Raw genomic sequence first — 57,671 nt, forward strand, 5'->3', positions numbered from 1 at the left:
CCGGGACACCGCATCGGGTCCCGTGTAGGCCTCGGACACCGTGTACCCGGCCCGGATCAGGTACGAGCCGACCATCTGCGCAAGCGCGCGCTCGTCGTCGACGACGAGGACCGTGGGAGTCGACGACGCGGCTTCGGGCCGGGGGGAGTCCATGGCGCCAGTCTGCTCGCTCCGAGCGCATTCCTGGCCCACCTACCAGTCCGCCACACGGTCCAGCGGCACCGGGAGAGCGCAACTTCGTCAAACCTTCATGGAATCCTCGCGGAGTGCAGACCCGGCCGACGCAGCATGAGCCTTGAGGACAGCTGGCCGACGAGAGAGCTGAGGAGTTGGTCATCATGATGGGATACGGCTGGGGCTACTTCGCCTGGTGGATGTGGGCCTTCATGCTCGTTGGCACTGTCGCGTTCTGGGTGTTCGTTGGCTACGTCGTGAGGACGGTCCTCCTGGACCGGCGACCGCGGGAGACAGGGTCGGCCGAGGGGTCCGGGCAGCCGTCTTCATCAGACCTTCATGGACCCTTTGCCGAACGCTGAGGGTGCTCGGGGACAGTGATGCCGTGACCAACCGACAGTTCCCAGCCCACCGCCAGCACCGAAGCCGCCGCACGCCGCTCGTGCTGGCGGCTGCAGCAGCGGCCTCGCTCGCGCTCGTCGCGGGCTGTGCCAGCAGCACCGAGAGCCCGACAAGCGCACCGCAGGGCGCGGCGTCCTCGGCCCAGGCGCCGGCCGACTCGACGGCGCAGGGCATCCTGACGAAGCTCGGCCTCTCGGGTCGCAGTGCCACCGAGGTCATCGAGGCCCTCGACCAGAAGAGCGGTGAGCGCCAGCGCGACGTGCTCGCGTCGGTCCGCTACGACTCGCTCATGCTCAAGGACGACTCGGGCGAGTCGCAGGTCAAGCTGCCGGACGGGCAGTTCTACCTGTCGGTCGCGCCGTACGTGAGCCGTACCCACGAGTGCTACTACCACAGCCTCACCACCTGCACGGGCGAGCTGGCCGACCAGACAGTCGATGTCACGATCGTCGACTCGGCCGGCAAGACCCTGGTCGACGGCCCGGCCCGGACCTATGCCAACGGGTTCGTCGGCTTCTGGCTGCCTCGTGACATCGAGGGCACCATCACCGTGACGCACGAAGGGCGCACGGCGACCTCGGCCGTCTCCACCGGGCGGAACGCCCCGACCTGCCTGACGACGCTGCAGCTGACCTGAGTCGAGGCGACGGCCCCGCGGCCACGGACGAAGGACACGCCGTAGCGGAGGAACTCGAGGTCCACCACGCGAGTCCCGTTGACGGCCATACTGCTCGCACAGGTCCACCTAGAGAGGAACGCGCATGCCCGGCCGCACCGCAAGAACCCTGGGAACGATCGTCGCCATCGTTGGCATCGTGATGGTCATCGCTGGGGGCGTCACCTACTACATGGTCCACAACGAGCTGAAGGCCGCCAACATCACCGTTGCGGACGACGCCGCCTTCCTCGCGGGCGACGAGGTGGACGGTCCGTTCTCGGCCTACGCCCAGGCGCAGATCATCGACAAGCACGCGCTCGAGGCGACCGGCGGCAAGACCTACGCCCAGCTGGACCGCGATGACCCGCTGCGCCAGACGGCAATGTCCGCATCCTTCCTGCGTGCCTCGCTCTTCACGTCGGTCGTCGCCTTCGGGGTCGCGGCCATGGCCATCGTGCTCGGCCTGATGCAGGTGTTGATCGGCTGGGCGCTCGTCTCCCTGAGTCGGCGCGAGGAGGTGGCCTACGAGAAGGCTCCGGCCTGATCGGGGCGTAACCTCCCTCGGGAGAAACACAACCAAGCCGTATGCCGCTGAGCCAGCTCAGCGGCATACGGCTGAGTTGTTCTGCGGCACAGACCAACTCAACAAGTGGGCCGTTGTGGCGACTCAGCCGGTGGCCAGGACTTGGGGTGCGCTGACCTTGATGTGGGTGCGCAGCCACTTCGCCGTACCCTCGGCCTCCTCGTGGCATGAGGTGACGACCTTCTCCAGCTCGACGTGACGGGCCGCGCGGGCGGCTTGGAGGAGCATCACCCAGCTGATCTCGACGCGTTGCGCGATGAGGTACGCGTCCCGCAGATCGAGCAGCATCATCATCCCGGTCGCCTCCGACCGGCCGAGAGCCGTCGCCGTGGCGCGTCGCAACCGGTCGCCGGGCCCGCCCACGGCGGCGCCGGTCTCGAGATTCGGTGCGTCCGCGCCGAGCTCGTCGGCGAACGGTGCCAGCCGGGCGAGGCGCTCGCGGCTCTGCTCGGCGAGCTGGTGGCCGAGGTGGTAGATGTCGTGCTCGGTGGCGTGCCTGCCGGCCAGTCTCCCGAGCTTCTTGGCCAGGTCCTCCTCCGCCTCCGTCACCAGCTCGATGGCCTTGTCCAGCTTCATGAGGACACCTTCTTCACACTGACCGCAGCGAGCTTGACCTGCGGCTGCTTCGACACGGGATCCCATGCCGTGAGCGTCAGCTCGTTGGCGGCGGTGGGGCGCCGTTCCTCAGCAGACGTGCTGGACGCCGGGTCCTCCATGCGGTCCCAGTAGCCGTAGTGGAAGGGCGCGAACACGACGCCCTCCCGCGATCCGGTCAACCGGGCGGGTGCCTCCAGGTGGCCGCGCGCCGACTCCACGTGGACAAGGTCTCCCTCCGCGATGCCCAGTGCCTGCGCGTCCGCGGCGGCGAGCTCGACCCACGGCGTCGGTGCCGCGTCCTGGAGCTGCCGTGCCCGCCCGGTCTTGGTCCGCGTGTGGAAGTGATACACCCGGCGGCCGCTGGTGAACAGGAACGGCCGCTGCTCGCTGACCGGTTCGTGGGGCGGGTGGTGGTGTGCCGCCTTGAGGATCGCCCGCCCGGCGGCGCCGAGATCGGCGTGATCCTTTCGCTCGAAGGCTGCCCCGGTCGTCAGGTCGTGGCCGTAGTCCTCGCAGTAGTCGGTGTCGGTGTTGAACCGATGATCGGTGTAGAGCCGCTCCGTGCCGTCGGGCGCCTCGTCGTTGCAGGGCCACTGGATGCCTGACCCGCCCCGCAGCCTGTCGTAGGTCAGACCGCTGTAGTCGCAGGGCCGGCCACGGGTCACGGCCTTGAAGGCGTCGAAGCACTCCTCGGGGGTGCGCCACGTGACGAGCGGCTCACCGTCCTTGTCCTTGAGACCCAGCCCAGCGGCATACGCCATGAAGATCTCCAGGTCGGGCTTGGCCTCACCGGGGGGAGCGACCGCTCGCTCCGAGATGTGCACCGTCCGGTCGTGGTTGGTGAAGGTGCCGACCTTCTCGCCCCAGATGGCCGCGGGCAGGACGACGTCGGCAAGGGCCGCCGTCTCGGTGAGGAACGCGTCGCTGACAACGAGGAAGAGCCGGTCCTGCTGGAGGATCGACCGGATCCGGTGCAGCTCGGGCAAGGAGACCGCCGGGTTGGTGCCGCTCACCCAGAGGAACCGGATCGAGCCCTCCTCGGCATACCGCATCATCTGCATGACATGGGTCGGCGGCGCCCACGAGGGGAGCTGGGCCGACTCGACGTTCCAGAGACGCGCCAGCTCCGCCACGTGATCCGGGTTCTGCCAGTTGCGCATGGCGACGAAGTCGCCGTTGGCACCTGTCTCGCGGGTGTTCTGGGCGGTGGGCTGGCCGTTGAGCTGGAAGACGGAGCAGCCGGGCTTGCCGATCATGCCGCGCAGCAGCGTGATGTTGTTGACCTGACAGGCGGACGCGGTGGCCTCATGGGACTGGTAGACGCCCTGAAGGCACGTCGACACGAGCCGCTTCGCGTCGCCGATGACCTCGGCGGCGCGCTCGATGTCGGCCGCCGTGACGCCACAGGTCGCGGCGACGGTCTCCGCGTCATAGTGGCTGACGACCTCGGCGAGCCGGTCGAATCCGACCGTGTGCTGGGCCACGAAGTCGGGGTCGATGGCCCCGTTGCGGATGAGTGCTGCCTGGAGGCCGTTGAGCAGCGGGAGGTTCGTGCCCGGGCGGATCGCCAGGTGCACCTCCGCTCGCTCGGCGACGGGAGTGCGCCGCGGGTCGACGACGACCAGCCGCGGGGGTTCGGGACCGTCCAGCCGGTCGAGCACCCGCGCCCAGAGCACGGTGTGGGTCTCGGCCATGTTGTGCCCGACGAGGAAGAGGGTGTCGCACACGTCGAAGTCGGTGAGGCTGCCCGGGGCGCCGTCCGTGCCGAAGGACTCCTTGAGGGCGAAGTCCGAGGTGGCGGTGCACAGTCGCGTGTTGGCGTCGAGGTGCGGTGTGCCGATGCCGGCCCGAGCGATGAGGCCGAGGGTGTAGTAGTCCTCGAGGAAGAGCTGACCGCTCGTGAAGAAGCCCATCCCCAAGGGGCCCTGATTCCTGAGGACCTCTCGGGTGCGCTCGACGACCAGCGTCATGGCCTCGTCCCACGATGCCGGCCGCAGCTCGCCGGCAACTCTGACCAGAGGCGACGTGAGCCGGTCGGGCGAGCGGTTGGCCTGCCAGCCGTACAGTCCCTTGGGGCCGAGCCGTCCGTGGTTGACGCGGTCCTGCTCACGACCTCGCACGCCCACCATCCGGCCGCCCTGGACCGCGATGTCCATCCCGCAACCGTTCGAGCACAGCACGCATGCGGACTGGTGCCACTCGACCTCCGACTCGCGCACGCCATCGTCGAGGTACACGTCGACGCGGGTCGGCCACGTCTCGCCCGGCCCGTGGGGACTGCGCGGCCCCCAGACGTCGTCGATGCGATCGGTGCTCATCGGTCCTCCTCCGGGACCGCAGCCGGCGCACTGCGATCCTGACCAGTTCCATACCCTCGCAGGGACTGCCGCGAACCCCGCTCGGATCGGCACCGTCGGCGTGGGTACGGTCCAGGCATGGCAGGCCTGACGGCGGAGCAGCGGATCACCACGCCGGTCCTGCGGACGTCGTGGCTCGAGGCTGGATTCGTGCACTGGCGAGTGCCGACCCCCTCCATCGAAGCGCTGCTGCCGGCTGGTCTCACCGCGGATGTCCACGACGGCTCGGCGTGGGTCACGCTGGTCCCGCACGTCATGGCAGACGTCCGGCCGTTGGGACTGCCGCTGCTCCCGGACCTCAGCGGCGTCCTCGGTGGGTGTCTGCCTGATCTGTCGAGCGCTCCGGAGATCAACCTGCGCACCTATGTCCGTGGACCCGACGGAGGGGATGGGCTGTGGTTCTTCTCGCTGGACGTCGCCAATACCACCGTGGCCGCTGCGGCTCGAGCCTTGGTCGGTGCTCCGTACTTCGCGTCGCGGCTGCGCATCGAGCGAGAGGAGGGCTCCGTGCGGTATGCCGGGTCACGGACGGGACGGCCCGAGTTCTTCGACCTGACGATCCAGCCGGGCGCAGCCATCGAGCCCTCCGAGCTGGACGTCTGGCTGACCGGGCGCTGGCGCGCCTACACCAAGCACCTGGGAAGCCTCCTGGTCACGCCGGTCGAGCACGAGCCCTGGCCACTGCGTTCAGCAACGCTGCGGTCCTGCCGCGAGAGCCTGACGGCGGCAGCGGGCCTGCCCGGCGTCGGCGACGCGCTGGTGCGCTTCTCCGAGGGCGTGACCATGGTGCGCGTCGGTCCGCCGCGGGTTCTGCGGTGAGCGACTGAAGTGCGCCGAGCTCCTGGAGCTGCTTGCGTGGGCCTCAGCGGCGTCCGCCGGTTTCGTGGACCGAAGCGTTAGGGCATGGTGAGGACATGGCTGCGGACCAGGACGAGATCGAGCGAAAGTACGACGTCGGCTCGGAGGTGGTGTTCCCCGATCTGTCGGCCGTTTCGGGAGTTGGCTCGGTCGGTCAGCCCGAGGAGTTCCAGCTCGAGGCCACCTACTTCGACACGCCGGCCCTCGACCTGGCACGGAGGGGACTGACCCTACGTCGCCGCACCGGGGGCACGGACGAGGGCTGGCACCTCAAGCTGCCCAGGTCCGGCGACAGCCGCACCGAGGTGCATGAGCCGCTCAGCGATGCCGACGACGGCGTGCCCGCCCCCCTGCGTGCCCGCGTGCGCGCCCTCGTGCGCGACCGCCCCCTCGTCCCGGTTGCCGAGGTGCGCACCGCCCGGCGCGAGTACGCCCTCCGGGACGGTGCGGGCCACGTCCTGGCGCGGGTCTGCGACGACCAGGTGCAGGCCACACGGCTGGCTGATGTGCAGGACTCCGCGGGATCGAGCCGCTCCGAGGCAGCGCAGTCGTGGCGCGAATGGGAGCTGGAGCTCGACGGCGGGGCCGAGGACCTGCTCGACCTCGTCGAGGAGCACCTGCTGGCGGCAGGCGCCTCCCCGGCTGCCTCCGCGTCCAAGCTGAGCCGCACACTCGGTGACGTTGGGCGCGACGCGGGCGCGAAGCCGTCGGCCAAGGAGCTGAGGAAGGGCACGGCCGGCGAGCTGCTCCTGGCCCACCTGGCCGAGCACATCGCTCGGCTGCACGCGCAGGACGCCGCCGTGCGGACCGGTGAGGCCGAGGGCGTCCACCAGCTGCGGATCGCGGCACGCCGGCTGCGATCGGCGCTCGCCACCGGCCGCCCCCTGCTCGACCGCCAGACCACCGACCCCGTGCGCGACGAGCTGCGCTGGCTCGGAGAGGTGTTCGCCCCCGCCCGAGACGCCCAGGTGCTGAGGGAGCACCTGAGCGAGGAGCTCGCCGAGCAGCCCGCTGACCTGGTGGTCGGCCCAGTGGCCTCGCGGATCGACGACCAGCTGAGTGCCGCCTTCCAGAGCGGTCGCGAGCGCGCCCTGGAGTCGCTCGACAGTGCGCGGTACCTGCGCCTGCTCGACGCCCTCGACGAGCTGGTCGAGTCACCACCGTTCACCGAAGAGGCGGACGCTCCCGCCAAGAAGGCCGTCCGACGACTGCTGGCGCGGGACGTCAAGAGGCTGCGCCGCGAGGTCCGCGCGATCGAAGCCGCGGAAGACTCGACGGAGCGCGACCACGCCTTCCACGAGGCGCGCAAGAAGGCCAAGCGCCTGCGCTACGCCGCCGAGATGGCCACACCCGCGTTGGGCCAGCGCGCTCGTTCCCTGGCCAAGGCGGCCAAGAAGATCCAGACGGCGCTCGGGGAGCACCAGGACTCGGTCGTCGCGCGCCAACGACTGCGCGAGTTGGCGATGCAGGCCCATCTGGACCGGGTCAACGCCTTCACCTACGGACGTCTGCACGCCTTGGAGCAGGCCCGGGCAGAACGCGTCGAGGCAGATTTCGACGACCGCTGGCGCACGTTCCGTCACAAGCAGCTGCACCGCTGGACCGGGAAACGGGCTTGAATCACGGGGCCCGCGGGGGATTGGCTGGGCCCATGACTGAGAACCGGATCCGCGTCGGCAAGGCCACGGACGCCGACCGCTACGTCTCCACGGACCACATCGTCTGGTTCGACGAGATACCGGACCGCCCTGCGGAGGAGCAGCTCGTCGGCCTGTCCGAGAGCCAGCGGTTCGCGGCGGAGGTGGATGGCGCCGACCCGACCAGCTATGCCGGGATCTACGGTGTGTTCCCGCTGACACTGGCGATACCCGGCCCCCGGACCCGTACCCGATCGGTTGCCTGTGCCGGCCTGACGTGGGTCGGTGTCCATCCCGACCAGCGGCGCAAGGGCGTGCTCACCGCAATGATCAAGGACCACCTCGAGCGCGTTCACGAGGAGCCGGGCACCCACCTCTCCGCCCTCCATGCCAGCGAACCGGCGATCTACGGACGATACGGCTACGGGCTGGCGTCGACGGAGCTGTCCGTCAGCCTGGGGCGGGGCACGACCCTGGCGGCGCCGCACCTCGACGAGGCAGCTGCAGGCGTCACCACGCAGCTGGCGACAGCGGCGGATCCGGAGGTCTCCAAGCGGATGCGCGAGTGCCACCTCGCCCAGGTCGACCTCGGCTCGGTGGTGGGGGACGCCGGGTACTACGCGCGAATCTGCCACCAGCAGCCAGAGCAGCTCCGAGAGCGCGAGCCGTGGCGGATCCTGTTCGCTCGACGCGATGGGAGCGACGTCGGGTTCGCCATGTTCCGTCGGAGCCACAAGTGGGAGAAGGCGCGGCCTGCCGGCGACCTCGAGGTGTGGGCCGTGGTCGGTGAGGCGGCCGCTCAGCTGGCCCTGCTCCGACGGCTGGTCGACTTCGACCTGATGGGCACGGTCAAGGTGCGCACCGTCGGCGTCGATGACCCGTTGCTGCACTGGGTCGGGGGGCCGCGGGCGACCTCCGACGTCGAGACCTACGACAGCCTGTGGCTCCGGCTCGTCGACCTGCCCGAGGCTCTGCAGGACCGGACGTGGCGTGAGCCGTGCGACGTCGTGGTCGAGGTCGAGGACCTGACCGCACCGTGGAACCAGGGCACGTGGCGCATTCGGGCCAGCGATGGAGGCGAGGCGGCCGTCGAGCGGACCACCGGCGAGGCCGACCTGCACCTTCCGGTCGGGGCGCTGGGAGCTGCTTACCTTGGTGGCGGCAACCTCGTCGCGATGCAGCGCGCCGGGCTCGTCGAGGAACGTCGGCGCGGCGCCGCCGCCGAGCTGTGGCGCGCCCTGCGCACCGAGGCTGCGCCCACCGCGGCGGTGGGGTTCTGAGGACCCCTCACTCCTGTCTGAGTGCGGCAGGAGACCAGAGTCGGACAATCGAGTGAACAGCTTTTGTGCCCAGAAGCTGTTCACTCGATCGCTCGGGCCGGTGGTGCCAGTTGGGCCACGCGGGTGGCCAGGGCGGCGATGTCTGCCGGACCGGTGCCACAGCACCCGCCGACACATTGTGCGCCTGCGGCAATCCACGTCTCGACGAGGTCGAGGTCGATCGGGTCGCCGTAGACCCACCGTTGGGCCCGGTTGTCCCAGCTCCCACCTCGGTTCGGGTAGGCGACGGCGGGTCTTCCCGTCGCCGCAACGGCCGCCTGGATGGCGCCGAGGACGTCGTGCTGCGCCGAGCAGTTGACTCCCACGAACACGATCGCGCGGGAGCCCGCGAGGGCGGCATACGCTGCATCGAGCGGCTGACCCGCACTGGTCGTGCTGCCGCGCACCGAGTAGCTGAACCATGCCGGGACGTCGAGCTCGTCGAGCAGTTCGACCAACACCTCCGCCTCGACGACGTCGGGGATCGTCTCGACGGCGATGAGGTCGGGTTGCGCGCTGGCGAGCAGGTCGAGCCGCCGTCGGTGGAAGTCGCGCAGGCGCGTCCGCGGGACGCCGTAGTTGCCTCGATACTCCGAGCCGTCCGCGAGGAAGGCGCCGTAGGGGCCGACGGACGCAGCGACACGTGGACTGGATCCGGTGTTGGCGAACTCGTCCCGAACCTCCTGCGCGAGAGTGACGCTACGGGTGATGAGCCGACGTGCCTCGGCCTCGGTGCAGCCCGCAGCGACGAAGCCCTCGACGCTGGCCTGGTAACTGGCCGTCGTCGCCACCTGCGCCCCCGCCGCGAAGTACGCGCGATGAGCCGCGGCGATGCGCTCCGGAGCGTCGACCAGGAGGCGCGCCGTCCAGAGGTCGCCGCGGATGTCAGCGCCCTGCTGCTCGAGTGCCGTGGAGAGCCCGCCGTCGAGCACGACGACCGGTGTGGGCGTTGGCTCCACCCTTGCCATGCCCTCATGATCCATCGCCGAGCCTGACGCTTGAAGAGGGCGGGAGGAGACACGCGTGGCCGTATGCCGCTGGGCCAGCTCAGCGGCATACGCCTCGGTTGGCTTGTGGCTGAGTCCTTCTCGACGTTGGGCCGTCCGGCTCAGGAGTAGGCGGCGATGAAGTCCAGGCGGGAGCGGACTCGCCGCTCGAGGAAGTCGCCCAGCACGGACTCGAAGGCGACGTTGTCGTCGCCCGCGACCATGTGGTGGGCTCCGGACACCTCGGCGAACTCGGAGTGGGGGACGAGCTTGAGGAACCTGGCCGCGTCCTGCGGGCTGAGCACGTCCGAGGCTCCGCCTCGCACGAGCAGCGTCGGCACCCGCAGCGACTCGGCCGCGGCGCCGAGCCGAGCCGGGTCGACGAGCCGGTCGCGTTGGACGGCCTCGTCGCGGTCGGAGCGGAACATGGCCGGATCCCAGTGCCAGTAGAGGCGCCCGTCCCGCTCGCGGACGTTTCGGCGCAGGCCGTCGAGGCTCTGCGGCCGCGGGCGATGGGGCAGGTACTGCGAGATCGCGTCGGCGACCTCCTCCAACGACGCGAACCCCTCGTCGGCCCGCGCCATCATGAACTCCCTGATCCGGTGCGCGCCCTCCGGCTGGAGGAACGGTGACACGTCGACGAGCACGAGGCCGAGGGCCAGCTCCGGCCAGCGACCGATCGCCTCGAGCGCCGCGTTGCCGCCGAGGGAGGCCCCGATGAGCACCGCTGGCCGGCCGAGGTGGTCGATGACCGCCCGCACGTCGCTCGAGTAGCTGTCGAGGGTGTAGTCGCCGGTCGGCGACCACGTGCTGTCGCCATGGCCGCGCACATCGACCGTGACCGCGTGCCAACCGGCGGCGCCCAGGTCAGCCGCAGTGGATCCCCACGAGTGCCGGGTCTGCCCACCACCGTGGAAGAGCACAACGGCCGGGTCCGCCGGGTCACCGAAGGCGTCCGCGGCGAGCACGACGTCGCCCGACTCGATGCGCAAGCGCCTTGGCGTGGACGCGGCAGTGCTGGGATGGTCGCTCATCGGCACCTCTCTCGGGGGACAGCGGCCCCACGCTATCCGGCGCCCTCCCTCGCAACACACCCGCCTATCGAGTGCTTGCCCCTGCTGCAGGTGGGTGGAGCTCGCGGTAAGCGGGTGTGTTGCTTTCGGTGAGTGAGGCTCAGCGATGGGGAGCCGCCTCCCGCAGCAGCCCGCCCAGCCACGTGCGCAGCTCGTCGTCGGCCAGCCACGGGTTCCAGATCACGTCCATCCCCAACCCGCCGATCGGGAACGGGAACTCGTGGGTGCGAAGGTCGAGGTGCCGCAGCGCGGTCACGACCGAGTTCCGTTGGAACCCGACGCCACCGGCGGCCGCGATGACGTGGGGGATGAGGAACGTGTCCGAGACCCGGTTGCGGACGGTGTAGGGCACCCCGCGCTCCTCGAGGACGTCGTAGGGCCGGGTTCGGAACGTCGAGTACTCGAGGACGACGTGAGGGAGGACCTCGACCAGCTCGGAAACCGGGAGGTCGGGCGCGTCCGGTCCGGTCACGACGACCCACCGGTCTTCGTAGAGGCGTTCGCGTGGAAAGGGGGAGGCGAACACCTCCGACAGGAGGATCGCGTCGATGCCCTCCTGGGTGAACACCGAGTCAGTCACGGACGTCACCGGCATGGTGCGCAGCCGCAGTGCCACCTGCGGGGCGCGTTCGGCCAGCAGCCGCGCGACCTCACCGCCGAGCACGTAGGCGGTGCTCGTCGTCATCGCCAGGGTGATCACGCGCCGATCAGTGGCGGGGTCGAACGGCGTCGGGCGGACCAGCTGGGCGGTGTGGCGCAGGGCTGCACGCAGCGGCGCGATGAGTCGGATCCCTCGGGGAGTCAGCGCCATGCGAGCCCCCTGGCGGATGAGCAGCTCGTCGCCCAGCATTCGGCGCATCCGCCTCAGTGCGTGACTCATCGCGGGCTGCGTCATCCCGACGCGGTCAGCTGCCCGGGTCACCGATCGCTCCTCCAACAGGGCCAGCAGCGGTACGAGCAGGTTCAGATCGATCGCGGCGAGCCGGGCCAGCTCGGCATCCTCGGCTCCGATATGAATCTCAGACATGTAGGGAATGTAAAACATGTATTGGACGAGGATCGCTTCCCCACAGACACTTGATACACCGTCAAGTGACCCGACACGATGTAGTGGAGAGCACCATGCAGTTGATCCTCGACCAGCCACGCTGTGAGGGCCACGGCCTCTGCGAGGAGGCCGCGCCGAAGCTGATGCACCTGGACGACGAGGGCGACCTCGTCCTCGACGTCGAGCAGATCGACGACCAGGACCTTGACGCCGCCAGAGCCGCCGTCCGCGTCTGCCCCGTCGCAGCGCTGCGCCTGGAGTGACCATGGCGCGCCCCCAGCGGATCGTCGTGCTCGGACACGGTATCGCCGCCCTCACCGCCGCTGAGTCCGTGCGGGACCACGGGTTCGACGGTGAGCTCACCATCGTCGGCGATGAGTCCCATGCGCCGTACAGCCGACCAGCGCTGTCGAAGGCTGCTCTCCTCGACGACGACCTGGCGGCACTCTCGCTCCCGGCGTCCACCCACGGGGCCACCGAGCTGCTCGGCAGGCTAGCGGCCCACGTTGACCTCGACCGCTCCAGCGTGCGACTCGACGACGGCCAGGAGCTGCCGTGGGACGGCCTCGTCGTCGCCACCGGCTCGCGGGCCCGCACGCTCGTGCCGCCCGGTCCGGGCGCGGGCCCGGATCGGGATCGGCCGAAGGAGCTGACGCTCCGCGGCCTCGACGACGTCAGGTTGCTGCGCCGGCGGCTCGAGGGGCGCCCGTCGGTCGTCGTGGTCGGCGGTGGTCCCCTGGGGATGGAGATCGCCTCCGGGGCGGTGGAGGCCGGCTGCACCGTCACCCTCGTCTCGGAGGAGCCGCCCATGCTGCGGCACCTGGGCCCCGACCTCTCGGAGGTCCTCGTGACGGCCGCTCTCGAGCGCGGACTGCGCCTCGTGACGGCGCCGTGCGCGCAGATCCGCGGCAGCGGCTTGCAGTCCCAGGTCGTGCTGGAGGATGGCTCGACCCTCGACGCCGACGTGGTCATCACGGCGGCCGGGGACCTCCCCAACCTCGAGTTCCTCGCCACGAGCGGGTTGCTGACCGACGGTCGACTCGAGGTCGACTCGCGCGGCAGGGTCCTCGTCGGCGGCCGGGCGCGCCCCGACGTGGTCGCCGCCGGCGACGTGGCGACGTTCCCGACCGGTCGCGGCACCATGCGCGTGCCGTTGTGGACGGCGGCCATCGACCAGGCCAAGGTTGCTGCACCCGCTCTGCTGCTCGGCGACTCAGCGCCCGAGCTCGACTTCCGACCCTACTTCTGGACCGAGCAGTGGGGCGTCAACCTCAAGGCCAGCGGCCAGCTGCCGCCCGTCGGGTCGCCCGAGGTCGTCGACGGCGACCTCAGCGCCGGCTCGGCCCTCCTCCGCTGGGCTCCGGACGCCCCCGAAGGACCGGGCGCCGCCGTGGCTGTCAACTACCGCATCCCCGTCCCACGCCTGCGCCGTCTGGCCCACCCGCAGCCGGCGCCCGATCAGGTCGCCGTCTGACCGTCCAGACCCTTCCTTCCCCGACCACGCCCGCCCTGACCCGACCCCACGACCGAGGTACCGACATGACCGCCACCCCCGCCACCGCCAAGACAGCCCCGGCGAAATCAGCCATCGACCTGTTCTCCGACGAGGTGCTGATCGACCCCTACCCGGCGTTCGCCGAGCTCCGGGAGACCGCCTCCGTGGTCTACCTGGAGACCAACCAGGCGTGGGCGCTGACCCGCTACGACGCGATCCGTGACGCCCTCGGCGACCCGGCGACCTTCTCGTCCAACAAGGTCGCGTTCAACGACGACATGAACCACGCGCTCGAGGGCACCAGCCTCACCACCGACCCGCCGGACCACGCCCGGCTGCGCGCGGCGCTGACCGAGAACCTGTCGCCCCGTGCGCTGCGCTCCCTCAAGGCCGAGATCGACGAGAAGGCGGACCGGATGGTGGCCGGCCTCGTCGAGCGGGGCAGCTTCGACGGGATCGACAACCTCGCCCGGGCGTTCCCCATCCTCATCGTCGCCGACATGATCGGGGTGCAGGGCGAGGTCCGCGCCAACATCCTGCGGTGGGGCGAGGCGGCCTTCAACGTGCTGGGCCCGATGAACCAGCGCACCATCGACAACTTCCCGATCGCCGGCGAGCTGTTCCAGTGGGCCACCACCGTGCAGGCGAGCGACCTGACCGAGGGCAGCATGGGCCGGGCGATCTTCGCCGCGGCCGAGCGCGGCGACATCCCGATGGAGAGCTGCGGCCACATCATCCACCAGTACGTCGCCGCCGGTGTGGACTCGACGATCGCCACGCTCGGCAACGCCTTGGCGCACCTCGGTGCTCACCCCGACCAGTACGAGCTGCTCCGCGAGGACCCCTCCCTCATCCCGTCGGCGCTCAACGAGGTCCTGCGCTACGAGAGCCCGGTGCACGCCTTCGGGCGCCTCGTCAAGGAGGGCGTGGACATCGACGGCACGGTCATCCCGGCCGGCGAGCAGGTCGCGGTCCTCTTCGGCTCCGGCAACCGCGATCCCCGTCACTACGAGGACCCGGACAGCTTCCTCGTGCGCCGCAATCCGCTCGACCACCTGTCCTTCGGCTACGGGGTGCACGGTTGTGCGGGCCAGGGGCTGGCCAGGCTCGAGATCCACGCGGTGCTGAACGCGCTGGTCAAGCGCGTCAAGCGGTACGAGGTCGGCCCGTCGACGCGCAACATCAGCAACATGATGCGGAGCCTGGACACGCTGCCGGTGACGATCGTCGAGCCCGCCTGACCATATTCCGTATGCCGCTGGGCTGGGACCGCGCCGCGACGCGCACACCCAGCCCAGCGGCATACGACATCGGGTGAAGGTGGCCACTACACGACTGGACGCCGGAAGCGTTGCGGGGACAGCCGAGCACTGTCGAGCCCGAGTCGCAGGAGGTCCTCCGGAGGTGTCTCACTGCGGATGAGGCTCGCCGCCAGCCGGGCTGCGGCGGGCGCAGTCTGGATCCCGTAGCCGCCCTGACCGGCGAGCCAGAAGAAGCCATGCGCCGCAGGGTCGAAGCCGACGACGAACTCCTCGTCCGGTGCGAACGTCCGCAGCCCCGCCCACGAGGTCCGCACGGACCGCGCCGCCAAGGTCGTGACCGCGCGGATCTCGTCGAGGGCCCTGGCGATCTCCAGGGGGTCCGGCTTGGCGTCGCCCGGCTCGCAGCTGGTCTGATCGGCCGGTGAGCACAGGAACTGCTCGCCCTCGGGCTTGACGTAGAAGCTCTCCTCCGCGTCGTAGAGCAGGGGCATGAGTGGATCCCGCAGCGCACCCTGTCCCGCGACCGTGAAGATGGTGCGGCGTCGCGGCCTGAGGCCCACCGGAGGGCAGCCGGCGGCCGAGGCCACCTGGTCAGCCCACGCGCCGGCTGCGTTGACCACGATGCGGCCGCGGCCGAGGACCCTGTCGGCCGCGTGGACCTGCCAACCGTCAGTCGACTGGTGCAGGTGCTCCACCCGCCGGCCTCGCAGGACGGTGCCGCCACGAGCGCGCAGCCCCTTGATGTATCCCTGGTGGAGGGCATGCACGTCCAGCTCCATCGCGTGGGGCTCGATGAGGCCCTTGGCCACCGCTCCCGGTCGGAGGATGGGGCACAGCTCGGCGGCCTCAGCCGCGTCGACCGTCCTCGCGGCAGACACGAAGGGCCGGACCTGCTCGTGGAGGGCGTCGATGATCTCGCCGCGCCCCGCACGGGCGATCTGCAGCAGCGGGCGAGGCGTCATGAGCCTCGCGTCGAAGCCGGCGGGCGGGTCCTCCAGGAAGGGCCGACTCGCGAGGGTCAGGGCGCGGACCTGGGAGCCTCCATAGGTCTCGAGGTACATCGCGGCGGATCGGCCGGTGGCGTGGTAGCCGAGCGTGGACTCCATCTCGAGGAGCAGCACGGTGTGATCGAGCGCCAGCTCGTAGGCCACCGACACGCCGGCCATCCCACCCCCGACCACCACCACGTCGTAGGCATCTGCGGCTGCACCGGACCTCACCGCGTCACTCAACCACGCCCCTGGGGGCTGTTCCACCCACGGTGCGCCCGCGCTGGACCAGCGAGTTGCGACGTCAGCTGGTGAGGCCGAGGCGGCGGGCGGCCAGTTGATAGAGGATCTCGACGGTCCCGCCGCCGATGCCGAGGATTCGCATGTCGCGGTACTGCCGTTCGACCTCGCTCTCGGCCATGTAGCCCATGCCGCCGAACAGCTGGACGGCCTGGTGGGCCACCCACTCGCCGCTCTCGGTGGCGGTGTTCTTCGCGAAGCACACCTGCGGGAGCAGCGCGTCCACCGACTCGCCGGCCTCGAAGCGGTCGACGACGGCACGGGTGTACGTGCGGGCAACGTCGATGCGCCCTGCCATGCGGGCCAGGGTGTCCTGCACGCTCTGCCGGGCGATGAGCGGCTCGCCGAAGGTCTCCCGCTCGCGGCACCACTCGACGGTCAGGTCGAGGCATCGCTGGGCCTGCGAATAAGCTTGGGCCGCAAGCGCGATTCGCTCGGAGAGGAACGCCGCGCCGATGAGCTGGAAGCCGGTGTTCTCGGCGCCGACGAGGTGGCTCGCGGGGACGCGCACGTCCGTGAAGGACAGCTCCGCCGTGTCGGACGAGCGCCAGCCCATCTTGTCGAGCTTGCGCGAGACCTCGAAGCCGGGCATGCCGCGTTCAATCACCATGAGGGAGATCCCCCTCGCGCCGCGGAGCTCGGGACCACCGGTTCGGACCGCCGTGGTGACGAAGTCGGCGCGGCAGCCGGACGTGATGAAGGTCTTGGACCCGTTGACCACGTAGTCATCGCCGTCGTGGCGGGCTGTCGTGCGCAGGTTGCCCACGTCGGAGCCGCCGCCGGGCTCGGTGATGGCGAGTGAGCCGATGGCCTCGCCGGCGAGGGCCGGCCGCACCCAGCGGTCGATCTGCGCCCGGTCCCCGGCAGCCACGATGTGGGGGCAGGCGATCCCGGTGGTGAACAGCGACGCGTTGACTCCTCCGGCCGCACCCGCTTCGTGCAACGCCTCGATGATGGTGACCACCTCCCGCTGCCCCCCGCCACCACCCCCAGCGTGCTCGGGGAAGCCGACGCCGAGCAGGCCAAGGTCGCCGGCCTTGCGCGACAGCTCACGAGGCAGCTCTCCGGCTCGTTCCCACTCGTTCTGGTGGGGGAGGACTTCGCGCCGGACGAACTCGGTCGTCGTCGCGCGCAGCGCCTGCAGCTCCCGCGTCTGCCAGTCGCGGTGGCTCACGACCGGTCCCTTCCCTGCATGACGGACTTGGGCGCCCCTGCGAAGACCTGCGCGAAGGTCAGCCAGTGTGCCGCTTCGCCCTCGGCGACGAGGCCGGTGTCCTCGAGCTGGCGGCGCTGCGCGATGACGAGGCAGAAGTCCTCCGCGGTCCCGCTGACCCGGTCGGTCTCATCGCCGGGTCCCCAGACCCACGTGTCGCTACCGGGCCCCTTCAACTCGACGCGGAACTCCCCAGCAGGTGGCTCGAGGCCGTTGATCCGGTAGGCGAAGTCGCGAGTCCGCACACCGAGGTGGCAGATGTCGCGCAGCCGGTCTGTCGGCTCCCGTCGCACGCCGAGGGTGTCGGCGACGTCCTGTCCGTGCGCCCAGGTCTCCATGAGCCGAGCCGTCGCCATCGAGCGTGGGCTCATGGGCGGGCCGAACCACGGCAGCCGCGTGAGGGGGTCAGCTCGTCGCAGCGCCTCGGCAAGAGCGTCACGACCGACTCGCCACCGGGCCAGCAGAGTGGCATACGGGGGGACGGCGCCCTCGGCAGCCATGCGATCGACGTAGTGGATTGGCTCGGCAGCAGCTGCGGCCAGCACGGTGCCGAACGACGTGGCATCCGTCGCTGCGAGGAGGGCCACCTGATCCGTCCACGCCAGGTGGGCGATCTGGTGCGCAATGGTCCACCCGGCGGCGGGTGTGTCCCGGCGCCAGCCGTCGTCCGAGAGGCCGGCGACGAGCCGGTCGAGGTCCGCGCCCTCGTCGAGGAAGGCCTTTACCGTCTGCGCCACGGGGTCCGTCATGACATCGCAGCGTGTCACAGGATGCCAAAACAAGCAAGACTGCTTGTTTTCTTCCGATCCCTCGCGGGAACCATGAGCCACGTCACCCGCTCACCGAAAGTCTTTGTGGCCGTATGCCGCTGAGCTGGCCCCGCGCCCAAGGAGCCTTGGGCGCGGCGCCGGCTCAGCAGCATACGGCCTAGTTCCCAGCCAGCCCCAGGCCGGCGGCGAGCTGACCCGCCCACGTGTCGACGACCCGGCGCCGACGCCGGGAGTCGTCGGTGAGGACGTCGGCCAGCGCGAGGCCACGGGCCATGTCGAGCGTGCCCTGGATGAGGGCACGCACCCGTGGATCGGCATCGTCCACGTCGAGCAGCCGGACCGTCATCTCGTGGACGCCGCTGCCGAACTTGCGCTCCAGCGGAAGGATCCGGTCGCGCAGGACTGGATCGGCCGCTGCTGCGTTCCACACCTGCAGTGCCGCCTTGAACAGCGTGCCGACGTAGAGGTCGACCACGGCACGCAGGACGTGCGCGACCCGGTCGGTGCCTCTGAGGTCGGGCACGGTCATGGTGGTGGCGAGCTCGGTGCGCTGCTCGAACATGTAGTCCAGCGCCGCGATGATGAGGTCCTCGCGGGTCGGGAAGTGGTGCTGCAGCGCGCCGCGGCTCGCCCCGGCCTCGGCAGCGATCACTGAGACCGATGACGCCTCCCAGCCGCGGGTCGCGAGGGACTCGACGGCTGCCTCGAGGATCCGCTGGCGGGTGAGGCGGCTGCGGTCCTGCTTGGGCTCGGTGGTGGTGCTCATCGGGTCCGATCGTGCCAGACCCGGGCACGGCGTCCGGTCACGTCGCCCACCGCGGCGGTCGGCGCTCGAGGAAGGCTGCCATGCCCTCCCGGGCCTCCTCGCTCGCGAAGAGCCGCGACGACTGGTCGGCAAGCCGGTCGCGGTCGGCGGCGAAACCGGCGAGGACGTGGTGGTTGAGCAGCGACTTCGACTCGCGCAGGCCCTGCGGCGAACATGCTGCGAACGACGCGATGAACTCGGCGACGGCCTCGTCGACGTGGTCCGAGCTGTCGACGGCACGGGAGATGAGCCCGACCTCCGCGGCGCGCCCGGCGGCGAAGGTGTCACCGGTGAGGAAGAGCTCCGCGGCGGCGCGGTTCGCGAGGCGGGGCAGCACCGTGAGCGAGATGACGGATGCGGCCAGACCGAGCCGGGCCTCGGTCAACGCAAAGGTCGTCCGCGGCCCGGCGACGACGACGTCGCACGCCGCGACCAGACCCATGCCTCCGGCCCGGACGTGGCCGTCGATGCGTCCGACGACGGGCTTGCCGAGCGCCATGATGGCGTGGAGCAGGTCGATGAGCTGGTCGGCGCGCTCGCGAGCGGGGTCGCCGACCGGCCGGCTCGACGCCTCGGTGAGGTCGGCTCCGGCGCAGAAGGTGCCACCCGTGTGGGTGAGCACGACGGCGCGCACGGAGGGGTCCGACTCGGCGGCTGCCAGCGCGTCGCGCAGCTCACGGACGAGCTGGTCCGACAGGGCATTGCGGTTGTGTGGCGAGTCGAGGGCGATGCGGGTCATGCCGTCTGCGGTCTCCACCGCGACTCGTCGGGCTGGCCGTGTCTCGGTCATGGCGTGGTCTCCTCCATCGTCTCGTCCTCGTCCGTGGCCCCCAGGCCGTCCAGGCCGTCCATCGCATCATCGACGACGGCAAGCGTCGTGCCTTGGTCGACCTGCTGACCCATGACGACGTGGACATGGGTCACGACCCCGGCCGCTGACGCGGTCACGGCGTGCTCCATCTTCATGGCCTCGAGCCACAGGAGTGGCTGGCCGGCCTCGACCCGGCTGCCCGCCTCGACGGCCACCCGGACGACGGTCCCGGGCATCGGGGCCACGAGCGCGCCCGCATGCGCCTGGGTCGACGGGTCGATGAAGCGGGCCATCCGCGCGAGCGTGACGCTGCCGCCCGAGCCGTCGACGACGACAGAGGTCACTTCGCCGGAGGTGAAGCGACTGATGGCGTATTGGCGCCTGACCCCGTCGAGCTCCATGACGACGTGGTCCGGCTCCGCCGACAGAACGATGACGCTGCTGTGGTCATCCGGTAGCTGCTCGAGCTCGAGACCCTCGCGACCGAAGCGGTAGCCCACCACCAGCTCCCTGTCACCGGTTGCGTAGGCGCGTCGCTGGAACTCACCGGGCACGTTGCGGAATCCGCTCGGGATACCGCGGAGCACCGTGGCGTCAGCACGCTCCAACGCGGCGTCGGCGAGCGCGGCGACGATCGAGCCGAGGGCCGGGTCGAGCCCGGCGCTCCTCGTCAGCAGGGCCGGGTCGTGCTCGGCATAGAACCGGGTGTCGGCGCTCCCGGAGAGGAAGTCGGGGTGGAGCAGGCTCGAGACGAGCAGATCCCGGTTGGTGGTGAGGCCGTGGATGCGGGCGCGGCGCAGGGCCGCAGCGAGCTCGCGGGCCGCCTCGTCGCGGGTCGGCGCCCGGGAGATGACCTTGGCGAGCATGGGGTCGTAGTTGACCCCGATGACGCTCCCGTCGCGCACGCCGGAGTCGAGGCGGATCCCGTGCAGTTCGGGGATGGCGAACTCGGCGGTGACACCCGGTACGTGCAGGACGTGCAGGGTGCCGCTCTGCGGCTGCCAGTCGCGGGCCGGGTCCTCCGCGTAGAGCCGGGCCTCGATCGAGTGGCCCGTCATCGTCGGCTCGGCACCCTTCAACGGCAGTCCGGCGGCGACGTCGAGTTGCAGCCCGACGAGGTCGAGTCCCGTGACGCACTCGGTGACCGGGTGCTCGACCTGCAGCCGGGTGTTCATCTCGAGGAACCAGAAGTTGCCGCGTGCGTCAGCGAGGAACTCGACCGTCCCTGCGCCGCGGTAGTCGACGGCCGCTGCGGCGTTCCGGGCCGCAGTGAGCAGGCGCTCGCGCAGGTCGCCACCGATCCGGTCGACGAGGGGGGAGGGTGCCTCCTCGATGACCTTCTGGTGACGACGCTGGAGCGAGCACTCGCGTTCGCCGAGGGCCCACACCGTGCCGTGTCCATCCGCCATGACCTGGACCTCGACGTGGTGCCCCGAGTCGAGGTAGCGCTCGCAGAAGACGGTCGGATCGCCGAAGGCGCTCGCCGCCTCGCGCGAGGCGCTCTCGACGGCATCGGGAACGTCGGCGACGGTGCGGACGATGCGCATGCCTCGGCCGCCACCGCCGGCCGAGGCCTTGACGAGGATCGGCAGGTCCTCCTCGGTGATCGCTGCCGGGTCAAGGCGCTCGAGCACCGGGACGCCTGCCTCGGACATGAGCAGCTTCGACTCGACCTTGGATCCCATCACCTCGATCGCCTTGGGGTCCGGGCCGATCCACGTGAGGCCGGCCTGCCGGACGGCCGCCGCGAAGTCGGCGTTCTCCGAGAGGAAGCCGTAGCCGGGGTGGATGGCGTCGGCGCCGGCGCGCCTGGCCGCCTCGATGAGGAGATCACCGCGCAGGTAGGTGTCGGCCGCCGTCATACCTGGGAGGCGGACCGCTGCGTCCGCGTCGCCGACGTGCGGGCTCTCGGCGTCGGGGTCGGAGTAGACCGCGACGGTGGTGATCCCGCGACGGCGGCACGTGGCGAAGATGCGGCTGGCGATCTCGCCACGGTTGGCGACGAGGACGCTGGTGATGGGTCGGCCGATGCCCGTGGCTGGGTTCGGGGTCGGGTGGGTGGTCATCTCCACGTCCTCACATCCGGAAGACGCCGAACGAGGCTGTGCCCTCGACAGGCGCGTTGTGGATCGCGGACAGGGCGATGCCGAGGACGGACCTCGTGTCGCGGGGGTCGATGATTCCGTCGTCGTAGACCAGGCCGGACAGCACGAGCGGCATCGCCTCGGCCGTGATCTGCTTCTCGATCGCGGCGCGGACGGCGAGCGCCCCCTCCTCGTCGAAGGCCTTGCCCCGGGCGAGGGCAGAGGCTCGAGACACCGAGTACGTGACGTCGGCGAGCTGTTGCGCACCCATCACCGAGCTGCGCGCGCTGGGCCAGGTGAAGACGAACCGCGGGTCGTAGGCCCGGCCGCACATGCCGTAGTGGCCGGCGCCGTAGGAGTTGCCGATGAGGACCGAGATGTGGGGCACGGTCGAGTTGGAGACGGCGTTGATCATCATCGCCCCGTGCTTGATGATGCCGCCCTGCTCGTACTCCTTGCCGACCATGTAGCCGGTCGTGTTGTGCAGGAACAGCAGGGGAGTGTTGGTCTGGTTGGCGAGCTGGATGAACTGGGCCGCCTTCTGCGACTCCTGGCTGAACAGCACGCCCCGGGCGTTGGCGAGGATTCCCACCGCGAAGCCGTGCAGCTGCGCCCAACCCGTGACGAGCGACGTGCCGTAGAGCGCCTTGAACTCGTCGAAGTCCGAGTCGTCGACGATCCGGGCGATGACCTCGCGCGGGTCGAACGGGTTCTTGAGGTCGGCGGGAACGATCCCGAGCAGGTCCTCGGCGGCATACCTCGGCGGCCTGGGCGTGGTGGTCAGGGGCCCAGCGGCCTTGCGCCAGTTCAGGCGCCTGACGATGCGACGGCCGATGCGGATGGCGTCCTGCTCGTCGAGGGCGTAGTAGTCGGCGAGCCCCGAGACCCGGGCATGCATCGCCGCACCGCCGAGAGACTCGTCGTCGGACTCCTCGCCGGTCGCCGCCTTGACGAGCGGTGGGCCGGCGAGGAAGACCTTGGACCGCTCCTCGATCATGACGACGTGGTCGCTCATGCCCGGCAGGTAGGCCCCACCCGCCGTGGAGTTGCCGAAGACGAGGGCGATCGTCGGGACGCCGGCCGCGGAGAGCTGCGTGAGGTTGCGGAAGATCGCCCCTCCCGGGATGAAGATGTCCTTCTGGGTCGGCAGGTCGGCGCCGCCGGACTCGACGAGGCTGATGACCGGCAGCCGGTTCTCCTTGGCGATGTCGTGCATCCGCAGCGTCTTCTTCACCGATGACGGGTTGCTCGACCCGCCCTTCACCGTCGGGTCGTTCGCGATGACCATGCACTCGACGCCCTCGACGACCCCGATCCCGGCCACAACGCTGCCGCCGACGGTGAACCGGCTGCCGTACCCCGCGAACGGGGCGAGCTCGAGGAACGGGGCATCCCGGTCGAGGAGCAGCTCGATCCGCTCTCGAGCCGTCAGCTTCCCGCGCTTGCGGTGGCGCTCGACCGCCTGTTCGCCGCCACCGGCGACCGCGAGGGCGAGCTGCTCGTCGATCTCGGCGAGCTGGGCCGCCATCGCCTTGGCGTTCGCGCGTATGTCGTCGCTCGTGGGGTCGATGGTGCTGCGCAGAGTCGTCATGGGCGGGGCCCCTCCATGGGGGCGGACAGCAGGCGAGTGGGCACGTCGACGTGACGCGCTCTCAGCCACTCGCCGAGGGCCTTTGCCTGCGGGTCGAAGCGAGCGGCATACGCCACTCCCTCGCCCAGGAGTCCCTCGACGACGAAGTTGAGGGCGCGGATCTGGGGGAGGCGAGTGCGAATGACCGTCAGGTCGCGTGCCTCGGGAAGCAGGTCGCGCAGGCGGGCGACGGTGAGGAAGCCGTCGAGCCAAGCGAACTCGTCTTGCGAGCGTACCCACACCCCGACGTTCGCGTTGCCGCCCTTGTCCCCGGACCGCGCCCCCACGATCGTTCCCAGCGGGGCGCGGACCGTCATGCCGTATGCCGCTGAGCCGGCTTCGCGTGCTTCGCCGGCTACCGCTGCGGCTGGGTCGCCGGACAGCGGCTCGAGCGGCTGCGTCCTGGGGGGCGGCCCGATCGAGTGCCGTTCGCCGCTCGGCAGTGTGACGGTGTGGGCGGGGACGTCCTGGGCGACGTAGCGCGGCTCGTAGACCCCGTAGGCGCTGCCGGAGCCGGGTGGGTTCGTCAGGAAGCAACCGGGGTAGCTCGCGAGGGCGATCTCGACCGCCGCGTTGGAGAAGGCGCGCCCCACGTTGGCCTCGTCGGGGTCGCGGGCGACGAGGGTGAGGGTCGCGGCCGCGCGGGCCTGGGTGTCGGGATCGTCATGGTCGGTGCGGGCCAGGGACCAGGTCAGCTCGGCGGGCCGGACGGGAAGCGATGCCTCGACCTGCCGTCGGGCCAGCTCGGCCTTGGCCTCGATGTCGAGGCCGGTGAGCACGAAGGTCATCTCGTTGCGGTAGCCGCCGACCCTCGTGCACGACACCTTGACGTCCGGCGGTGGGGCCTCGCCGCGAGCGCCGGAGATGAGGACGCGGTCGGGCCCTTCCGGCTCGAGGGTGAGGGAGTCGAGACGCAGGACGGCATCGGGCCCGGCATAGCGCGCGTCCTGGACCTCGTAGAGCAGCTGCGACACGACGGTGTCGACGGTCACGGCACCATCGGTGCCGGGGTGCTTCGTGATGACCGTGGAGCCGTCGCGGCGGATCTCGGCGATCGGGAAGCCCGGCCGGGTCAGGTCCGTGATCTCGCGGAAGAAGGCGAGGTTGCCGCCCGTCGCCTGGGTGCCGCACTCGATGACGTGGCCGGCCGCCATGGCGCCGGCGATCGCGTCGAACTCGGTTCGCTCCCAGCCGAAGTGGGCGATCGCCGGGCCGACGACGACGGAGGCGTCCGTGACGCGGCCGGTGATGACGACGTCGGCTCCGGCGCGGCAGGCCGCGGCGATGCCCAGCCCGCCGAGGTAGGCGTTGGCGGCCAGTGGCGCTCCGAGGCCGAGCTCCTCGGCCCGGGTAGTGAGGTCGTCGCCGTCGACGACGGCGACCTTGACATCGAGGCCGAGCCGGGTCGCGAGGTCCTGGACGGCGGTGGCGCAGCCGTGCGGGTTGAGGCCACCGGCATTGGCGACGATGCGCACCCCCTTCTCGAGGGCGAGCCCGAGGCAGTCCTCGAGCTGGCGCAGGAAGGTGCGGGCGTAGCCGAGAGTGGGGTCCTTGGCCCGGTCGCGGCCGAGGATGAGCATCGTCAGCTCCGCGAGGTAGTCGCCGGTGAGCACGTCGAGCGGGCCGCCCTCGAGCATCTCCCGCATCGCCGAGAGGCGGTCGCCGTAGAAGCCCGAGCAGTTCCCGACGCGCAGGACTTCGAACGGGGGCGTTGGGCTCGAGTCGGTCATGACATCGCAGCGTGGCACAATGCAGAAAAACAAGCAAGGCTGCTTGTTTTGTGGAACCTCTGGGGCTACGGTCGAAGCCATGCGACTCACCGACGACCACGTCGACTTCGGCAAGAGCGTGCAGCACTTCGTCGAAACCGAGGTCAACCCGCACGTCGACGAGTGGGAACGCGGCGGGTCGTTCCCGGCGCACGAGCTGTTCCCGAAGGCCGCTGCGGTCGGGCTGCTCGGCATCGAGTACGACCCTGCCTACGGTGGTCTCGGCGCCGACCACTCCTTCCAGATGGTCGCGTGCGAGGAGCTCGGCCGGATGGGCTCGGCCGGGGTGGGCATGGCCATCGGGGTGCAGTCCATGATGGCGACCCCGTCCCTCGCCGAGCTCGGTACGCAGGCGCAGAAGATCGAGTTCCTCGCCCCTGCGATCGCCGGGTCGGCCGTCGCAGCCATCGCGGTGACCGAGCCGGACACGGGATCCGATGTCGCCCGGCTGCGCACCCATGCACGACGCGACGGGGACGACTGGGTCATCTCGGGCCGCAAGATGTTCATCACGAACGGAACCCAGGCCGATTGGATCTGCCTGCTCGTGCGGACATCTGACGAGGGTGGCTACCGGGGCCTGTCGCAGGTCATCGTGCCGACGGCGTCTCCCGGGTTCTCCGTCAGCCGCAAGCTCGACAAGCTCGGCAACCGGGCGTCCGACACGGCCGAGATCGTGCTCGATGACGTGCGCGTGCCGGTCGCCAACACGATCGGTGAGATCGGCCGCGGCTTCCGGCAGCAGATGCAGCAGTTCGTCGTGGAGCGGATGTTCGCGGCGTACGTCACGGTCGGTCAGTGCGACAGGGCACTCGAGCTGACGCGTGAGTTCGCCGCGGAGCGCCTGATCTTCGGCACCCCACTCGCGTCCAAGCAGTACGTCGCCTTCCGCCTCGCCGAGCTGCAGGCTCAGGTCGATCTGCTGCGCAGCCACAACCGCGAGACGTGCGAGGCGCGCATGGCCGGCGAGGACATCACCCGGATGGCCTCCGTGGCCAAGCTCACCGCAGGACGCCTCGTCCGCGAGGTCGCCGACACCTGCCTGCAGTTCCACGGCGGCATGGGCTACATCGAGGAGACGTGGACCTCGCGGTTCTTCCGTGACACCCGGCTCGTCTCCATCGGCGGCGGGGCCGACGAGGTGATGCTCCAGGTCCTCGCCCGACTCGACGGTCTGCCGGCCTGACTCGCGCTGGGCAGCTCGACACGACGGAAGGACAGGTTCATGACCGTTCAGGACAGCGTCCCAGAGGACACGGCGCGCACCCTTGCGGGACGCACGATCCTGATGTCCGGTGGCAGCCGCGGCATCGGGCTGGCGATCGCGCTACGCGCCGCCCGGGACGGTGCCAACGTGGCACTGCTGGCCAAGACCGACCAGCCGGACCCGCGCCTGGAGGGCACCATCCACACGGCGTCGGCAGCGATCGAGCAGGCCGGCGGGCGCGCGCTCGCGGTGGTCGGCGACGTGCGGGACGACGCGTCGGTGGCCGATGCCGTGGCCCGGACCGTGGAACGGTTCGGCGGGATCGACATCGTCGTCAACAACGCGAGTGCCATCGACCTGTCCGGCACGCGGGAGCTGTCGATGAAGAAGTACGACCTGATGCAGGACATCAACTGTCGCGGGTCGTTCCTGCTGGCCAAGACGGCCCTGCCCCATCTGGAGCGCTCCGATGCCGCGCACGTGTTGACCCTGTCGCCACCACTGAACCTCAACCCGGTGTGGGCAGGCCGGCACCTGGGCTACACGATCGCGAAGTACGGGATGAGCCTCGTGACACTCGGCCTGGCAGAGGAGCTGCGGGACGTCGGAGTGGCCGCGAACAGCCTGTGGCCGCGCACCCTGATCGCCACGGCCGCTGTGCAGAACCTGCTGGGCGGGGATGCTGCGATGCGAGCCAGCCGCAGCCCCGAGATCATGGCGGACGCGGCCCACGCCATCCTCACCCGGGACCCCCGCGCGTGCACCGGCCACTTCTTCATCGACGAGGACGTGCTGCACGAGGCCGGGTTCACCGACCTGTCGCCCTACGGTGGCGCGGACGCGGAGCTGCAGACGGACATCTTCCTCGACTGAACGAACCCGCAACACCCGATCGAAAGTGGAGGACCAGCAATGCAGCCCGATCTCTCCCTCGTCGACCCGCTCGACCACCACCTCGCCACACGCGTGAACGTCGGGGACAGCCTGACTCGCACGGCTGCGCTCTTCCCTGACCGGGTCGCGGTCGTCGACGGGACGCGCGAGGTCACCTTCCGCGAGCTCGCGGAGACGGCCGACCGTCTCGGTCACGGTCTGCTCGGGCTCGGGCTCGAGCCCGGGACGCCGATCGCGCTCATGATGACGAACTCGTGGCGCGTGCTCGCGACCTACTACGCGTGCGCCCGCGCCGGCCTCGTGTGCCTGCCACTCAACGTCATGCTCTCGCCCGGCGACCTCACCTGGATCGTCGGCGACGCCGGGGCGCCCGTCCTCGTCGCGGATCCGGCACTGCGCCCGTTGGCCGAAGCTGTCGTTGCCGGCTCCGCCGGGATCACCACAGTCGTCGTCCTCGAGGACGAGCCCGCGCCCCTCGCGGACCGACGCACCATCGGGTGGGATGCCCTCGTGGCGACCGGAGCGGACGGGCCACTCGAGGCCATCGTCGACGAGCGCTCTGCGGTCCAGTGCCTCTACACCTCCGGCACGACCTCTCGCCCCAAGGGCGTTCTGACGAGCCATGTCTCGGTGACCATCGGCATGCTGAGCAACGCGATCGTGACTCGGCAGCGGTGGGGGACGCAGCCGCCCGTCATGGTCGTGGTCCTGCCGCTGTTCCATGTCACCGCTCTCAACACGCTCGCGATGCCGGTCATCATGATGGGTGGCACCGTCGTCCTTCCCGGTGGGACCTTCGACCCGGGGGTCGTCCTCGATGCCTTGAGCGCCCGCCGAGCGACGCACGTCATGATGCTCCCGATGATGCACGCGGCTTGCGTCGCGGAGCAGGCCCGTGACCCGCGAGACCTCACCTCGGTCGAGCTGGCGATCTATGCCATGGCGCCGATGCCGGAAGACCTGCTCGCCAAGGTTGACGAGACCTTTCCCAATGCGGATGTCATCCTCGGCTCCGGGCAGACCGAGGTGGTGCCTGCCACGGTCATGCAGTGGGCCGAGCATCGACACACTGCGGCCGCGTCCTGGGGCCCCCAGGTGCCGAGCGTGCTCGTCCGGACGATGAGCCGGGATGGTGCCGTCCTCGGCGCAGGGGCGACCGGGGAGATCGTCTACCGTGCTCCGAACGTCTGCCTCGGCTACTGGAACAACGCCCAGGCCAACGAGGAGGCGTTCGCGCACGGCTGGTTCCATTCCGGCGACATCGGCCACGTTGACCGTGACGGCATCGTCTGGTTCACCGACCGACTCAAGGACATCATCAAGTCGGGCGGTGAGAACGTCTCCTCCGTCGCCGTCGAGGCGACTGTCCTCTCCGCTCCTGGGGTGGCCGAGTGCAGCGTCGTCGGTGTGCCGAACGAGAGATGGGGAGAGGCCGTTTGCGCGGTGGTCGTCCCGGACGGCACCGTGCCCGTCAACGAGGTGCCGGATCGAGTCATCGAGCACGCGCGATCGCGTCTCGCCGGCTTCCAGGTGCCCAAGATCGTCAAGGTCGTCGACGAGCTGCCCAAGACCGCGACCGGCAAGATCCAGAAGTTCGAGGTCCGGACCCGCGCCCGCGAGGAGTAGTCCGCCCCACGCCAGCCAGGGACGGCTGAGCCGGCCAAGCGGCATACGGCGGCCTCTTGACGGAAGTGGGACTCAGCGCTTCACGTCGACGACGAGCTGGACTCGTGCTGACGCGTCGAGGTCCTCGGCGAACTCGTCCGAGATCCGGTCGACGAGGGGCTGGAGGAAGAGACGGCCGAGCTGGCGCACCATGATCGTGACGACCTGCTCACCAACGGTGTGCTTCGTGGAGGCGAGGCCCGCGGTGCGCAGGTCATGGACCTGCTGCGCGGACAGCTCGGTCAGTCGGCTCAGAAGGTCGCGGCGCTGTGCACCGCCGTCGAGGATGGCCCGGCGCAGGTAGTCGAGCACGGCCGGGTTGACCCGGAGCATGTCGGCGACCGCCTGGTCCCGGGCCGCGACGACCTCTCCGCCGGGCTGGCTGCCGATCGGCACCGACGCGATCGCCTCGGCGAACCGCTCGACGATGGCCATCTCGACCGACTCGCGCAGTGCCTCCTTGGTCCCGTAGTGGTGGACGATGAGGCCGACGGTGACGCCCGCTGCCGCGGCGACGGTGCGAAGGGAGACGGCGTCTGCACCGTGCTCGGCGAAGAGCCCGAGGGCAGCGTTGCGGATGCGTGCCTTCCCCGTGAGGTCGTCATCGCGAGGTGGCGTCGTCGGCAGGCGTGCCATGTCATCCCTCCATGCTGCGGTGTGCCGATCGCAACATTGCACGATCGTACGGAGTGCTATACAACCGTATAGGCACGCTCGTGTGGCAGATGGACGAGGACCAGATGATCTTGGACGGATACCGGTCGCCTTGGCTGACCGAGGAGCTCGACGACCTCCAGCAGCTCGCGCGCACCTTCATGGACAAGGAGGTCGTGCCCCACCAGGGCCGGTGGGCAGAGCAGCGCATGGTCGACCGCGACTTCTGGCGGGCGGCGGGGCGCGCTGGCCTGCTGTGCATCAGCATCCCGGAGCAGTACGGGGGTGGCGGCGGGACCTTCGCCCACGAGGCGGTCATCGCCGCCGAGCAGGCCCGGGTCGCCGACGACGCCTGGGCCAACAGCGTGCACAGCGTCATCGTCGCCCACTACATCGCGACCTTCGGCACGGAGGAGCAGAAGCAGCGCTGGCTCCCGGGCATGGCCTCTGGCGACCTCGTCGGCGCCATCGCCATGACCGAGCCGACGACCGGCTCCGACCTCCAGCGCGTCCGCACCCGCGCCGTACGTGACGGGGACGACTACGTCATCAACGGCTCAAAGACCTTCATCTCCAATGGAACTCACTGTGACCTGATCGTCATCGTCACTCGTACCAGTGATGAGCCGGGAGCCAAGGGGCTGTCCCTCATCGTCGCGGAGACCCAGGACCTCCCTGGCTTCGAGCGCGGACGGGTGCTCGAGAAGGTCGGCATGCACGGGCAGGACACGCGGGAGCTGTCGTTCGTCGACATGCGGATCCCAGCCGCCAACCTCCTCGGCGGTGCCGAGGGCCGGGGGTTCGTGCAGCTCATGGAGCAGCTACCCCAGGAGCGGCTCATCATCGCCGTCGGGGCAGCGGCCACCGCCGAGGCGGCGGTCAGGCACGCGGTGGCGTACGCCAAGGAGCGGGAGGCCTTCGGCCAGGATCTCCTCTCGTTCCAGAACACCCGGTTCGTCCTCGCGGAGTGCGCCGCGGACGCCCTCGCCGCTCGGACCCTCGTCGACAGCTGCATCACCCGCCATGTGGCCGGCGAGCTGGACGCGGCAGGGGCCTCGCTCGCCAAGTTCTGGTGCACCGACATCCAGAGCAAGGTGGTCGACCGGTGCCTCCAGATCTTCGGCGGCTACGGCTACATGATGGAGTACCCGATCGCCCGGATGTACGCCGCCGCCCGGGTCCAGAAGATCTACGGCGGCACCAACGAGATCATGAAGGAACTGGTGGCCAGGTCCCTATGAGCCGTCCCAACACCACAACCCTGGCCAATCGCGAGGCGGCCCCCGACCTCGACCCCCGCAAGTCTCCAGTGAGGAAGTAGTCCCAGTGACCGAGGCATACGTCTATGACCATGTCCGCACCCCTCGGGGTCGTGGCAAGAAGGGCTCGCTGCACGGTGTCAAGCCGATCGACCTGACGGTCGGGCTGATCGACGCGCTGCGTGAGCGCAACCCCAACCTGGATCCGCACCGGATCGATGACGTGGTGATGGGCATCGTCTCCCCGATCGGGGACCAGGGCTCGGTGCTGCCGCGGATCGCGGCCCTCGCGGCTGGCCTGCCGGACACGGTCGCGGGTGTGCAGCTGAACCGGTTCTGCGCGAGCGGGCTGGAGGCGGTCAACACCGCTGCGCAGAAGGTGCGCTCCGGGTGGGACAGTCTGCTGCTGGCCGGCGGGGTGGAGTCGATGTCGCGGGTGCCGATCGGCTCGGACGGGGGCGCGTGGGCGATGGACCCGGCGACGAACTACGACACGTACTTCGTGCCGCAGGGCGTCAGCGCGGACCTGATCGCGACGATGGAGGGTTTCTCCCGCACGGATGTGGACGAGTACGCGGTGCGCTCGCAGGAGCTGGCGGCCAAGGCGTGGGCGGACGGGCGGTTCGCCGGCTCGGTGGTGCCGGTGCGTGACGTCAACGGGTTGGTGGTGCTCGATCGGGACGAGCATCTTCGGCCGGGCACGACGGTCGAGTCGTTGAGCGTGCTCAAGCCGTCGTTCGCGGTGATGGGTGAGGCGGGCGGGTTCGATGCGGTGGCGCTGCAGAAGTTCCACGCGGTCGAGCGGATCAACCACGTGCACCATGCCGGGAACAGCTCGGGCATCGTCGACGGGGCGGCGCTGGTGCTGGTCGGCTCGGAGCAGGTCGGCAGGGATCTCGGCCTGAGGCCGCGGGCCCGGATCGTGGCGACGGCGACGACCGGTGCGGACCCGACGATCATGCTGACCGGTCCGACGCCTGCGACCGCGAAGCTGCTGGGTCGGGCGGGCCTGACCGTGGCCGACGTCGACCTGTTCGAGATCAACGAGGCGTTCGCGTCGGTGGTGCTGAAGTACCAGCGCGACCTGGGCATCCCGGACGAGAAGCTGAATGTCAACGGCGGCGCGATCGCGATGGGTCACCCGCTGGGCGCGACCGGCGCGATGATCCTGGGCACGATGATCGACGAGCTCGAGCGCCGCGACGCACGGCGTGCCGTGATCACCCTGTGCATCGGCGGCGGGATGGGCGTGGCCACGCTCGTCGAGCGCGTCTGAGACCCGACGGACCATGAAGGAAGTACGCGAGATGGCAACCCCGAACACGAACAGCACCACCAATACCATCCGTTGGGACTGGGACGCCGATGGCGTCGTCGTGCTGACCCTGGACGACCCGAACCAGTCGGCCAACACGATGAACGCCGACTACGTCGCCTCGATGCGCGGCGTGGTCGACCGGCTCGTCGCGGAGAAGGAGCAGATCACCGGGGTGGTCATCACCTCGGCCAAGAAGACCTTCTTCGCCGGCGGCGACCTGAACGACCTGTACGCGGCCCGGCCCGAGCAGGCCCAGCAGCTGTACGACACTGTCACCGAGATCAAGGCGCAGCTTCGCACCCTGGAGACGCTCGGCCGGCCGGTCGTCGCCGCGATCAACGGGGCCGCGCTCGGTGGTGGCCTGGAGATCGCGCTCGCGACCCATCACCGGGTCATCGCTGACGTGCCCGGCGCGCAGGTCGGGCTGCCCGAGGTCACTCTCGGGCTGCTGCCCGGTGGTGGCGGGGTGGTGCGCACGGTGCGGATGCTCGGGGTGGCAGACGCGGTGATGAAGGTGCTCGCGCAGGGCCAGAAGTACCGTCCGGCCGAGGCCAGGGAGCTGGGCCTGGTGGACGAGGTCGTCGCGAGCGTCGACGAGCTGCTGCCCGCGGCGAAGGCGTGGATCGCGGCGCACCCGGACGCGGCGGCGCCTTGGGACGTCACGGGCCACCGGATCCCTGGCGGCACCCCGGCCAGCCCGGCGTTCGCCGCGAACCTGCCCGCGTTCCCGGCCAACCTGCGCAAGCAGCTCAAGGGCGCCCACTACCCGGCGCCCCGGGCGATCCTGGCCGCCGCGGTCGAGGGCACCCAGGTCGACGTCGACACGGCCCTGGACATCGAGAGCCGCTACCTCGTCTCGCTGGTCACCGGCCAGGTCAGCAAGAACATGATCAAGGCGTTCTTCTTCGACCTGAACACGATCACCGCCGGCGGCAGCCGCCCGCAGGGCTTCCCGAAGCACGCGGCGAGGAAGGTGGCCGTGCTCGGCGCCGGGATGATGGGCGCCGGCATCGCCTACGTCTGCGCGAAGGCGGGCATCGAGGTGGTCCTCAAGGACGTCACCATCGAGGCCGCCGAGAAGGGCAAGGCCTACTCGGCCGCCCTCGTCGCCAAGGCCGTGGCCCGCGGCCGCTCCAGCCAGGCCGACGCCGACGCGCTCCTCGCGAGGATCACCCCGGCGACCGAGGCCGCGGACCTGGCCGGCGCGGACCTGGTCATCGAGGCCGTCTTCGAGAGCGTCGCGGTCAAGCACCAGGTCTTCGCCGAGATCGAGGACCTCGTGGCGCCCGACGCGGTGCTCGGCTCGAACACCTCGACCCTGCCCATCACCACCCTCGCCGAGGGGGTCAAGCGCCGGGAGAACTTCATCGGGCTGCACTTCTTCTCCCCGGTGGACAAGATGCCGCTGCTCGAGATCATCGCCGGCGACCAGACCAGCGACGAGACGCTGGCCAAGGCGTTCGACCTGGCGCTGCAGATCAAGAAGACCCCGATCGTGGTCAATGACCACCGTGGCTTCTTCACCAGCCGGGTCATCGGCACCTTCCTCAACGAGGCGATCGCGATGGTCGGCGAGGGCGTCCCCGCGGCCAGCGTCGAGCAGGCCGGCCTGCAGGCCGGCTACCCCGCCGCGCCGCTGCAGCTGGCCGACGAGCTGAACCTGTCGCTGATGTCCAAGATCCAGAAGGAGACCAGGGCCGGCCTGCAGGCGGACCCGACCGGCCGACCCTATGAGCACCACGCCGCCTACGAGATCGTCGACGCGATGATCGCGCAGGGCCGCACCGGCAAGCTCGGCGGCGCCGGCTTCTATGACTACCAGGACGGCAAGCGCGTCGGGCTCTGGCAGGGTCTGGCCGACACGTACGGGGCCAGCACCGAGATCCCGTTCGATGACATGAAGGAACGGATGCTCTTCGCCGAGGCCCTCGAGACGGTCAAGTGCTTCGACGAGGGGGTGCTGCGCAGCGTCGAGGACGCCAACATCGGCTCGATCCTGGGCATCGGCTTCCCGGCCTGGACCGGCGGGGTCGTGCAGTACGTCGAGGGCTACCCCGGCGGCACGGCCGGCTTCGTCGCCCGGGCCCGCCGGCTCGCCGAGCGCTACGGCGACCGGTTCCTGCCGCCCGCCTCGCTCGTCGCCCGCGCCGAGGGCGCCGGCTCCGCCGCCTGACCATTCCGTATGCCGCTGGGTGGCCTTCCCGAAACCGGCCCCCACGCAATCGAGTGAACAGGATTCGGGCGCCAAAACTGTTCTTTCGATCGGGCCCAGGTTGACGAAGGGTGGCTGGCGGATTCGGCTCACCCGACGACGGGTAGAAGTCCAGCGCTACGACCTGCGCGCGTACTTGGCCGCATGCGCGACCCGGCGGGACAGCGGAAGCGAGCTCAGCGGCATACCGTCTCGTCGTCACACCCCGCGCGCAAGGAGGACGAATGGCCCAAAGCATCGCGCAGAACATGGTGGCCACCCTGCGGGCCAACGGCGTCAAACGCGTGTACGGCGTCCCCGGCGACTCGCTCAACGGCTTCACCGACGCGCTCCGGCGCGATGGCACGATCGAGTGGATCCACGTGCGGCACGAGGAGGGTGCAGCGTTCGCGGCGGCCGCGGACGCGGAGCTGACGGGTGGACTCGCCGTGTGCGTCGGCAGCTGTGGCCCGGGGAACCTGCACCTGATCAACGGGCTCTTCGACGCCAACCGGAGCCGGGTGCCCGTGCTCGCCATCGCGGCCCAGATCCCGAGTGAGGAGATCGGCAGCGGCTACTTCCAGGAGACGCACCCGCAAGACCTGTTCCGCGAGTGCAGTGTCTACACGGAGCTCGTCGCGCACCGGAGCCAGATGCCCCGCGTCCTCGAGATCGGGATGCGGGTCGCGATCGAGCGACGCGGGGTCGCCGTCATCGTCATCCCCGGGGACGTGGCCCTGGAGGACGTCGGCGACGACCGGGTCGTCCAGGTCGAGGCGACGCGAGCCCGTGTCCTGCCGTCTGACGATGAGCTGCGGCGGGCAGCCGCGCTGCTCAACGGCGGGTCGGCCACGACGATCCTGGCAGGGGTCGGCGTCGGGGATGCGCACGACGACGTGGTGCGGCTCGCGGACCGGCTCGGTGCGCCGATCGTGCACACGATGCGGGGCAAGGACCGGATCGAGTTCGACAACCCCTTCGACGTCGGCATGACCGGGTTGTTGGGGTTTGCCTCTGGCTATCGTGCGATGGAGTCCTCGGACACGTTGCTCATGCTCGGGACGGACTTCCCGTACCAGCAGTTCTATCCGCCCAAGGCGAAGGTCATCCAGGTCGACATCCGTGGCGACCAGCTCGGGCGGCGGGTGCCACTCGACCTCGGCCTCGTGGGTGATGTCGGGGAGACGGCCCGGGCGCTGCTGCCGCTGCTCGACCAGCGGAAGAAGCGCTCACACCTGAAGGATGCGCTGGCGCACTATGCGAAGACGCGGGCGAAGCTCGACGACCTCGCCACCGAGTCAAAGAGGGGCAAGCCGATCCACCCGCAGTACGTGGCGCGCCTGATCGACGAACTCGCCGATCCGGACGCGGTCTTCGTACCAGATGTGGGATCGCCGGTCATCTATGCCGCGCGCTACCTCCGGATGCACGGCGGCCGTCGGCTCATCGGGTCGTTCGTCCACGGCAGCATGGCAAATGCCGTGCCGCACGCGGTCGGCGCACAGGTGGCGTTCCCCGGCCGGCAGGTCGTGACGATGAGCGGTGACGGCGGCATCGCGATGCTGCTCGGTGAGCTACTGACCGTCACGCAGAACCGGCTCCCGATCAAGATGATCGTCTTCAACAACTCGTCGCTGAACTTCGTTGAGCTCGAGATGAAGGCGGCCGGGTTCGTCACGTACGGCACCGACCTCGTCAACCCCGACTTCGCTGCGGTGGCGAACGCCATGGGCATCGAGGGGATTCGCGTGGAGAAGTCGAAGGAGCTCCGGAATGCGCTCCGGGATGCGTTCAGCCACAAGGGTCCAGCGCTCGTCGATGTCGTCACGGAGCGCGACGAGCTGACGATCCCACCGGCCGTGACGGCCGAGCAGGTCAAGGGCTTCACGCTCTATGCGATCCGGACCGTGCTGTCCGGCCGGGGGGACGAGCTCCTCGACCTCGCGAGCGCGAACTTCCGGCAGCTCTTCTGACGCCGCCGGGCTTTGGCCGAGTCGGCCGAGGTCACCCCGCGGGCTCCAGGCGCCGGATGTTGGTCCAGCCCGTCCAGCCCCGCTCCTCGAGCAACGTGAGCATGCGCTGCGCTCCCGGGAAGGAATCGACGAAGGCGGCGTCGAGCAGGGCAACGAGGTCGTCACTGACGGGGGCGACGTCCTCCACCCCCTCGAACTCGGTCGCCGCTGCCTCGATGAAGGCGGCCACGCGGTCGGCGAGTGCAGGCAGCTGCGGGTCATCCGGCCCGCAGTCGACGAGGTCCCCGATGTCGAGATACAGCCGACGGAGCCCCTCGTTCTCGATCTGCACCTGCTTGATCTCCATGAAGGCCGGCACTTCCTCGGGCATCTTGGCCGCGATGAGGATCCAGCTGTCGCGCTCGATCTCGATCAGCCGCTCATGGAAGCCGAACTCGCGCATCCGGTCGAGGTAGGCCACCGCCTCGGGCGGCAGTGCCAGGCTGTCGCCGGCTGCGAGCTGGGCGATGCGTTCCCGGTGTCGCTGCCGTTCTCGGATCTCGGCACGCAGGCGGCGGTCGATGTCCTCGACCGCCGCCTCGAACTCCGCCGGATCCGCCGCGAGCAGCTGACGCACCCGCGACAGCGGCACGCCCGCGTCGGCCAGGGTGCGGATCTTGACGAGCTCGACCACCGCGGCCGCGTCGTAGCGCCGGTAGCCGGAGTGGTCGCGCTCAGGCTCGGGCAGCAACCCCTTGGCGTGGTAGTGGCGAACCGCGCGCACCGTCACGCCGGCGTACGACGCGAGCTGGCTGATCGTCAGCATGGTCCCATTCTCGGACTTGTCCTGGCTGGTCGGTGAGGGTGTCAGGCGATCTTGCTGCGGTAGGTGCGGATCGCGAGGACGTAGGCGACAACCAGCAGGCCGAGGCACCAGCCGAGGGCGATCCAGCCGTCGTTGCCGACCGGCTGCTCCGCGTAGAGGTTGCGGACGGTGTTGACGATAGGGGTGACCGGCTGGTGCTCGGCAAACCAGCGCACCGGCCCGGGCATGCCGTCCGTGGGCACGAAGGCCGCGCTGATGAACGGCAGGAAGATCAGCGGGTAGGAGAAGCCGCTCACCCCATCGACCGACTTCGCGGTGAGCCCGGGGATGACGGCCAGCCAGGTCAGGGCCAGGGTGAAGAGGACGAGGATCCCGAGAACCGCGAGCCAGGCGAGCACTCCGGCGCCGGAGCGGAAGCCCATCGCCAGTGCGACGAGCATGACGAGCGCGAGCGAGACGAGGTTCGCCACGACCGACGTCAGCACGTGCCCCCAGAGCAGGGCCGATCGGGTGATCGGCATCGACTGGAACCGTTCGAAGAGGCCGGTCGAGACATCGGTGAAGATCCGAAAGGCGGTGTAGGCGATGCCGGAGGCAACGGTGATGAGCAGGATCCCGGGCAGCAGGTAGTTGACGTAGTTGCCCCCGCCGACGTCGATCGCGCTGCCGAAGACGTAGACGAACAGCAGCAGCATGGCGATCGGCGTGATGGCGGTCGTGATGATCGTGTCGGGGCTGCGCAGGATGTGGCGCAGCGACCGTCTGGTCAGCACGGTGGTGTCGTTGAGGGCGTGAGTGGTCATGCGTCGGTCCTTTCTCGGTGCTGGGGTTGGCCGACGATCGCGAGGAAGACCTCTTCGAGGGTCGGCTGCTTCTCGACGTACTCGACCGTGGCCGGCGGGAGCAGCTGCTTGAGCTCGGCCAGCGTGCCGTTCGCGATGATCCGGCCCTCGTGGAGGATCGCAATCCGGTCTGCGAGGTGCTCGGCCTCCTCGAGGTACTGCGTGGTCAGCAGCACCGTGGTGCCCTGGCCCGCGAGCACCCGGATGGTGTTCCAGACCTCGTTGCGCGACTGCGGATCGAGACCTGTCGTCGGCTCGTCGAGGAAGAGTACGGGCGGGCTGCCGATCAGGCTCATCGCGATGTCGAGGCGACGGCGCATGCCACCCGAGTAGGTCCCCACCCTCCGCGCGGCCGCGTCGGTCAGCCCGAACCGCGCCAGCAGCCCGTCCGCGATCCTGCCCGGATCCTCGAGTCGCCGCAGCTGAGCGACGAGGACGAGGTTCTCCCGTCCGGTGAGGATCTCGTCGACGGCAGCGAACTGTCCGGTGAGGCTGATGGACTCGCGGACCTCCGCGGGCTGGGTGGCGACGTCGTGGCCATTGACGGAGGCGGTCCCGCCGTCCGCCTTGAGCAGGGTGGACAGGATCCGCACTGTCGTGGTCTTGCCGGCCCCGTTGGACCCGAGCAGCGCGAAGATGGAGCCCGAGGGCACGCTCAGATCGACGCCCCTGAGCACCGCGTTGTCCGCATAGGACTTGGTCAGTCCGACGATCTCGATAGCTGGTGTCGTGGTCATGAGACGAGCGTGCAACGTTGACCCTGCGTCAAGGTCAAGCGGGAATCTGAACGCACGGGAGCGCGACCTCCCAGCCCCGCCCGCGGAGCGTCCGCATTCAGGGCAGCGTCTTGTTAGGTGAGGCTTACCTATGGTTTGCTCGCAAGGACGCCACTCAGGGCGTTCCTGGACGAAAGGTGGATCCGTGCTCCTGAGCAACGCCCTCATCGGATTGCGCGAGGGCCTCGAGGCGGCCCTCGTCGTCGTCATCCTCGTCGCGTTCCTCGTCAAGACGGGGCGGCAGTGGGCCCTGAAGTACGTCTGGCTGGGTGTCGGCACGGCGGTCGGCCTGTCGGTGGCCCTCGGTGCGGCGCTCACGTTCGGCGCACAGGGCCTCGCGCACGAGACACAGGAGCTCATCGGGGGCATCGCCTCGATCATCGCCGTCGCCTTCGTCACCGGCATGGTCTTCTGGATGCGCGCAGCGTCCAGGACGATCTCCGGTGATCTCAAGGGCCGTCTGGCCAGGGCTCTCGACCTCGGCCCCCTCGCCGTTGCGGTCGTCGGCTTCGTCGCCGTCGGCCGGGAAGGCCTGGAGACCGCGATCTTCTTCTTCGCAACGACGGAGGCCGCCGGGCAGGGCAATCTGCAACCGCTGCTGGGCTGGGTCCTTGGTCTTGGCGGGGCGGTGTTGCTCGGCATCCTGATCTACCGCGGCGCGGTCCGCATCAACCTGACGAAGTTCTTCCGCTACACCGGCGTCCTGCTCATCGTGGTCGCCGCCGGCATTCTCGCCTACGGCGTCCACGACCTGCAGGAGGCGGGTGTCCTGCCGGGCGAGGGGTTGAGCGCCTTCGACATCCGTGCCGTCGTCCTGCCCGGCGCCTGGTACGCCGTCTTGTTGAAGGGCATGTTCAACATCACCCCGGTGATGTCCGTCCTCCAGGTCGTGGCGTGGGTGCTCTACGTCGGCGTGGTCCTGACGATCTTCCTCCGTCCGCTGCCAGCCCCGGTCGCGGTCGCCCCGTCTGGTGAGCCGCAGCGCTCCCGCGCCGCCTGAGCCGGGCAGCGTCTGACCCGCATCTGTTGTGATCGCGGGGCTGGGATCAACGGGATGTGGTCGGCCGTGCCCGGCTGACGTCAGGCCCGGCTACGACGACGTCACCGGTGTCGGGTCGCCTGCCGGAACCAAGCCAGGCCGTATGCTGTTGAGCCAGCTCACCGGCATACGGCCCGGTTCGCCTGTGGCATAGTCCAACCCAGCCACACGAGTGGTCAGGAAAGCAGCTCTGGCTCCACGCGGCCCCGGCGGGACAGGTAGTCGTGCCAGAGCAACCGGGCCGCAGTAGAGCGCAGGGCGCGACAGGCTCGTCAACGGTCGGTCGTTTCCGCATCGCCGTGGTTCCGGAGGCTGCCACCACGAGAACGACGGCCCAAGCATCCATCGGACGGTCACGACTGCTCATCCGGGAGTCCTCTCTGACGCGTAGCACCGACTACGGGCTACGGCGTACCGATCGGACCTTGGTGCTCCCGTGGGCGCAGAGGAAGGGTCACTGTCTCGCCGATTTGCCTTCTCTCGATCGCCGCGAGGCTGGAACACGTTCATCCAGCGAAGGTGAGGAGCAGTCATCATGACAACCCTCCACGACACCCGCCCGGTCGAGCCCGCAACGACGCTGACCGCACGGCATGCAGCCAGGGTGTCTGCCGTCCTGGCGACCCACACGATCGGACTGCTGCGCATCAGTCTGGGCTTGGTCATTGCCGGCTTCGGCGTCCTGAAGTTCTTCCCGGGAGCGTCGCCAGCGGAGCCCCTGGTCATGCAGACCACCGAGGTACTGACGTTCGGACTGGTAGAGGGCCGCACTGCGGTCCTGGCTACTGCCATCATGGAAGTCGCTCTCGGCCTCGCGCTTCTCGTCGGACGTCTACTCCGGCCGGCAATGGTTCTGATGCCTGGCTGGCTGGCCGGCATTCGCTCGAAGGGAAGCCGGCTGAGCGGCATACGGCATGCGGCGCATGCGGCTGGGCCGGCGTTCCGTCCCCCGCTCAATCCGCGTCTCCCGGATGGAGAAAACCGCACGAACCCACGCATCAAGGGTTCATACTGGTGTGCCAGGGCACCTCGCATCTAAATCTGTCAGCATCAGCTACATGGGAGCGGGTGTGGAGGAATTCGAGCCATCGGTTGGTCCGTGGTCGCCGCTCCACGTGTTCTTGTCCTACGCCCGCGAAGACACGCCCGCCATGGACATTCTGGATCGACAGATGAGGGGCCTCGTGAAGCAAGGCCTCATCACGCTGTTCATCGACAAGTCCCTACGGCCGGGCGATGTCTGGCACGACCGGATCCGTGCAGAGCTCGAGCGCGCCGACGTCGTCGTCTTCCTGTTGAGCGACCACCTCATGGGCTCCGACTACGTGCTGGACAACGAGTACGACTACGTCCTGAAGGAATTGAAGCTGGACAAAGGCCGCCCCAGGCCTGTCACCTTGCTGATCGACGACGTCCCGAAGCACAACGGGTTCAGCCAATGGGAGATGTACGCCAAACGCGACAACCAGTTGCTCCCCGTTAAATACTGGGGACTGGAGGAGAAGCGTCCGTACATTCAAGTGGTCGACTACGTCGGTGAACTCGCCGAGAGGCACCGCGAACAGCAGATGTCGTCCTCTGCAGTCTCGGCCGACTCGATATCCGTCGACCTCGTGGACGGGATAGAACGGTCACCCGCTGCCGCCGGGGTTGGTGGGATCAAGACCAAGTGGCGATGGGAGAACCGCCCCGCTGGGCACCTTTGCGCCCGAAAGGATTTGGTCAGCCGTATCAACGCACGACTCGAGAGCGAGCCGGGGGTCGCGGTGGTGCTCACCGGTCACGGTGGCATGGGAAAGTCCACCGCGGCCTACCTCTATGCCGCAACGCACGACGACAGGTACGACCACGTGGCCAAGATCGCGGCCGAGTCGCCGGAGATTCTCGCCGAGGAATGGCGGTCGCTTGCGGAGTGGCTTGATCTGCCGGCGAGCGATGTCCTGTCCGCCGACTATGCGCTGAAGGAGTGGCTCGCAAAGGAGCAGAGGTGGCTGCTGGTCCTCGATAACGCCTACGGGATTGAGGCTCTTGATCGGCTCCCAGAGCTGCCCATGGGAGACGTCCTCGTCACGACGCGTGAACGCTTCACGGGATTGGGCGACTTTCGCCTCCTGACCGTCGGCGAGCTGGACGAGAGCGAGGCAGAGAATCTGCTGCTCGAAGCGGCAGGTGCGGGGGCGGACCTCGCGACAGTGCGCGAGATCTGCGCTATCCACAGTTACGAACCACTCGCCCTTGAAAAGGCACTGCTCGACCTACGCGGCGGAATGGCCCCACGAAGGTATCTGGCACGTTTGCGAGCGCACGAGAGGTGATCATGACTGTTCGCTCGGCAGAAGCGGAGAGCAGCGTCGCCGCTCAGGTGGCGATGGCCGTCAAGGAGATGGAGGCAGTCGACCCCGCCGCTGTCGGGCTGCTGAACGTGCTGGCCTTTCTCGGCGCCGAAGACATTCCTCGACGCATGCTGCGGACAGAGGACGGACAGCTCGACCGTGACGTCGGCGGATGGGCCAATGACAGGGCTGTCCTGATGACCGCATTGTCGACACTTGTCGAGAAGGCTCTGATCAAGTTCGACGGATCCGGCGTCTTCATCCATCGCAATCGCCAGGAAGCGGTCGCACAGCTTCTCGAGCCAGCCGCACGGAAGCACTTCGCGCGCAGCGCCGCCCTCCTGGTGCACGAGGCGATGCCGGATGCCCGCCTGGTCGACCAGTGGAGCTGGGGTGCCCGGACCGTCCGGCACGCGATAGTGGCAGCTGGGCATCTCGAAACCCTCTCTGTCGAGCAGCACCTCACCGCCCGTCTTCGCCTGGCCGTCGCGAGGTTCCAAATGATGCAGGGCCAGCTCGAGGGCGCTCGCGTCAGTCTCCAGCGTGCCCAGTCGCTCGTGGAACAGGTAGAGCCTGGAGGACGGCTGGAGGCAACCATCTGGAATGACCTGGCCGACACGCACCGGCGCCTGGGGGAGTTCACCCGTGCACTCGAGTTCGCGCAGCGAGCACACGACCGACACCGCCGCCTGGCTGTCACAGCGTCGTTCGGTCAGAAACCGGTCGACCCTGCGAAGTCGCAGATGGAAGCGGGCGCGGAAACCCTGACTCCGGATACGACGCCCGATGCGGACGTAGCGGCCGACCTGAGAACTCGCGGGGTCATCGAGCAGGATCGGGGCAATCTCGGCGACGCTCTTCACCTGCTCGAGGAATCGTTGCAGATGTTCCAGACGACACTGGGCGTCGAGGACATCAACACCTTGGAGGTGCTGGAGAACCTGTTCGCCGTGCTGCTGGAGGCCGGTGACCTCCACCGTGCCTCTCGTTTCCTCCAGTACTCGATAGATATCAAGTCACGCCTCCGCGGTTTCGGGGACGACGTCGAGGACTCTCGTCTATTGCTGGACATACTGCGCGGAGAGGTCCCCGCGGCCGAAGGCAGCAAGCAACTCAGCGAGAGGTTCCACCGTCGATACGGAGCGCATCACCAGTTCACCGCCGATGGGCTGCGACTCCTGGGTGCAACCCTCACGGTCAGTGGCCGCACAGACGAGGCACGCACCGCTCTGCAAACGGCCCTCAATGTCGACGAGACGAATCTGGGTCCCCACCATTACCGGGTCGCACAGAGCCGCGTCGCGTTGATGCGGCTGAACCTGCACGTACTTGATCTCGCGGCGGCCATGAATGAGGCGATCCAGGCCTTGGACATCGTGCGCAGAACCCCTGCGCTCGATCGGCCGGCGGTCTTCCGGCTCATCGGCATCGCCGACGCTGTGGCGGACGTCGGCGACGTGGCAGAGCAACGACCGTTCCTTGACCTGCTCGAGTCCCACCTACTCCATGGGGCAGGCGACCCCGAGACCGTCATGGAGATGAACGGTGCCGTGTCACGCGCCCTGACGCGCTCCGGCGACCGGGCGTTGCTCGCGTCCGACATTGATGCGGCGCTCGCGGAGTATGAACGAGCGCTCGGTTTCGCTCGCACCACGACTGACACGCACCTCGACGACTTCGACGCCGAGGTCCGGATTGGGTTTCTTGCGGCCCTGCGCGGCGACGCTCCATTGGCGCGCGAGCACTGGCGCTCCGCGCTGGACCTGTTCAAGGACGATGCCCTCGCGGCGTGGTCGCTCTGGTTCCTGGTCCGGATGTACGGACAGCTAGCGAGCAAGGGTGGTCACTCGCCGGCGGCTCGTGACGTGCTGGATCAGCTCTTGGAGGATGCGGAGAAGGAGGGCAAGGTGACGAGGTTCCGAGGGAGTATCTCTTCGCTGGTTCCGGAGGGTTGGTTTGTGAAGGAGAGCATCACCCTGCTTGCCGCCGACGGCAAGGCGAACGTGATCGCCTCCGCAGAACCGCTCGATCCGAGCACGGACACCAGTCAGTACGCGGGGATCCAAGGCGACCGGTTGCGCAAGGAGTTTCCGGGCTACACGGAGCACTGGGTCGAGGAGCGAGACGTTCTGGGAGGTCGGCCCGGCGTCATGAGGAGCTTCAGCTGGGCGCCCCCGGACGGCGAGCCCGTGACCCAGGTTCAGCTCTACTACGCCATGAACGGCCGCGGGTACACCGCAACGGCCACGACGCCGGCCGACAACTACCCTGCCCTTGATCACTTGTTGCTCACGGCGCTCCAGAGCCTGCGCATCGAGGGCGAGTGAACACAAGGGCAGGGTTACCTCTGTCCGCCGCGGGCGGGCATGTGTGTGCTCGATTCCCCGGGGACGAACCCCGGGGCGAGACGGACGGTCCGCGGAGCGGGTGGAAGCCGAGGTTGCGAGATGAGCGCCCGTCTTCCAGGTCGCGGCCTGGGTGCTGAACGTGGGGTGGGTTTCGCGATCTTCCTCCGTTCGCTGACCGCTGCAGTCGCGGTCGCTCTCACCGCCTCGGGTGGACCGCAGCGCTCACGACCCCCTGAGCGGGGGCCAGGTTCCCACGCCAGAACCCCGGCGGCACGGAACGGGAACGGATGCGCACACAGCCCGCTCGCTCATCCCAGTGCGTCGTAGCGGCTCATCCGCGCAGCGAGGCGCTTGTCCGGCTCCATACGCTTGAGGCCCTCGATCTCATGCTGAAGCACCCGGGCCATTCGGCGGCAGAACTCATGGGGTGCATCCGACGGGTCGACCGGCTCGGACACCACTCTGTCGACGATCCCCAACCTGAGCAGGTGGCGCGCCGCGACCATCTGCGCCTCGGCGACGTCCGCGGCGTGGCTGGTGTCACGATGGAGGATCGCGGCGGCGCCCTCCGGCGGGAGGGGGGACAACCAGGCGTGCTCGGCCGCCACCACTCGGTCAGCAGGCAACAGCGCCAGAGCGCCACCGCCGCTCCCTTGACCGATCATCAGGCAGAGCGTCGGCGCCTTCAGCCCGACCAGGTCTGACAGGCAGCGTGCGATCTCCGCAGCAAGACCGCCCTCCTCGGCGGCTGGTGTCAGCTGAGCACCGGGCGTGTCGATGACACTGACGACCGGCAGCCGCAGTTCGTCGGCCAAGCGCATCCCGCGGCGGGCGGCGCGCAGCCCGGCCGGCCCAAGCGCAGACGTGCTGCTCTGGTGCCGCCGGTCGTGCCCGATCACCAGAGCAGAGGTCGAGCCGAAACGCGCAAGGCACATCAGGATCGTGTCGTCCCGCTCACCCACGCCGGTTCCCCTCAGCGGGATGACGATATCGGCACCATGTTTCAGGAGCTCACGGATACCTGGACGCTCGGCACGTCGGGATCGTTGGATCGACTCCCACGCCGGTACATCGGCGACGTCATCCGGCGGCAGGTTCTCCTGCGCCGCCGGAACGTCCCCAGCCACCATCAGAACCTCGAGAACCATTCTTGCCACAGTTCCAACCTGCTCGACAGGGATCACAGCGTCGATGAGTCCCTTCCGGTAGAGGTTCTCCGACGTCTGTACGCCTTCGGGAAAGCGTTCGCCGTGGAGTGCCTCGTAGACGCGCGGCCCGAGGAACCCCACGAGGGCTCCGGGCTCCGCCGCGGTGAAATGGCCCAGGGATCCCCAAGAGGCGAGGACACCACCCGTCGTCGGGTGACGCAGGTACACGATGTAGGGCAGCCCGGCGTTCTTGTGAGCGGTGATGGCGGCTGTGATCTTCACCATGCCCAGAAAGGCCGGCGTGCCCTCTTGCATGCGGGTGCCCCCGGACGTCGGGGCCGCGAACAGTGGCAAACCCTCCCGGGTCGCTCGTCGCACCGCATCGACGATCCGTGATGATGCCGCATGACCGACCGACCCTGCCAGAAATCGGAACTCGCCGACGATGACGGCTACCGCACGACCAGCAAGCCTTCCTTCTCCGGTGAGGACTGACTCGTCCGTGCCGGACTGCTGACGCGCCGCCGCGAGCTGCCCTGCGTAGGCCGTGCCGGGCGCTGCAGGCTCGCCCGGTTCGCTATCCCACGATCGCCATGAGCCCGCATCCAACACCAGCTCGAGCAGTGCCCGCGAGCTTAGTCTTGACGTCGCTGAACTGCTCATTGGAGATGGAGGTCGAGTGCGGTGACAAGCGCCCGGGCCGGGGTGGCCCCCACCACGGTGTGGACCGACTGACCACCGACGAAGAGCTTGAGCGTCGGGGACGATGCGACGTCGTGTGCTCGAGCGGCAGCCGGGTACTGGTCGACGTTGACCTTGAGGACACGCATCCGACCTTGGTAACGGTGCCCGATCTCCTCCAGCACGGGATTCATCAGGCGGCAGGCCGAGCAGTTGTCTGCCCAGAAGTCGACCAGCACGGGTTCCGGGCTCGAGCTCAGCAGGGCGCTGAGCTGGTCGTCGCTCACCGAGCCGTCCGAGTGCGGCTCCCCGTAGCGCGCCGTCGTGGACCTGCCCACGCGGGCAGGTGTTGAGCCGGAGTCATCCCGCGCTGGCGAATGCGCCTCTCGGGCCTCCGGGAGCCCGGAGAGGTAGGCGTCGGCGTCCAGAGCGGCTGCGCAGCCAGATCCTGCGGCCGTGATCGCCTGACGATACGTGCGGTCCACGAGGTCGCCGCACGCGAACACCCCTGGCACCGCCGTGGTGGTGCCAGGGTGATCTACCTGGACGTACCCATCGGCGTCCAACGGCAGCTGCCCGCGGACCAGGGCACTGTTCGGCGTATGTCCGATCGCGACGAAGAGCCCTGCGGCATCGAGCTCCTCGCATTGGTGCGTGACGTTGTTCGTGACCCGGATGGATTCCAGTCGGTCGCCGCCACCCAGTTCGCTCACCTCAGTGTTCCAGCGCACGGTGATCCCTGGCCGTCCCAAGAGCCTGGCCTGCAAAATCTTGGAGCCGCGCAGTCTGGAGCCGCGGTGAATCAGGGTGACGGACGAGGCGAACTTGGTCAGGAACAGAGCCTCCTCCATCGCCGAGTCGCCGCCACCGACAACTGCCACGGGGAGTCCGCGGAAGAATGCGCCGTCACACGTGGCGCATGTGGAGACTCCGCGCCCCGTGAGCCGCTCCTCGTGTTCGAGTCCGAGGCGTCGGTGAGACGCACCCGTGGCAAGAATCACGGCATCGAATGTGTGTTGTCCGCCATCGTCCGTCTCCAAGCACTTCGTGCGCCCGGTCAGCTCGACGGCAGTCACGTCCTGGGGTAGCAGCAGGCACCCGAACTGTTCCGCCTGCCGGCGCAGCGAGGCCATGAGCTCGGGACCCTTGACGCCTTGCGGCTGGCCCGGGAAGTTCTCGACGATGGTCGTGGCCATGAGTGCGCCACCGGCCGCGATGGATCCTTCGAAGAGAACAGGTTTCAGGTCGGCTCGGGCAGCGTAGAGCCCTGCGGTGTATCCCGCGGGGCCGGATCCGACGATGGCGAGGCGGCGGGTAGGTGTCGTCATGGTTCTCTTCCTGAGCTGGCGGAGGCGTCGGCGGTGTTGGCTGGCGCTCCGGCGAGGCTAGGGCTGCCATGGGGGCCGGACGAGCAGCAACTTCCGTTCTCCGGAACCCAGCAGGAGTGCCACCGACGTTCCAGATGCCGTCACGTCACTTCCGGTGAACGGAAATCTCCGGTAGTGATGGCGCCCATTCGCGGACTTGACTCCCGGCATCGAACGCGCCCGGCGTTCAGTGGGAACTCGCCAAGCGCCCCAGGCGCCCGGCAGGAAGTAGAGGTGCAGGCTATGACAGCCTCCCAAGGGTTCATCGGCGTCGATGTCCTCGATCCTCGCCCCGACAACCATGGTGGTCCTCCGGCCAAGACGGCCCCTCGGCTCGACGGCCTCGAGGGCAAGACCATCGGCCTGCTGTGGAACGGCAAGGCGAATGGAGACGTTGCCCTTCGCCGGACGGCCGAGCTGATCGCCGAGCGGTACACCGATGTCAAGTTCAAGTTCTACAGCGGCTCGATGCCCTGCCCTCCGGAGCTGCTCGATGAGCTCGTCAGCGAATGTGACGCCGCCATCGGGTGCACGGCCGACTGTGGCTCCTGCACCTCCTGGATGACCCATGACTGCGTCCAGATCGAACGCAAGGGCCTCCCGACCGTCATCATCGCCTCGCACGGCTTCGAGCATGACGTCGAGGTCAGCGCACGGGCGTTCGCCATGCCCGATCCCTTCTACGTCGTCGTCCCACAGGTCTACAACAACCTCAACGAGGGGGAGGCCGCTGCGCAGACCGACCCGGTCGTGGAGGACATCGTGGCACGGCTCACCGTGAGCGACAGCCTGACGGGACTGGGTGGGGACAACCAACCCCTCCCTCTGTGGTCCTACTCGGCCGCTGACCCGACCTCACTCATGCTGGAATTCAACCGGGACTTCCTCAGCCGCGACTGGGGTGACGGCTATCCGCTGTGGCCACCGACGCGGTCGGCGGTGGATGCACTGATCGCAGGGGTCGACGGCAACCCTGGCGACGTGGTGTGCATGCTCCCCCCGGGCAACGGCGAGGCCACCGTCGAGAAGGTCGCCATCAACGCTGCGATGGCCGGCTGCCGGCCCGAGGAGATGCCGGTCGTCATGGCCGCCCTTCGAGCCATCGCCAACATCCGTCCGGTGCCCCGCGGTGCACTGATGTCGACCAGCGCCTACGCACCGCTCATCCTCGTCAACGGGCCGATCGCCAAGCGGCTCGGAATCAACGGTGGTCGTTCCTGCCTCGGTCCCGGTCGGCAGAACGAGGTCAACATCCGGATCAGTCGTGCCGTGGTCTTCTGCCTCAAGAACATCGGCTCGTGGTACCCGGGCGTCATGGACCTCGACACCATCGGCAGCACCCGCAAGCACATCGTCGTCGTGGCCGAGAACGAGGACGAGTCTCCCTGGGAGCCATACCACGTGTCGCGCGGATTCAGGGCGGACGAGGATGTCGCAACGGTCTTCTGGACGGCTGGCGAATGGGACATCTCCATCCAGGGACACACGGATGCGCAACAGCTGGCTCGCTCAATCGCCTCGTTCAGCGGCGGCAACAACAGCAGCGGATACTTCACCAACCTCGGCGGCAGTGGAGAGAGTGGACTGGGACGCCTGCTCTTCCTGGCCCCGCCCCACGCCCAGCCGCTGGCCATGGATGGCGGCTTCTCCAAGGTGGGCCTGGAGAAGCTCATGTTCCACCTCGGCAGCGAACCGGTCGCCCGGATGATCGAGCCGGTTCGGAAGCTGCACCGGGACGGCAAGATCAAGCCCGAGTGGGACTGGCTCTTCAGCCTGTCGGACGAGGCCGCCAGCCGCATGACCCTCCCCGTGATCGAGAAGCCCGAATGGTACTCGATCGTCGTTGTCGGCTCCGTGCGAGCCAAGGACCTGTTGATGCCAACTCGCCAGAAGCCGAACAGCGAGCCGATCACCAGGACACCGCGACCTGCTGGTGATCCCAACCCCTCAAACACCCAGCTCGGCGCGCAAGGAGCGACGAAATGACCTCTCGAGCGATGGCCCGGACACGCACCACCCGCCGCCCGTCTGCCTACATCCTCACCGCATCGATCACCGCAGCACTGCTCGGCCTCGCAGGATGCGCTGGCAGCACAGCTGCCGACGAGTCCGGCGACGGCCGGACCTTGCGGGTCGCGGTCGCCTATGAGCCGTTGAGCATGGACTTGTGTGACTCGAGCTCCGCGCGCAACGGCATGTTCATGGTCGAGAACGTCGGCGAGCCGCTCGTCGACCTCGACTTCAAGACCATGGAGCTCAAGCCCAGGCTGGCCGAGTCCTGGAAGGCGGTCGATCCGGTGACGTGGCAGTTCACCCTGCGGGATGGTGTGACCTTCCACAATGGACAGCCCCTCACCGCCCAGGCTGTCGCCGACTGGATCAACCGGGTGCTCAACCCGGACCTGGAGTGCTGGCTCTACGGCTCGGTCCTCGACGACAACGTCCAGAAAGCGGAAGCCGTCGATGCCCGGACGGTCACCATCAAGACCTCCAGCCCTGACACGATCCTGCCGCGTCGCCTGGCCTTCGTCATGATCGGTTTCGTCGGATCGGACGCCAAGCAGAAGACCCAGACTCCCATCGGCACCGGGCCATATCAGTTTGTCGAGTACAACCCCAGCGCGGACGTCCAGATCTCGCGCTTCGAGAAGTACTGGGGCAAGCCGGCGAACTTCGACAAGGTCGTGTACCCCATCCGGGTGGAGAGCTCAGTGCGGTCGGCCATGGCTGCAGCGGGCGAAGTCGACATCGCCAGCATGATCGCGAGCCAGGACGCCAAGGCACACGGCGCCGTCAACTTCACCGTCGGAGAGACGATCTACTTCCGGATCGACACGAAGCTGCCGCCTTTTGACGACCTGCGGGTCCGGCGCGCGCTGAGCCTGGCCATCGACCGCAAGACGTTTGTGCAGAACGTGTATGGAGGCTTGGGCGAGCCCGCCAACGCCATCGTCATACCGCAGACGGTCGGCTATCCGGACCATGTCACCACCGAGTACGACCTCGCCGGGGCCCAGGCCCTGCTGGCCGAGGCTCGTGCCGACGGGGTCAAGACGGATACGCCCTTCAAGGTCGTCGGGTGGGCCGGGATGCGCAGCTCCAACGGTTCCGAGGTGCCCGACACCATCGTCGCGATGTTGAAGGCCGCCGGCTTCAACGCGTCCACTCAGCTTCTCGAGAACGAAGCGATGCGAACCAGGTTGGGATCCGCGAACGACCCCACGTTCGGACCGGCCGTTGTCCTCAACGCGCATGGCAACTCACTCGGCGACGCTCTGGTGAGCCTGCAGGGCAAGCTTGGCTGCAAAGCTCCTCAGAGCTCCGTCTGCGACAACCGGCTCGACGCACTGCTCAAGAAGGCTGCCCAGGCGAGTGGTGAGGAACGCGCACAGCTGTTGTCCGACGCCTTCAGCTACGAGCACGACGAGCTCGTCGCCCTGGTTCCCGTTGCCTACATGGCCGACACCATCATCCGGTCGGACCGGGCCTCCTACGAGCCCAACCTCGCCAGCAGCGAGCGCATCGATCTGTCCGAGGTCACCGTCAAGTAGCGCAAGTACAGGCGGGCGTCCGGTCCCCGGGCGCCCGCCGCCCACCCGACTAGCCAAGGAGGTCTAGGGGCGTGGCACGTTTCATCCTCACCCGATCGCGGCAGGGCGCTCTCAGCCTGATCGGCCTGGTGCTGCTGGTCTTCGTGCTGGCTCGACTCACCGGAAGCCCGGCTCTGCTCTATCTCCCCGAGGACGCGTCGCCCGAGAGGGTCGCCGCCTTCAACAGGGAGAACGGCTTTGACCAGCCGCTGTATCTCCAGCTGCTGGACTATGTCGGAGGAATCCTGCGACTGGACTTTGGCGACTCGCTGCTCTACGGCGACTCAGCCCTCGGGGTCGTGCTCGGACGATTCCCAGCGACCTTGCAGCTGGCCTTTTTCACGATGCTGATCGTCGTGACGCTGGCTGTCGTCGCAGGAGCCTCCAGCGCGGCTCGGCGTGGATCTGTGCGAGACACGGCCACGCGCGTCACCTCGATGACCGCGCTCAGCGTGCCCGACTTCTGGGTCGCGCTCATGGGCATTGCCTTCTTCGCCGTCTACCTCGACCTGTTGCCGACCTCTGGCATCGGGGGCTGGGAGTTCTGGGTGTTGCCGCTTCTCACCCTGACCCTCCGACCGACCGGCATCCTGACCCAGGTGGTGCGCACCGCGATGATCGAGGCGCTTGACTCGGACTACGTGCGGGTCGCCCGGAGCAAGGGCGTGGGGCCGCATGCCGTCGTGTACAAACACGCACTGCGCAACGCGGCCATCCCGGTGCTGACCATGGCGGGGATCCTCGCCGCGCAGGTCGTCAACGGAGCCCTCGTCGTCGAGACGGTGTTCGGCTGGCCCGGGATCGGCAACCTCATGGTCACGGCCATCAGGGGACGTGACTTCGCAGTCATCCAGGCTGTCGTGCTGGTCACGGGCGCGGCGATTGTCGTCATGAACCTCCTCATCGATGTCGCGTACTCGCGACTGAACCCACAGATCAGGCTCAGCGCATGACACTGCTCAACCGAGACCATCGACGCCGGGGCACGGAGGCTGAGGCCGATTGGCCTCCTGTCAGCCTGAGGGCGGCATCGGGCGCCGAACCCGTGAGGCAAGCACATGGCTTGTGGCGCAAGGTTGGCTACCAGCTGCGCCGCGACGCTCTCGGCGGTGCCGCTGCGGGCTGGCTCGTCCTGCTCGTCCTCGCAGCAGCCGTTGGCCCGGCGTTCCTCGGCGATATGGCGCGCGAACCAGCGCTGCAGCTGCGTTTCCTGCCGCCGCTGAGTACCGAGCATGGCTGGGAGTACGTCCTGGGCAGCGATGCACTCGGGCGCGGCTACCTGGCACGCCTGGTCGTGGCTGCCCGGACCACACTGCTGATCGCCCTCGTCGCCGTGCTCGTGGCGCTTGCCGTCGGCTCAATCATCGGCACGGTCTCGGGATTCCTCCGAGGTCGACTCGACACGGTGGTGATGCGCGTGGCCGACGTCATGCTCGCCTTCCCATCGCTGCTTCTCGCGCTCATCGTGCTCTACACCCTGGGTACCGGACTGGTGCCGCTGATTTTGGTGCTGGCCCTCGCGCGTATCGCGATGTACTCACGCGTCGCCCGTGCCGAGACGCTCGCCGTGCGCGAACGCGTCTACATCCGCGCCTCGCGCGCGTTCGGGTCCGGGTCGGCGCGGATCGTGCTCACGCAGATCATTCCCGTCATCGCCAACCCCTTGGTGGCGCTCGCCACGTTGGAGTTCGCCATGGTCATGCTCGCTGAGTCGGCGCTCAGCTTCCTCGGCCTGGGGGTGCACGAGCCTGACATCACGTGGGGTGGCCTCATCGCCGAGGGGCGCAACTACCTCGAGAGCGCGTGGTGGGTGGCGCTCTTCCCGGGCCTGGCTCTGACCCTCACCGCCGTCGCAACCAATGTGCTCGCCGAGCTCGTGCGCAAGGCAGCCGAGTCGGAATGAAACGAGAGGACGTCATGACGGACGCAACATCCAGTCCGGGCGACACCCCAGCCGACGTGCGGCCGGCGCTCGAGGTACGTGATCTCAAGGTCGAGTTCCGGCTCCGACGCGGTGCGGTGACGGCCGTGGACGGCCTGAGCTACCACATTCATCGTGGCGAGACGCTGGCGATCGTCGGAGAGAGCGGCTCCGGGAAGACCGTTGCCGCCCAAGCAGTCCTCGGGATTCTACCGACCCCCCCGGCCACGGTGACTGCCGGCCGTGTGCTGCTGCTCGGCCAGGACCTGCTGACCCTGACCGAGTCGGAGCGGCGTCGGATGCGCGGCGAGCACGTTGCACTCATCGCGCAGAACTCATCGCTGAACCCGGTCTTCTCCGTGGGTTGGCAGGTCGCCGAACCCTTTCGGGCGCACCGTGGCATGTCGCACGGCGACGCCATGGCCCGTGCAGCAGAGCTGCTGGATCGGGTGGGTATTCCGGCGGCGAAGACTCGGCTCAAGGATTACCCCCACGAGTTCTCGGGCGGCATGCGGCAGCGCGCGAGCATCGCAATGGCCATGGCCCTGGAGCCCGATGTCCTCATCGCCGATGAGCCGACCACGGCACTGGACGTGACCATTCAGGCCCAGATCATGTCCCTCTTGGGGCAGATGCAGGACGAGACCGGAATGGGCATGGTGCTCATCACCCATGATCTCGGTCTGGTCTCCGAATCGGCCGACCGGATCCTGGTCATGTACGCCGGGCGTGAGTGCGAGACGGGTGGAGCCGAGCAGGTGATCACCCGGCCAGCACATCCCTACACGCGCGGGCTCATGGAGTCGATTCCCCGGCCGCGCCACAAGCGGTCTCGGTTGTCACCGATCCCCGGCTCGCCGCCAGATCTCATGAGCCCGTCGTCCGGGTGCGCCTTCGCGGCGAGATGCAGCTTCGCTGAAGATCGTTGCCGGGTCGAACGCCCGGAGCTGGTCGCCGTGATGACCGGCCGAGCGAGCAGTTGTTGGCGCAGTGGAGAAGTCCTCGAGCGCCCGAGTCTGGAGGAGCACGTCAATGTCTGACGAGCCACTGCTTCGTGTCGAGAACCTCACCAAGCACTACGTCGTCGATGACACCAGGGGCGGGCGCCGCGGCGCAGCACTCCTGCGGGCGGTCGATGGGGTGAGCTTCGACCTTGCTGCGGGAGAGACCCTCGGCCTGGTCGGGGAGTCGGGCTGCGGGAAGTCCACACTTGCCCAGACGCTGCTGCGGCTCGTCGAGCCGACCAGCGGGCACGTGTACTTCCGGGGCCAGGACGTCCTGGCCATGTCGCGAAGGGAGCTCAAGGAGTTTCGCAAGCACGTCCAGGTCGTCTTCCAGGACCCCTTCGAGAGCCTGAACCCGCGCAAGACGGTAGGCCAGATCATCGCGGAACCATGGACCATCCACCGCGACCTCGTGCCGAAGAGCAAGTGGCGGATCCGGACAAGTGAGCTGTTGGAACTCGTCGGGCTCAGGCCCGAGCACCTCGACCGCTATCCCGGCCAGTTCTCAGGTGGTCAGCGCCAGCGGATCGGTATTGCCCGAGCAGTCGCCGTGGCGCCGCAGCTGCTCATCTGCGACGAACCCGTCTCGGCACTCGACGTGTCGGTGCAGGCCCAGATCCTCAACTTGATCCATGACGTGCAGCTTGAACTGGGCCTGGCGGTGATCTTCATCTCGCACGACCTCGGAGTTGTGCGCCACGTCTCCGACCGGATCGGCGTGATGTACCTCGGACGGATGATGGAATACGGCGACGAGTCGGACGTTTTCGAGCGGCCACGGCACCCGTACACCGAGGCGCTGATCAGCTCCGTGCCCGTGTCTCGCGCGGAGCGCCAGGCCGCCGGGCCCCGTCGGATCCTGACGGGAGACCTTCCCAGCCCGGTGAACCCGCCGTCCGGATGCCGATTCCGCACCCGGTGCTGGCGAGCACAAGCCCTCTGCGCGGAGGAGGAGCCCTTGCTCCAAGCCCAGCATGCTGACGACCCGACGCAGGTGTCCTGCCACTTCCCCAGCGGCGCCCTCTCAACCACCCCCGGGCTGCAGCCAAGCCAATAACTACAGAAGGAGACAACCATGCCCACAAGCCAGGCCGAGATCGACGAAGTGGTCGGGGCCATGAACGAGCTGGTGGCCCGCGACGGGGGCACCATCAGTGTGCTCGGTTATGAGGAGGCTGCCGCCATCCTGAGACTGGAGTACGAAACCGGGAGCAACGACGAATGCTCCACGTGCCTGATCTCCCCGGAGACGCTGAGCGACTTCGTCAAAGAGGGCCTGAGGGCGCGCGGGGTGCCCGTCACCAACGTCGTGGTTCAGGCGCCCTGAGGTCGGCCGTGACCCAGCAGGCGTCGCGCACGGTGACCGCGAAAGTGCTGGCGATCCTTGCCGCCTTCGACTGCCGCGAGTCCACCCTCACACTCAGCCACATCGCGGAGAGTGCTGGATTGACGATGCCAACGGCGCACCGCCTCGTCAATGAGCTCGTCCAAGGCGGCGCCCTCAAGAAGGACGGTCGTGGTCGATATCGCGTGGGCCGGCTGCTCGGCAAGGTGGGCGACAACGCCGGCCCCGAGATGCGCGCCGGGGGGCGGGCTCACCTCGTCGAGGTGATCCGCCTTACCGGCGAGGCCTGCCATTTCGCCATCCGTGACGGGGACCAAGCGCTCATCAGGGATCGGCTGTACGGCCCGGAGCAAGCGCTTCGCGCCAAGAAGCTCGATGATCGCCTCCCGCTGCACCGAACGGCCGTCGGTCTGGCCCTGCTGGCCTTCGACCTCCCTGGGGCCCGAGAGGCCTATCTGACCGCCCAGGTGGACGGTCAGCCACGTTTCGCCGAAGCCGACCGGCGCCGGCTGACCTCCGAGCTGGAGCAGGTCCGTTCCCGGCGATACGCCATCACGATGCAGCAGCCGCAAGATGGCCCCTGCTCTATCGCGGTCCCTGTCGTCCTCGGAAGCGACTTTGCCGTGGCAGCCATCGGGCTGATCATGAGCGCGTCCCATCCCGGGCAGGTGACCCGCCACAGCGCAGCGCTACAGGGAGTCGCCCGCCGCATGGAGCCAGAGGCGAGGCGGTGGATCCATTTCAACGTCGTCAAGCAAGCCCTCGGCGGCGGGCTCTGAGGGTGGTCACCGTACGGGGACACGGCCCTCGAGCTGCGCCCCGGTACTCCCAGCAATGTTGAGTTCCCAACTCCCGGAAGAGAAAGCAGGCCCGCACGATGGCGATCCACACGAGGTACCTGGCGAACTGCTCGATGCTGTTCACCGAGGTGCCGCTGCTCGAGCGACCACGAGCCGCGGCGGCGGCGGGCTTCGACACGATCGAGTTCTGGTGGCCGTGGCCGGACCAACCGGTGCCCGGTGACAGGGAGGTGGACGCCTTCGTCACAGCGGTGGAGGACAGCGGTGCCCGCCTGGCTGGCCTCAACTTCTTCGCAGGCGACCTCGCCGGCCCGGACTGCGGGGTGCTCTCGATTCCAGGGAGAGCTCAGCAGTTCCGCGACAACATCGACGTCACCATCGGCATCGGTGAGCGGCTCGGCACCGGGGCGTTCAACGCCCTCTACGGCAACCGGGTCGACGACGCCACACCCCAACGTCAGGACGAGCTCGGCCTGGAGAGCCTGGTCATCGCCGCCAAGGCCGCCGACGCCATCGGGGGCACCGTTCTCGTGGAGCCCGTGAGCGGCCCGAAGCCGTATCCGCTGCGCACTGCCGCAGATGCGGTTGCCGTGGTGGACGGGGCCCGGGAGGCGGGTGGCGCGAACGTCGCATTCCTGCTGGATCTGTTCCATCTGGCCAACAACGGGGACGATGGCGACCGCGCCATCGCCGAGCACGCCGCGAAGGTCGCGCACGTGCAGATCGCCGACCACCCCGGCCGCCGCGAGCCCGGGACCGGGCGGCTCGACCTCCAGCGGCAGCTCGACGCCCTTGAGCGCGCTGGCTACACCGGCTACGTCGGCCTCGAGTACCAGCCGTCGACGACGACCGAGGAGAGCCTCGCCTGGCTCCCGCGGGCCCGGCGCGCCGCAGCAGATCGGTGACAGGGCGGCTGCCCCGAACTGAACGGGTTCTCGAATCGATCCCGGACCAACCGAAACTCCATATCCTGCAAGGAGATCCCAACATGGGCACCATCGCCTTCATCGGACTCGGCATCATGGGGAGCCCCATGGCCGTCCACCTCCTGAACGCCGGCCACGAGGTCACCGGCTACAACCGGACGCCAGACAGGGCTCAGCCGCTCATCGCGGCGGGCGGCCGCGCGGCTGGGTCGATCGCCGACGCGGTCTGCGACGCCGAGGTCGTCTGTGTCATGGTCCCGGACTCGCCGGACGTCCATGCCGTCCTGGCCGGTGAGGGCGGCGTGTTCGACAGTGCGAAGCCGGGCACCTTGGTCATCGACTTCTCCAGCATCCGGCCCGACGTCACCGTCGAGCTCGCCGAGCAGGCACGGCAGCGAGGCTTCCGCCTGCTCGACGCGCCGGTTTCCGGCGGCGAGGCCGGTGCCAGGAACGCTGCCCTGTCCATCATGGTCGGCGGCACGGCGGAGGACTTCGCTGCCGCAAGGCCGGTCTTCGACGCCGTCGGCAAGACGGTCGTCCACGTCGGGCCCAGCGGATGCGGCCAGACGGTCAAGGCCGCAAACCAGCTCATCGTCGCAGCCAACATCCAGGCCCTCTCCGAGGCCGTCGTGTTCCTCGAGGCCTTCGGGGTCGACACCGAGGTCGCGCTCGAGGTCCTCGGCGGCGGGCTCGCCGGCTCCAAGGTGCTGGACCAGAAGCGAGGCAACATGCTGTCCCGCCGCTTCGAGCCCGGCTTCCGGATCG

General features: G+C 68.8%; 48 protein-coding genes and 1 pseudogene (1 of these 49 running past the window's edge). 29 read left to right on the forward strand and 20 right to left on the reverse strand.

The annotated features are described in order from the left end of the window. A pseudogene (locus VIR15_RS12355) lies at nt 1–153 on the reverse strand (DNA-binding response regulator); the annotation flags it as partial. 406 nt (nt 154–559) lie between these two features. On the opposite strand from VIR15_RS12355, the gene VIR15_RS12360 reads away from it, so the two are divergent. Both VIR15_RS12360 and VIR15_RS12365 read left to right on the forward strand, forming a co-directional pair. Continuing rightward, the gene (locus VIR15_RS12360; protein ID WP_331928019.1) at nt 560–1,213 is read left to right on the forward strand and encodes a CueP family metal-binding protein; all 654 of its coding nucleotides are present in this window, start codon (nt 560–562) and stop codon (nt 1,211–1,213) included. Between the two features lie 124 nt (nt 1,214–1,337). Beyond that, on the forward strand, nt 1,338–1,778 hold the full coding sequence (locus VIR15_RS12365) for an aromatic ring-opening dioxygenase LigA (RefSeq protein ID WP_331928021.1): 441 nt from the start codon (nt 1,338–1,340) through the stop codon (nt 1,776–1,778). 123 nt (nt 1,779–1,901) lie between these two features. On the opposite strand, the gene VIR15_RS12370 is transcribed toward VIR15_RS12365, so the two are convergent. Together VIR15_RS12370 and VIR15_RS12375 are read right to left on the reverse strand one after the other, a co-directional pair. Continuing rightward, entirely contained in the window at nt 1,902–2,393 is a 492-nt protein-coding gene (locus VIR15_RS12370) for a hypothetical protein (protein ID WP_331928023.1), read from the reverse strand. Then, nucleotides 2,390–4,732, reverse strand: a complete 2,343-nt coding sequence (locus tag VIR15_RS12375; RefSeq protein ID WP_331928025.1) for a molybdopterin oxidoreductase family protein — start codon at nt 4,730–4,732, stop codon at nt 2,390–2,392. The genes VIR15_RS12370 and VIR15_RS12375 overlap by 4 nt, the downstream gene beginning before the upstream one ends. Before the next feature lie 117 nt (nt 4,733–4,849). On the opposite strand from VIR15_RS12375, the gene VIR15_RS12380 reads away from it, so the two are divergent. The 3 genes from VIR15_RS12380 (at nt 4,850) to VIR15_RS12390 (ending at nt 8,546) form a co-directional block, all read left to right on the forward strand. After that, on the forward strand, nt 4,850–5,590 hold the full coding sequence (locus VIR15_RS12380) for a YqjF family protein (protein ID WP_331928027.1): 741 nt from the start codon (nt 4,850–4,852) through the stop codon (nt 5,588–5,590). 95 nt (nt 5,591–5,685) lie between these two features. Further along, entirely contained in the window at nt 5,686–7,248 is a 1,563-nt protein-coding gene (locus VIR15_RS12385; protein WP_331928029.1) for a CYTH and CHAD domain-containing protein, read from the forward strand. A gap of 32 nt (nt 7,249–7,280) precedes the next feature. Beyond that, complete coding sequence (locus VIR15_RS12390; protein ID WP_331928031.1) at nt 7,281–8,546, forward strand: GNAT family N-acetyltransferase; 1,266 nt, start codon at nt 7,281–7,283, stop codon at nt 8,544–8,546. Nucleotides 8,547–8,626: 80 nt separating this feature from the next. Here VIR15_RS12390 and mmuM read toward each other — a convergent pair whose 3' ends face one another. The 3 genes from mmuM to VIR15_RS12405 form a co-directional block, all read right to left on the reverse strand. After that, the gene (gene mmuM / locus VIR15_RS12395) at nt 8,627–9,553 is read right to left on the reverse strand and encodes a homocysteine S-methyltransferase (protein ID WP_331928033.1); all 927 of its coding nucleotides are present in this window, start codon (nt 9,551–9,553) and stop codon (nt 8,627–8,629) included. Between the two features lie 140 nt (nt 9,554–9,693). Continuing rightward, nucleotides 9,694–10,605, reverse strand: coding sequence for an alpha/beta fold hydrolase (locus tag VIR15_RS12400; protein WP_331928035.1), 912 nt, complete (start codon nt 10,603–10,605; stop codon nt 9,694–9,696). Between the two features lie 139 nt (nt 10,606–10,744). Next, nucleotides 10,745–11,671, reverse strand: coding sequence for a LysR family transcriptional regulator (locus VIR15_RS12405; protein WP_331928037.1), 927 nt, complete (start codon nt 11,669–11,671; stop codon nt 10,745–10,747). 95 nt (nt 11,672–11,766) lie between these two features. Between VIR15_RS12405 and VIR15_RS12410 the strand changes: the two genes are divergently transcribed. From VIR15_RS12410 to VIR15_RS12420, 3 genes are all read left to right on the forward strand, one after another. After that, nucleotides 11,767–11,955 (forward strand): ferredoxin, encoded by a 189-nt coding sequence (locus VIR15_RS12410; protein ID WP_331928039.1) that lies wholly within the window; start codon nt 11,767–11,769, stop codon nt 11,953–11,955. A gap of 2 nt (nt 11,956–11,957) precedes the next feature. After that, nucleotides 11,958–13,166 (forward strand): NAD(P)/FAD-dependent oxidoreductase, encoded by a 1,209-nt coding sequence (locus VIR15_RS12415; protein ID WP_331928041.1) that lies wholly within the window; start codon nt 11,958–11,960, stop codon nt 13,164–13,166. Nucleotides 13,167–13,231: 65 nt separating this feature from the next. Next, a complete protein-coding gene (locus VIR15_RS12420; RefSeq protein ID WP_331928043.1) occupies nt 13,232–14,428 on the forward strand; it encodes a cytochrome P450 in 1,197 nt (398 codons plus the stop codon). A gap of 86 nt (nt 14,429–14,514) precedes the next feature. Here VIR15_RS12420 and VIR15_RS12425 read toward each other — a convergent pair whose 3' ends face one another. The 8 genes from VIR15_RS12425 to VIR15_RS12460 form a co-directional block, all read right to left on the reverse strand. Then, nucleotides 14,515–15,669, reverse strand: a complete 1,155-nt coding sequence (locus VIR15_RS12425) for an NAD(P)/FAD-dependent oxidoreductase (protein ID WP_331928045.1) — start codon at nt 15,667–15,669, stop codon at nt 14,515–14,517. Nucleotides 15,670–15,742: 73 nt separating this feature from the next. Continuing rightward, nucleotides 15,743–16,912, reverse strand: coding sequence for an acyl-CoA dehydrogenase family protein (locus VIR15_RS12430; RefSeq protein ID WP_331928047.1), 1,170 nt, complete (start codon nt 16,910–16,912; stop codon nt 15,743–15,745). Then, nucleotides 16,909–17,700: a TIGR03084 family metal-binding protein gene (locus tag VIR15_RS12435; protein WP_331928049.1), complete on the reverse strand. Its 792-nt coding sequence runs from the start codon at nt 17,698–17,700 to the stop codon at nt 16,909–16,911. Before VIR15_RS12435 ends, VIR15_RS12430 begins: the two co-directional genes overlap by 4 nt. Nucleotides 17,701–17,878: 178 nt before the next feature. Next, nucleotides 17,879–18,487 (reverse strand): TetR/AcrR family transcriptional regulator, encoded by a 609-nt coding sequence (locus VIR15_RS12440; RefSeq protein WP_331928051.1) that lies wholly within the window; start codon nt 18,485–18,487, stop codon nt 17,879–17,881. A gap of 37 nt (nt 18,488–18,524) precedes the next feature. After that, a complete protein-coding gene (locus tag VIR15_RS12445; RefSeq protein WP_331928053.1) occupies nt 18,525–19,316 on the reverse strand; it encodes an enoyl-CoA hydratase family protein in 792 nt (263 codons plus the stop codon). Further along, complete coding sequence (locus VIR15_RS12450; protein ID WP_331928055.1) at nt 19,313–21,403, reverse strand: acetyl/propionyl/methylcrotonyl-CoA carboxylase subunit alpha; 2,091 nt, start codon at nt 21,401–21,403, stop codon at nt 19,313–19,315. The genes VIR15_RS12445 and VIR15_RS12450 overlap by 4 nt, the downstream gene beginning before the upstream one ends. 10 nt (nt 21,404–21,413) lie before the next feature. After that, nucleotides 21,414–23,012 (reverse strand): acyl-CoA carboxylase subunit beta, encoded by a 1,599-nt coding sequence (locus VIR15_RS12455; RefSeq protein ID WP_331928056.1) that lies wholly within the window; start codon nt 23,010–23,012, stop codon nt 21,414–21,416. Continuing rightward, nucleotides 23,009–24,781 carry an acyclic terpene utilization AtuA family protein gene (locus VIR15_RS12460; RefSeq protein ID WP_331928057.1) on the reverse strand — a complete coding sequence of 591 codons (1,773 nt, stop codon included), beginning with the start codon at nt 24,779–24,781 and terminating at the stop codon, nt 23,009–23,011. Before VIR15_RS12460 ends, VIR15_RS12455 begins: the two co-directional genes overlap by 4 nt. 79 nt (nt 24,782–24,860) lie before the next feature. On the opposite strand from VIR15_RS12460, the gene VIR15_RS12465 reads away from it, so the two are divergent. From VIR15_RS12465 to VIR15_RS12475, 3 genes are read left to right on the forward strand one after another with little or no spacing between them, the layout of a single operon-like run. Next, the gene (locus VIR15_RS12465) at nt 24,861–26,006 is read left to right on the forward strand and encodes an acyl-CoA dehydrogenase family protein (RefSeq protein WP_331928058.1); all 1,146 of its coding nucleotides are present in this window, start codon (nt 24,861–24,863) and stop codon (nt 26,004–26,006) included. 39 nt (nt 26,007–26,045) lie between these two features. Next, on the forward strand, nt 26,046–26,900 hold the full coding sequence (locus VIR15_RS12470) for an SDR family oxidoreductase (protein WP_331928060.1): 855 nt from the start codon (nt 26,046–26,048) through the stop codon (nt 26,898–26,900). A 39-nt stretch (nt 26,901–26,939) separates the two neighbouring features. Continuing rightward, nucleotides 26,940–28,547 (forward strand): class I adenylate-forming enzyme family protein, encoded by a 1,608-nt coding sequence (locus tag VIR15_RS12475; protein WP_331928062.1) that lies wholly within the window; start codon nt 26,940–26,942, stop codon nt 28,545–28,547. Between the two features lie 72 nt (nt 28,548–28,619). On the opposite strand, the gene VIR15_RS12480 is transcribed toward VIR15_RS12475, so the two are convergent. Beyond that, the gene (locus VIR15_RS12480) at nt 28,620–29,222 is read right to left on the reverse strand and encodes a TetR/AcrR family transcriptional regulator (protein ID WP_331928064.1); all 603 of its coding nucleotides are present in this window, start codon (nt 29,220–29,222) and stop codon (nt 28,620–28,622) included. Nucleotides 29,223–29,326: 104 nt separating this feature from the next. On the opposite strand from VIR15_RS12480, the gene VIR15_RS12485 reads away from it, so the two are divergent. From VIR15_RS12485 to poxB, 4 genes are all read left to right on the forward strand, one after another. Next, nucleotides 29,327–30,481 carry an acyl-CoA dehydrogenase family protein gene (locus tag VIR15_RS12485; protein WP_331928066.1) on the forward strand — a complete coding sequence of 385 codons (1,155 nt, stop codon included), beginning with the start codon at nt 29,327–29,329 and terminating at the stop codon, nt 30,479–30,481. Between the two features lie 85 nt (nt 30,482–30,566). After that, entirely contained in the window at nt 30,567–31,775 is a 1,209-nt protein-coding gene (locus tag VIR15_RS12490; RefSeq protein WP_331928068.1) for an acetyl-CoA C-acetyltransferase, read from the forward strand. Nucleotides 31,776–31,806: 31 nt separating this feature from the next. Continuing rightward, nucleotides 31,807–33,990, forward strand: coding sequence for a 3-hydroxyacyl-CoA dehydrogenase NAD-binding domain-containing protein (locus tag VIR15_RS12495; RefSeq protein ID WP_331928070.1), 2,184 nt, complete (start codon nt 31,807–31,809; stop codon nt 33,988–33,990). Nucleotides 33,991–34,253: 263 nt separating this feature from the next. Further along, nucleotides 34,254–35,981 (forward strand): ubiquinone-dependent pyruvate dehydrogenase, encoded by a 1,728-nt coding sequence (gene poxB, locus VIR15_RS12500; protein WP_331928072.1) that lies wholly within the window; start codon nt 34,254–34,256, stop codon nt 35,979–35,981. 31 nt (nt 35,982–36,012) lie between these two features. On the opposite strand, the gene VIR15_RS12505 is transcribed toward poxB, so the two are convergent. From VIR15_RS12505 to VIR15_RS12515, 3 genes are read right to left on the reverse strand one after another with little or no spacing between them, the layout of a single operon-like run. Further along, nucleotides 36,013–36,786, reverse strand: a complete 774-nt coding sequence (locus VIR15_RS12505) for a MerR family transcriptional regulator (protein ID WP_331928074.1) — start codon at nt 36,784–36,786, stop codon at nt 36,013–36,015. A gap of 41 nt (nt 36,787–36,827) precedes the next feature. Next, nucleotides 36,828–37,589 (reverse strand): ABC transporter permease, encoded by a 762-nt coding sequence (locus tag VIR15_RS12510; protein ID WP_331928076.1) that lies wholly within the window; start codon nt 37,587–37,589, stop codon nt 36,828–36,830. After that, nucleotides 37,586–38,365 (reverse strand): ABC transporter ATP-binding protein, encoded by a 780-nt coding sequence (locus VIR15_RS12515; RefSeq protein WP_331928078.1) that lies wholly within the window; start codon nt 38,363–38,365, stop codon nt 37,586–37,588. Before VIR15_RS12515 ends, VIR15_RS12510 begins: the two co-directional genes overlap by 4 nt. Before the next feature lie 184 nt (nt 38,366–38,549). Between VIR15_RS12515 and efeU the strand changes: the two genes are divergently transcribed. From efeU to VIR15_RS12535, 4 genes are all read left to right on the forward strand, one after another. Then, nucleotides 38,550–39,404, forward strand: a complete 855-nt coding sequence (gene efeU, locus VIR15_RS12520; RefSeq protein ID WP_331928080.1) for an iron uptake transporter permease EfeU — start codon at nt 38,550–38,552, stop codon at nt 39,402–39,404. 574 nt (nt 39,405–39,978) lie between these two features. Further along, the gene (locus VIR15_RS12525) at nt 39,979–40,482 is read left to right on the forward strand and encodes a DoxX family protein (protein WP_331928082.1); all 504 of its coding nucleotides are present in this window, start codon (nt 39,979–39,981) and stop codon (nt 40,480–40,482) included. 31 nt (nt 40,483–40,513) lie between these two features. Further along, nucleotides 40,514–41,758, forward strand: coding sequence for a tetratricopeptide repeat protein (locus VIR15_RS12530; protein ID WP_331928084.1), 1,245 nt, complete (start codon nt 40,514–40,516; stop codon nt 41,756–41,758). 2 nt (nt 41,759–41,760) lie between these two features. Next, complete coding sequence (locus VIR15_RS12535; protein ID WP_331928086.1) at nt 41,761–44,103, forward strand: tetratricopeptide repeat protein; 2,343 nt, start codon at nt 41,761–41,763, stop codon at nt 44,101–44,103. Between the two features lie 329 nt (nt 44,104–44,432). On the opposite strand, the gene VIR15_RS12540 is transcribed toward VIR15_RS12535, so the two are convergent. Together VIR15_RS12540 and trxB are read right to left on the reverse strand one after the other, a co-directional pair. Continuing rightward, nucleotides 44,433–45,935, reverse strand: coding sequence for a carboxyl transferase domain-containing protein (locus VIR15_RS12540; protein ID WP_331928088.1), 1,503 nt, complete (start codon nt 45,933–45,935; stop codon nt 44,433–44,435). Beyond that, nucleotides 45,932–47,281, reverse strand: coding sequence for a thioredoxin-disulfide reductase (trxB, locus tag VIR15_RS12545; RefSeq protein WP_331928090.1), 1,350 nt, complete (start codon nt 47,279–47,281; stop codon nt 45,932–45,934). The genes VIR15_RS12540 and trxB overlap by 4 nt, the downstream gene beginning before the upstream one ends. Before the next feature lie 282 nt (nt 47,282–47,563). Here trxB and VIR15_RS12550 point away from each other — a divergent pair, with 282 nt between their 5' ends. The 10 genes from VIR15_RS12550 to VIR15_RS12595 all read left to right on the forward strand — a co-directional run. Next, nucleotides 47,564–49,306 (forward strand): UGSC family (seleno)protein, encoded by a 1,743-nt coding sequence (locus tag VIR15_RS12550; RefSeq protein ID WP_331928092.1) that lies wholly within the window; start codon nt 47,564–47,566, stop codon nt 49,304–49,306. Further along, nucleotides 49,303–50,871: an ABC transporter substrate-binding protein gene (locus tag VIR15_RS12555; protein WP_331928094.1), complete on the forward strand. Its 1,569-nt coding sequence runs from the start codon at nt 49,303–49,305 to the stop codon at nt 50,869–50,871. The genes VIR15_RS12550 and VIR15_RS12555 overlap by 4 nt, the downstream gene beginning before the upstream one ends. Before the next feature lie 71 nt (nt 50,872–50,942). Further along, on the forward strand, nt 50,943–51,863 hold the full coding sequence (locus VIR15_RS12560) for an ABC transporter permease (RefSeq protein ID WP_331928096.1): 921 nt from the start codon (nt 50,943–50,945) through the stop codon (nt 51,861–51,863). A 110-nt stretch (nt 51,864–51,973) separates the two neighbouring features. Beyond that, entirely contained in the window at nt 51,974–52,813 is an 840-nt protein-coding gene (locus tag VIR15_RS12565; RefSeq protein WP_331928098.1) for an ABC transporter permease, read from the forward strand. 14 nt (nt 52,814–52,827) lie between these two features. Continuing rightward, entirely contained in the window at nt 52,828–53,871 is a 1,044-nt protein-coding gene (locus VIR15_RS12570) for an ABC transporter ATP-binding protein (RefSeq protein WP_331928100.1), read from the forward strand. Then, nucleotides 53,864–54,892, forward strand: coding sequence for an ABC transporter ATP-binding protein (locus VIR15_RS12575; RefSeq protein WP_331928102.1), 1,029 nt, complete (start codon nt 53,864–53,866; stop codon nt 54,890–54,892). The genes VIR15_RS12570 and VIR15_RS12575 overlap by 8 nt, the downstream gene beginning before the upstream one ends. Nucleotides 54,893–54,910: 18 nt before the next feature. After that, nucleotides 54,911–55,162 (forward strand): NifU family protein, encoded by a 252-nt coding sequence (locus VIR15_RS12580; protein WP_331928104.1) that lies wholly within the window; start codon nt 54,911–54,913, stop codon nt 55,160–55,162. Nucleotides 55,163–55,170: 8 nt separating this feature from the next. Beyond that, nucleotides 55,171–55,959, forward strand: a complete 789-nt coding sequence (locus VIR15_RS12585) for an IclR family transcriptional regulator (protein WP_331928106.1) — start codon at nt 55,171–55,173, stop codon at nt 55,957–55,959. A gap of 98 nt (nt 55,960–56,057) precedes the next feature. Beyond that, nucleotides 56,058–56,885 carry a hydroxypyruvate isomerase family protein gene (locus VIR15_RS12590; RefSeq protein ID WP_331928108.1) on the forward strand — a complete coding sequence of 276 codons (828 nt, stop codon included), beginning with the start codon at nt 56,058–56,060 and terminating at the stop codon, nt 56,883–56,885. Nucleotides 56,886–56,968: 83 nt separating this feature from the next. Next, a protein-coding gene (locus VIR15_RS12595) for a 2-hydroxy-3-oxopropionate reductase (protein ID WP_331928110.1) crosses the window boundary here: on the forward strand, nt 56,969–57,671 show its 5' portion. The gene runs 185 nt beyond the window's last position; 703 of the gene's 888 nt are visible here — the first part of the coding sequence; the start codon lies at nt 56,969–56,971; the stop codon falls past the right edge of the window.

Source organism: Intrasporangium sp. (genome assembly GCF_036566125.1).
Taxonomy (GTDB): Bacteria; Actinomycetota; Actinomycetes; order Actinomycetales; family Dermatophilaceae; genus Intrasporangium.

Excerpts from the sequence above, each read along its gene's own strand:
- VIR15_RS12440 (WP_331928051.1), bottom strand. The coding sequence starts at position 18,487 with ATGAGCACCACCACCGAGCCCAAGCAGGACCGCAGCCGCCTCACCCGC.
- VIR15_RS12580 (WP_331928104.1), top strand. The coding sequence starts at position 54,911 with ATGCCCACAAGCCAGGCCGAGATCGACGAAGTGGTCGGGGCCATGAAC.
- mmuM (WP_331928033.1), bottom strand. The coding sequence starts at position 9,553 with ATGGCAAGGGTGGAGCCAACGCCCACACCGGTCGTCGTGCTCGACGGC.
- VIR15_RS12525 (WP_331928082.1), top strand. The coding sequence starts at position 39,979 with ATGACAACCCTCCACGACACCCGCCCGGTCGAGCCCGCAACGACGCTG.
- VIR15_RS12590 (WP_331928108.1), top strand. The coding sequence starts at position 56,058 with ATGGCGATCCACACGAGGTACCTGGCGAACTGCTCGATGCTGTTCACC.
- VIR15_RS12370 (WP_331928023.1), bottom strand. The coding sequence starts at position 2,393 with ATGAAGCTGGACAAGGCCATCGAGCTGGTGACGGAGGCGGAGGAGGAC.
- poxB (WP_331928072.1), top strand. The coding sequence starts at position 34,254 with ATGGCCCAAAGCATCGCGCAGAACATGGTGGCCACCCTGCGGGCCAAC.
- VIR15_RS12485 (WP_331928066.1), top strand. The coding sequence starts at position 29,327 with ATGATCTTGGACGGATACCGGTCGCCTTGGCTGACCGAGGAGCTCGAC.
- VIR15_RS12570 (WP_331928100.1), top strand. The coding sequence starts at position 52,828 with ATGACGGACGCAACATCCAGTCCGGGCGACACCCCAGCCGACGTGCGG.
- VIR15_RS12470 (WP_331928060.1), top strand. The coding sequence starts at position 26,046 with ATGACCGTTCAGGACAGCGTCCCAGAGGACACGGCGCGCACCCTTGCG.
- VIR15_RS12555 (WP_331928094.1), top strand. The coding sequence starts at position 49,303 with ATGACCTCTCGAGCGATGGCCCGGACACGCACCACCCGCCGCCCGTCT.
- VIR15_RS12445 (WP_331928053.1), bottom strand. The coding sequence starts at position 19,316 with ATGACCGAGACACGGCCAGCCCGACGAGTCGCGGTGGAGACCGCAGAC.
- VIR15_RS12450 (WP_331928055.1), bottom strand. The coding sequence starts at position 21,403 with ATGACCACCCACCCGACCCCGAACCCAGCCACGGGCATCGGCCGACCC.
- VIR15_RS12505 (WP_331928074.1), bottom strand. The coding sequence starts at position 36,786 with ATGCTGACGATCAGCCAGCTCGCGTCGTACGCCGGCGTGACGGTGCGC.
- VIR15_RS12510 (WP_331928076.1), bottom strand. The coding sequence starts at position 37,589 with ATGACCACTCACGCCCTCAACGACACCACCGTGCTGACCAGACGGTCG.
- VIR15_RS12420 (WP_331928043.1), top strand. The coding sequence starts at position 13,232 with ATGACCGCCACCCCCGCCACCGCCAAGACAGCCCCGGCGAAATCAGCC.
- VIR15_RS12540 (WP_331928088.1), bottom strand. The coding sequence starts at position 45,935 with ATGAGCAGTTCAGCGACGTCAAGACTAAGCTCGCGGGCACTGCTCGAG.
- VIR15_RS12375 (WP_331928025.1), bottom strand. The coding sequence starts at position 4,732 with ATGAGCACCGATCGCATCGACGACGTCTGGGGGCCGCGCAGTCCCCAC.
- VIR15_RS12400 (WP_331928035.1), bottom strand. The coding sequence starts at position 10,605 with ATGAGCGACCATCCCAGCACTGCCGCGTCCACGCCAAGGCGCTTGCGC.
- VIR15_RS12475 (WP_331928062.1), top strand. The coding sequence starts at position 26,940 with ATGCAGCCCGATCTCTCCCTCGTCGACCCGCTCGACCACCACCTCGCC.
- VIR15_RS12410 (WP_331928039.1), top strand. The coding sequence starts at position 11,767 with ATGCAGTTGATCCTCGACCAGCCACGCTGTGAGGGCCACGGCCTCTGC.
- VIR15_RS12515 (WP_331928078.1), bottom strand. The coding sequence starts at position 38,365 with ATGACCACGACACCAGCTATCGAGATCGTCGGACTGACCAAGTCCTAT.
- VIR15_RS12390 (WP_331928031.1), top strand. The coding sequence starts at position 7,281 with ATGACTGAGAACCGGATCCGCGTCGGCAAGGCCACGGACGCCGACCGC.
- trxB (WP_331928090.1), bottom strand. The coding sequence starts at position 47,281 with ATGACGACACCTACCCGCCGCCTCGCCATCGTCGGATCCGGCCCCGCG.
- VIR15_RS12460 (WP_331928057.1), bottom strand. The coding sequence starts at position 24,781 with ATGACCGACTCGAGCCCAACGCCCCCGTTCGAAGTCCTGCGCGTCGGG.
- VIR15_RS12435 (WP_331928049.1), bottom strand. The coding sequence starts at position 17,700 with ATGACGGACCCCGTGGCGCAGACGGTAAAGGCCTTCCTCGACGAGGGC.
- VIR15_RS12380 (WP_331928027.1), top strand. The coding sequence starts at position 4,850 with ATGGCAGGCCTGACGGCGGAGCAGCGGATCACCACGCCGGTCCTGCGG.
- VIR15_RS12455 (WP_331928056.1), bottom strand. The coding sequence starts at position 23,012 with ATGACGACTCTGCGCAGCACCATCGACCCCACGAGCGACGACATACGC.
- VIR15_RS12575 (WP_331928102.1), top strand. The coding sequence starts at position 53,864 with ATGTCTGACGAGCCACTGCTTCGTGTCGAGAACCTCACCAAGCACTAC.
- VIR15_RS12495 (WP_331928070.1), top strand. The coding sequence starts at position 31,807 with ATGGCAACCCCGAACACGAACAGCACCACCAATACCATCCGTTGGGAC.
- VIR15_RS12365 (WP_331928021.1), top strand. The coding sequence starts at position 1,338 with ATGCCCGGCCGCACCGCAAGAACCCTGGGAACGATCGTCGCCATCGTT.
- VIR15_RS12550 (WP_331928092.1), top strand. The coding sequence starts at position 47,564 with ATGACAGCCTCCCAAGGGTTCATCGGCGTCGATGTCCTCGATCCTCGC.
- VIR15_RS12480 (WP_331928064.1), bottom strand. The coding sequence starts at position 29,222 with ATGGCACGCCTGCCGACGACGCCACCTCGCGATGACGACCTCACGGGG.
- VIR15_RS12465 (WP_331928058.1), top strand. The coding sequence starts at position 24,861 with ATGCGACTCACCGACGACCACGTCGACTTCGGCAAGAGCGTGCAGCAC.
- VIR15_RS12405 (WP_331928037.1), bottom strand. The coding sequence starts at position 11,671 with ATGTCTGAGATTCATATCGGAGCCGAGGATGCCGAGCTGGCCCGGCTC.
- VIR15_RS12535 (WP_331928086.1), top strand. The coding sequence starts at position 41,761 with ATGACTGTTCGCTCGGCAGAAGCGGAGAGCAGCGTCGCCGCTCAGGTG.
- VIR15_RS12415 (WP_331928041.1), top strand. The coding sequence starts at position 11,958 with ATGGCGCGCCCCCAGCGGATCGTCGTGCTCGGACACGGTATCGCCGCC.
- VIR15_RS12385 (WP_331928029.1), top strand. The coding sequence starts at position 5,686 with ATGGCTGCGGACCAGGACGAGATCGAGCGAAAGTACGACGTCGGCTCG.